General features: G+C 44.3%; 55 protein-coding genes and 1 pseudogene (2 of these 56 only partly in view). 20 read left to right on the forward strand and 36 right to left on the reverse strand.

Going from position 1 to position 57,671, the window contains the following annotated elements; all coding sequences use genetic code 11:
• From mnmH to ACQCV8_RS11760, 4 genes are all read left to right on the forward strand, one after another.
• On the forward strand, positions 1–872 hold the 3' portion of the coding sequence (mnmH, locus tag ACQCV8_RS11745; protein WP_426844820.1) for a tRNA 2-selenouridine(34) synthase MnmH. The gene continues 169 nt to the left of window position 1, outside the view; the window shows 872 of its 1,041 coding nt (coding positions 170–1,041); its start codon lies off the left edge, out of view; its stop codon occupies positions 870–872.
• Between the two features lie 182 nt (positions 873–1,054).
• Positions 1,055–1,195 (forward strand): hypothetical protein, encoded by a 141-nt coding sequence (locus ACQCV8_RS11750; protein WP_426844821.1) that lies wholly within the window; start codon positions 1,055–1,057, stop codon positions 1,193–1,195.
• Complete coding sequence (locus ACQCV8_RS11755) at positions 1,185–1,442, forward strand: type II toxin-antitoxin system RelE/ParE family toxin (RefSeq protein ID WP_426844822.1); 258 nt, start codon at positions 1,185–1,187, stop codon at positions 1,440–1,442. The genes ACQCV8_RS11750 and ACQCV8_RS11755 overlap by 11 nt, the downstream gene beginning before the upstream one ends.
• A 104-nt stretch (positions 1,443–1,546) precedes the next feature.
• Positions 1,547–1,828 (forward strand): helix-turn-helix domain-containing protein, encoded by a 282-nt coding sequence (locus ACQCV8_RS11760; protein WP_426844823.1) that lies wholly within the window; start codon positions 1,547–1,549, stop codon positions 1,826–1,828.
• A gap of 133 nt (positions 1,829–1,961) precedes the next feature.
• Here the strand turns inward: ACQCV8_RS11760 and ACQCV8_RS11765 are convergent, their stop codons facing one another.
• From ACQCV8_RS11765 to ACQCV8_RS11775, 3 genes are all read right to left on the reverse strand, one after another.
• Entirely contained in the window at positions 1,962–2,555 is a 594-nt protein-coding gene (locus ACQCV8_RS11765) for a transposase (protein WP_426844824.1), read from the reverse strand.
• 105 nt (positions 2,556–2,660) lie between these two features.
• A complete protein-coding gene (locus ACQCV8_RS11770) occupies positions 2,661–3,011 on the reverse strand; it encodes a CopG family antitoxin (RefSeq protein WP_426844825.1) in 351 nt (116 codons plus the stop codon).
• Positions 3,012–3,455: 444 nt separating this feature from the next.
• Complete coding sequence (locus tag ACQCV8_RS11775) at positions 3,456–4,427, reverse strand: aldo/keto reductase (RefSeq protein ID WP_426844908.1); 972 nt, start codon at positions 4,425–4,427, stop codon at positions 3,456–3,458.
• A 96-nt stretch (positions 4,428–4,523) separates the two neighbouring features.
• On the opposite strand from ACQCV8_RS11775, the gene ACQCV8_RS11780 reads away from it, so the two are divergent.
• Positions 4,524–4,961 carry a MarR family winged helix-turn-helix transcriptional regulator gene (locus ACQCV8_RS11780; RefSeq protein WP_426844826.1) on the forward strand — a complete coding sequence of 146 codons (438 nt, stop codon included), beginning with the start codon at positions 4,524–4,526 and terminating at the stop codon, positions 4,959–4,961.
• Between the two features lie 642 nt (positions 4,962–5,603).
• Here ACQCV8_RS11780 and ACQCV8_RS11785 read toward each other — a convergent pair.
• From ACQCV8_RS11785 to ACQCV8_RS11795, 3 genes are all read right to left on the reverse strand, one after another.
• Positions 5,604–6,020, reverse strand: a complete 417-nt coding sequence (locus ACQCV8_RS11785) for a very short patch repair endonuclease (protein ID WP_426844827.1) — start codon at positions 6,018–6,020, stop codon at positions 5,604–5,606.
• Positions 6,021–6,118: 98 nt separating this feature from the next.
• The gene (locus ACQCV8_RS11790; RefSeq protein ID WP_426844828.1) at positions 6,119–7,372 is read right to left on the reverse strand and encodes an NgoFVII family restriction endonuclease; all 1,254 of its coding nucleotides are present in this window, start codon (positions 7,370–7,372) and stop codon (positions 6,119–6,121) included.
• Positions 7,344–7,607 (reverse strand): helix-turn-helix domain-containing protein, encoded by a 264-nt coding sequence (locus tag ACQCV8_RS11795; RefSeq protein ID WP_426844829.1) that lies wholly within the window; start codon positions 7,605–7,607, stop codon positions 7,344–7,346. Before ACQCV8_RS11795 ends, ACQCV8_RS11790 begins: the two co-directional genes overlap by 29 nt.
• A gap of 219 nt (positions 7,608–7,826) precedes the next feature.
• Here ACQCV8_RS11795 and ACQCV8_RS11800 point away from each other — a divergent pair, with 219 nt between their 5' ends.
• Positions 7,827–8,855, forward strand: coding sequence for a DNA cytosine methyltransferase (locus ACQCV8_RS11800; protein WP_426844830.1), 1,029 nt, complete (start codon positions 7,827–7,829; stop codon positions 8,853–8,855).
• Between the two features lie 785 nt (positions 8,856–9,640).
• Here ACQCV8_RS11800 and ACQCV8_RS11805 read toward each other — a convergent pair.
• A complete protein-coding gene (locus tag ACQCV8_RS11805) occupies positions 9,641–10,045 on the reverse strand; it encodes a (deoxy)nucleoside triphosphate pyrophosphohydrolase (RefSeq protein ID WP_426844831.1) in 405 nt (134 codons plus the stop codon).
• 240 nt (positions 10,046–10,285) lie between these two features.
• Here ACQCV8_RS11805 and ACQCV8_RS11810 point away from each other — a divergent pair, with 240 nt between their 5' ends.
• Positions 10,286–10,975: a hypothetical protein gene (locus ACQCV8_RS11810; protein ID WP_426844832.1), complete on the forward strand. Its 690-nt coding sequence runs from the start codon at positions 10,286–10,288 to the stop codon at positions 10,973–10,975.
• Positions 10,976–11,614: 639 nt separating this feature from the next.
• Positions 11,615–12,037, forward strand: a complete 423-nt coding sequence (locus ACQCV8_RS11815; RefSeq protein ID WP_426844833.1) for an Ltp family lipoprotein — start codon at positions 11,615–11,617, stop codon at positions 12,035–12,037.
• A gap of 636 nt (positions 12,038–12,673) precedes the next feature.
• On the opposite strand, the gene ACQCV8_RS11820 is transcribed toward ACQCV8_RS11815, so the two are convergent.
• From ACQCV8_RS11820 to ACQCV8_RS11860, 9 genes are all read right to left on the reverse strand, one after another.
• Positions 12,674–13,057, reverse strand: coding sequence for a hypothetical protein (locus tag ACQCV8_RS11820; protein WP_426844834.1), 384 nt, complete (start codon positions 13,055–13,057; stop codon positions 12,674–12,676).
• A gap of 14 nt (positions 13,058–13,071) precedes the next feature.
• Complete coding sequence (locus ACQCV8_RS11825) at positions 13,072–13,290, reverse strand: hypothetical protein (RefSeq protein WP_426844835.1); 219 nt, start codon at positions 13,288–13,290, stop codon at positions 13,072–13,074.
• Between the two features lie 143 nt (positions 13,291–13,433).
• Positions 13,434–13,679 carry a pre-toxin TG domain-containing protein gene (locus tag ACQCV8_RS11830; RefSeq protein ID WP_426844836.1) on the reverse strand — a complete coding sequence of 82 codons (246 nt, stop codon included), beginning with the start codon at positions 13,677–13,679 and terminating at the stop codon, positions 13,434–13,436.
• A gap of 302 nt (positions 13,680–13,981) precedes the next feature.
• Positions 13,982–14,356 (reverse strand): hypothetical protein, encoded by a 375-nt coding sequence (locus tag ACQCV8_RS11835; RefSeq protein ID WP_426844837.1) that lies wholly within the window; start codon positions 14,354–14,356, stop codon positions 13,982–13,984.
• Positions 14,357–14,896: 540 nt separating this feature from the next.
• A complete protein-coding gene (locus tag ACQCV8_RS11840) occupies positions 14,897–15,205 on the reverse strand; it encodes a hypothetical protein (RefSeq protein WP_426844838.1) in 309 nt (102 codons plus the stop codon).
• A 130-nt stretch (positions 15,206–15,335) separates the two neighbouring features.
• Positions 15,336–15,536 carry a hypothetical protein gene (locus tag ACQCV8_RS11845; RefSeq protein WP_426844839.1) on the reverse strand — a complete coding sequence of 67 codons (201 nt, stop codon included), beginning with the start codon at positions 15,534–15,536 and terminating at the stop codon, positions 15,336–15,338.
• A gap of 35 nt (positions 15,537–15,571) precedes the next feature.
• Entirely contained in the window at positions 15,572–15,736 is a 165-nt protein-coding gene (locus ACQCV8_RS11850) for a hypothetical protein (protein WP_426844840.1), read from the reverse strand.
• Positions 15,737–16,347: 611 nt separating this feature from the next.
• Entirely contained in the window at positions 16,348–16,755 is a 408-nt protein-coding gene (locus tag ACQCV8_RS11855; RefSeq protein ID WP_426844841.1) for a hypothetical protein, read from the reverse strand.
• A 477-nt stretch (positions 16,756–17,232) separates the two neighbouring features.
• The gene (locus tag ACQCV8_RS11860; protein WP_426844842.1) at positions 17,233–17,580 is read right to left on the reverse strand and encodes a hypothetical protein; all 348 of its coding nucleotides are present in this window, start codon (positions 17,578–17,580) and stop codon (positions 17,233–17,235) included.
• A 416-nt stretch (positions 17,581–17,996) separates the two neighbouring features.
• Between ACQCV8_RS11860 and ACQCV8_RS11865 the strand changes: the two are divergent.
• Positions 17,997–18,303, forward strand: a pseudogene (locus tag ACQCV8_RS11865) (IS3 family transposase); the annotation flags it as partial.
• Positions 18,304–18,567: 264 nt separating this feature from the next.
• Here the strand turns inward: ACQCV8_RS11865 and ACQCV8_RS11870 are convergent.
• The 5 genes from ACQCV8_RS11870 to rlmD all read right to left on the reverse strand — a co-directional run bounded on the left by ACQCV8_RS11870 (position 18,568) and on the right by rlmD (position 23,127).
• Positions 18,568–19,005, reverse strand: a complete 438-nt coding sequence (locus tag ACQCV8_RS11870) for a hypothetical protein (RefSeq protein ID WP_426844843.1) — start codon at positions 19,003–19,005, stop codon at positions 18,568–18,570.
• Positions 19,006–19,014: 9 nt separating this feature from the next.
• Complete coding sequence (locus ACQCV8_RS11875) at positions 19,015–20,319, reverse strand: polymorphic toxin type 30 domain-containing protein (protein ID WP_426844844.1); 1,305 nt, start codon at positions 20,317–20,319, stop codon at positions 19,015–19,017.
• Positions 20,316–20,627: a WXG100 family type VII secretion target gene (locus ACQCV8_RS11880; RefSeq protein WP_426844845.1), complete on the reverse strand. Its 312-nt coding sequence runs from the start codon at positions 20,625–20,627 to the stop codon at positions 20,316–20,318. Before ACQCV8_RS11880 ends, ACQCV8_RS11875 begins: the two co-directional genes overlap by 4 nt.
• 304 nt (positions 20,628–20,931) lie before the next feature.
• Positions 20,932–21,600, reverse strand: a complete 669-nt coding sequence (locus ACQCV8_RS11885; protein WP_426844846.1) for a Type 1 glutamine amidotransferase-like domain-containing protein — start codon at positions 21,598–21,600, stop codon at positions 20,932–20,934.
• A 132-nt stretch (positions 21,601–21,732) separates the two neighbouring features.
• Positions 21,733–23,127, reverse strand: a complete 1,395-nt coding sequence (rlmD, locus tag ACQCV8_RS11890) for a 23S rRNA (uracil(1939)-C(5))-methyltransferase RlmD (protein WP_426844847.1) — start codon at positions 23,125–23,127, stop codon at positions 21,733–21,735.
• Between the two features lie 397 nt (positions 23,128–23,524).
• On the opposite strand from rlmD, the gene ACQCV8_RS11895 reads away from it, so the two are divergent.
• Positions 23,525–23,980, forward strand: a complete 456-nt coding sequence (locus ACQCV8_RS11895) for a hypothetical protein (protein WP_426844848.1) — start codon at positions 23,525–23,527, stop codon at positions 23,978–23,980.
• A 677-nt stretch (positions 23,981–24,657) separates the two neighbouring features.
• Here ACQCV8_RS11895 and ACQCV8_RS11900 read toward each other — a convergent pair.
• The 3 genes from ACQCV8_RS11900 to ACQCV8_RS11910 all read right to left on the reverse strand — a co-directional run bounded on the left by ACQCV8_RS11900 (position 24,658) and on the right by ACQCV8_RS11910 (position 27,635).
• Positions 24,658–25,644: a diacylglycerol kinase gene (locus ACQCV8_RS11900; RefSeq protein WP_426844849.1), complete on the reverse strand. Its 987-nt coding sequence runs from the start codon at positions 25,642–25,644 to the stop codon at positions 24,658–24,660.
• Between the two features lie 292 nt (positions 25,645–25,936).
• Complete coding sequence (locus ACQCV8_RS11905; protein ID WP_426844850.1) at positions 25,937–26,386, reverse strand: DinB family protein; 450 nt, start codon at positions 26,384–26,386, stop codon at positions 25,937–25,939.
• 58 nt (positions 26,387–26,444) lie between these two features.
• Positions 26,445–27,635, reverse strand: a complete 1,191-nt coding sequence (locus ACQCV8_RS11910) for a YhgE/Pip domain-containing protein (protein ID WP_426844851.1) — start codon at positions 27,633–27,635, stop codon at positions 26,445–26,447.
• A 159-nt stretch (positions 27,636–27,794) separates the two neighbouring features.
• Here ACQCV8_RS11910 and ACQCV8_RS11915 point away from each other — a divergent pair, with 159 nt between their 5' ends.
• Entirely contained in the window at positions 27,795–28,409 is a 615-nt protein-coding gene (locus ACQCV8_RS11915; protein ID WP_426844852.1) for a TetR/AcrR family transcriptional regulator, read from the forward strand.
• 250 nt (positions 28,410–28,659) lie between these two features.
• Here the strand turns inward: ACQCV8_RS11915 and ACQCV8_RS11920 are convergent, their stop codons facing one another.
• Together ACQCV8_RS11920 and ACQCV8_RS11925 are read right to left on the reverse strand one after the other, a co-directional pair.
• A complete protein-coding gene (locus ACQCV8_RS11920) occupies positions 28,660–29,394 on the reverse strand; it encodes a gamma-glutamyl-gamma-aminobutyrate hydrolase family protein (protein ID WP_426844853.1) in 735 nt (244 codons plus the stop codon).
• A gap of 79 nt (positions 29,395–29,473) precedes the next feature.
• Entirely contained in the window at positions 29,474–30,373 is a 900-nt protein-coding gene (locus ACQCV8_RS11925; RefSeq protein ID WP_426844854.1) for an SDR family oxidoreductase, read from the reverse strand.
• Positions 30,374–30,640: 267 nt separating this feature from the next.
• Here ACQCV8_RS11925 and ACQCV8_RS11930 point away from each other — a divergent pair, with 267 nt between their 5' ends.
• The 8 genes from ACQCV8_RS11930 to ACQCV8_RS11965 all read left to right on the forward strand — a co-directional run bounded on the left by ACQCV8_RS11930 (position 30,641) and on the right by ACQCV8_RS11965 (position 39,226).
• On the forward strand, positions 30,641–30,874 hold the full coding sequence (locus tag ACQCV8_RS11930; RefSeq protein WP_426844855.1) for a hypothetical protein: 234 nt from the start codon (positions 30,641–30,643) through the stop codon (positions 30,872–30,874).
• Between the two features lie 97 nt (positions 30,875–30,971).
• The gene (locus ACQCV8_RS11935; protein ID WP_426844856.1) at positions 30,972–31,595 is read left to right on the forward strand and encodes a LysE family transporter; all 624 of its coding nucleotides are present in this window, start codon (positions 30,972–30,974) and stop codon (positions 31,593–31,595) included.
• A gap of 40 nt (positions 31,596–31,635) precedes the next feature.
• On the forward strand, positions 31,636–32,973 hold the full coding sequence (locus ACQCV8_RS11940) for an amino acid permease (RefSeq protein ID WP_426844857.1): 1,338 nt from the start codon (positions 31,636–31,638) through the stop codon (positions 32,971–32,973).
• An 86-nt stretch (positions 32,974–33,059) separates the two neighbouring features.
• The gene (locus tag ACQCV8_RS11945; RefSeq protein WP_426844909.1) at positions 33,060–34,016 is read left to right on the forward strand and encodes a serine hydrolase domain-containing protein; all 957 of its coding nucleotides are present in this window, start codon (positions 33,060–33,062) and stop codon (positions 34,014–34,016) included.
• 81 nt (positions 34,017–34,097) lie between these two features.
• Positions 34,098–34,520: a DUF1801 domain-containing protein gene (locus ACQCV8_RS11950; RefSeq protein ID WP_426844858.1), complete on the forward strand. Its 423-nt coding sequence runs from the start codon at positions 34,098–34,100 to the stop codon at positions 34,518–34,520.
• A gap of 256 nt (positions 34,521–34,776) precedes the next feature.
• Positions 34,777–36,504: an ABC transporter ATP-binding protein gene (locus tag ACQCV8_RS11955; RefSeq protein WP_426844859.1), complete on the forward strand. Its 1,728-nt coding sequence runs from the start codon at positions 34,777–34,779 to the stop codon at positions 36,502–36,504.
• 17 nt (positions 36,505–36,521) lie between these two features.
• The gene (locus tag ACQCV8_RS11960; RefSeq protein ID WP_426844860.1) at positions 36,522–36,848 is read left to right on the forward strand and encodes a hypothetical protein; all 327 of its coding nucleotides are present in this window, start codon (positions 36,522–36,524) and stop codon (positions 36,846–36,848) included.
• A 476-nt stretch (positions 36,849–37,324) separates the two neighbouring features.
• Positions 37,325–39,226 (forward strand): endonuclease MutS2, encoded by a 1,902-nt coding sequence (locus ACQCV8_RS11965; RefSeq protein WP_426844861.1) that lies wholly within the window; start codon positions 37,325–37,327, stop codon positions 39,224–39,226.
• A gap of 57 nt (positions 39,227–39,283) precedes the next feature.
• Here the strand turns inward: ACQCV8_RS11965 and ACQCV8_RS11970 are convergent, their stop codons facing one another.
• From ACQCV8_RS11970 to ACQCV8_RS11995, 6 genes are all read right to left on the reverse strand, one after another.
• On the reverse strand, positions 39,284–40,078 hold the full coding sequence (locus ACQCV8_RS11970; protein WP_426844862.1) for an SDR family NAD(P)-dependent oxidoreductase: 795 nt from the start codon (positions 40,076–40,078) through the stop codon (positions 39,284–39,286).
• Positions 40,079–40,764: 686 nt separating this feature from the next.
• Positions 40,765–40,947 carry a hypothetical protein gene (locus ACQCV8_RS11975; protein WP_426844863.1) on the reverse strand — a complete coding sequence of 61 codons (183 nt, stop codon included), beginning with the start codon at positions 40,945–40,947 and terminating at the stop codon, positions 40,765–40,767.
• Positions 40,948–41,044: 97 nt separating this feature from the next.
• Entirely contained in the window at positions 41,045–42,475 is a 1,431-nt protein-coding gene (gene gatB / locus ACQCV8_RS11980) for an Asp-tRNA(Asn)/Glu-tRNA(Gln) amidotransferase subunit GatB (RefSeq protein WP_426844864.1), read from the reverse strand.
• Between the two features lie 14 nt (positions 42,476–42,489).
• Positions 42,490–43,947 (reverse strand): Asp-tRNA(Asn)/Glu-tRNA(Gln) amidotransferase subunit GatA, encoded by a 1,458-nt coding sequence (gatA, locus tag ACQCV8_RS11985; protein WP_426844865.1) that lies wholly within the window; start codon positions 43,945–43,947, stop codon positions 42,490–42,492.
• 15 nt (positions 43,948–43,962) lie between these two features.
• Positions 43,963–44,253 (reverse strand): Asp-tRNA(Asn)/Glu-tRNA(Gln) amidotransferase subunit GatC, encoded by a 291-nt coding sequence (gene gatC, locus ACQCV8_RS11990; protein WP_035407683.1) that lies wholly within the window; start codon positions 44,251–44,253, stop codon positions 43,963–43,965.
• Between the two features lie 421 nt (positions 44,254–44,674).
• Positions 44,675–49,168, reverse strand: a complete 4,494-nt coding sequence (locus tag ACQCV8_RS11995) for a phosphodiester glycosidase family protein (protein ID WP_426844866.1) — start codon at positions 49,166–49,168, stop codon at positions 44,675–44,677.
• A gap of 747 nt (positions 49,169–49,915) precedes the next feature.
• On the opposite strand from ACQCV8_RS11995, the gene putP reads away from it, so the two are divergent.
• Positions 49,916–51,397, forward strand: a complete 1,482-nt coding sequence (gene putP / locus ACQCV8_RS12000) for a sodium/proline symporter PutP (RefSeq protein WP_426844867.1) — start codon at positions 49,916–49,918, stop codon at positions 51,395–51,397.
• 97 nt (positions 51,398–51,494) lie between these two features.
• Here the strand turns inward: putP and pruA are convergent, their stop codons facing one another.
• The 4 genes from pruA to ligA all read right to left on the reverse strand — a co-directional run.
• Positions 51,495–53,042: an L-glutamate gamma-semialdehyde dehydrogenase gene (gene pruA / locus ACQCV8_RS12005; protein WP_426844868.1), complete on the reverse strand. Its 1,548-nt coding sequence runs from the start codon at positions 53,040–53,042 to the stop codon at positions 51,495–51,497.
• A gap of 960 nt (positions 53,043–54,002) precedes the next feature.
• Positions 54,003–54,557: a GNAT family N-acetyltransferase gene (locus ACQCV8_RS12010; protein ID WP_426844869.1), complete on the reverse strand. Its 555-nt coding sequence runs from the start codon at positions 54,555–54,557 to the stop codon at positions 54,003–54,005.
• Positions 54,558–54,642: 85 nt separating this feature from the next.
• Entirely contained in the window at positions 54,643–55,773 is a 1,131-nt protein-coding gene (locus ACQCV8_RS12015) for a CamS family sex pheromone protein (RefSeq protein WP_426844910.1), read from the reverse strand.
• A 57-nt stretch (positions 55,774–55,830) separates the two neighbouring features.
• Positions 55,831–57,671, reverse strand: the 3' portion of a protein-coding gene (gene ligA, locus ACQCV8_RS12020) for an NAD-dependent DNA ligase LigA (protein ID WP_426844870.1). It continues 169 nt past the right edge of the window; the window shows 1,841 of its 2,010 coding nt (coding positions 170–2,010); its start codon lies off the right edge, out of view — the gene reads right to left on this strand; its stop codon occupies positions 55,831–55,833.

The raw sequence follows: 57,671 nt of genomic DNA on the forward strand, positions 1-57,671 counted from the left end.
AACATGTCGGCGTACAGGCAGCTAAAGACCGCGGTCTCGAAATAGTGTCGGCAAAGCTTCCGGAATTCATCAAGACGTTCAGCGCAATCCCCGGACATAAGGTCGTCTTCTGCTGGAGAGGCGGGATGCGGAGCCGGACGTCTGCGACAGTGCTCGACCTAATGGGCCTTAAAACGTTCCGGCTCGACGGAGGCGTCAGAGCCTACCGCCGCTGGGTTGTCGACAAAATCGAAACCATCGACTTCCAGCCGGACGCCTATGTACTGAACGGCTATACCGGCTCAGGCAAAACATGGCTGCTGCACAGACTGAAGGAGCAGGGCTATCCGGTCCTGGACCTCGAAGGAATGGCGAACCACCGGGGTTCCATCTTCGGCCAGATCGGGCTTGAGCCCCATAACCAGAAGACCTTCGACTCTCTTTTGATGAAGGACACCCTTCCGCTCCAAACCTCCCCTTTCGTTGTCCTGGAAGCGGAAAGCAAGCGGATCGGGAAGGCTGTACTGGCTGAGTTCATCGCCAAAAAGAAAGAACAGGGCACCCAGCTGTTCCTCGACATCCCAAGGGCCGAGCGCGCCCGGTTCCTTGTCGAAGACTACAAACCATGGGAGCACCACGACGAATGCATGAAAGCCTTCAACCGGATCAAAACCCGGATCCACACCCCGGCCGCCGCACAGATTGAAACCTCCCTTCAATCCGGAAACTACATAGAAGCGGTTGAGCTGCTGCTGGAATACTACTATGACCCGCGCTACGAGCATACCGCCAAGCGGTATCCGGAGGAGAGCAGAATCACGATTTCTGTGAAAAATGCGGAGGAAGCACTTGGGGAGCTTGTGAAGGTTTTGCCGGTGCCGGTTAGGAAATGATTGTTGATATTGAAGCACTTTACTGGGGACAGTGAGGTGCTTTTTTTACTTAACACAAAATTGAAGGTCACATTGCTTTCTCATATTTATCATATCTATTGACTAAAATATAACGTTTTAGTTATAATCGAGTCGTAAATAATAACATATTTGTTATCATTTTTTTGAAGCGAGGGAATAATATGAACTACGAGGTAATCTTTTATGAAGATGATCGTGGTCGTTCCCCTGTTAAAGATTTCTTAGACCAATTAGATGCCAAAGCCGGGAACAGCAAGCAAGCAAGCAAAACAGTTATTAAGCAAGATTGTTTTGTACATTGAAATTCTGCAGAAGTCAGGATCACGTTCTGGGTTGCCATATACTAAAAATATAGGCAACGGAATTTGGGAACTGCGTCCAAAAGATCATAGAGTTTTTTTCTTCGGATGGGAAGGAAATAAAATCGTTTTACTTCACACCTTTAGAAAACAAACACAAAAAACTCCCCAAAGAGAAATTGACCAAGCAGAAAAAGAGATGGCTGATTGGCTGATCAATGTAAAAAGAAGAATGCAGGGTACATCATAATCTATGAATGTTAAGGGGAGTAGAACGCTCCCCTCATTCATAAAAGGATTGCCGCAGTGATTAAAAACAAAAGCTAATTAAAATCGGGAAAAGAGGTGAAGCATATGGATTGGGCTGACTACAAAAAGCAAATTACATCGTTAGATCAATCTGAGATCGAGCAGATTGAACTTGTCGCCCAGCTAATCATTCGTCGGAAGACGTTAGGCTTAACTCAAAGAGAACTGGCAGAAAGAACCGGACTAAAGCAAGCGGCTATTGCACGTCTAGAAAGAGAAGGGGCTATTCCCCGCCTGGATACCCTCGAAAAAGTTGCAAAAGCATTAGGTCTTAAACTCACGCTTATAGATGAAAACGCAACTTCAAAGGAGGTCGTTTCATCCTGACTTCTTAAACAAAGGGATCTAATCACCTTCCTCTCCGGGAAGGTGATTTTTTTGGCTAGAGCGAGCTCTAATGCCCTTAATAAGCATATTACGCAAGTCCAACATCTCAAGACTATCAATCTTTCATCTGTTATCATGACTTCTGCTTCCCGGTTTCTTTTCTTTTTTCCTCTAATTCCTCTTCGATCTTTTTCGCTTCTTCTTCAAGAGTATTCAAGTATTGTGAAGGAGTTTTAGTTACTTCAACTTTTTGAACTTTCTCTTTTGCCGCACTGGCTTTTATATGGGTCGAGTCAGTCACCACTATTTCTCCTGTTACCAGCCCCTCCCTAATACAGAGCTGAACCACATGGTCGAAGATTTCCTGAAACACCTTCCCATCCTTGAATCGTCTGCGGCGATTCTGACTAAATACAGAGTGGTCGGGAACAGGATCTGTCAGATCCAGCCCTAAGAACCAGCGATAGCCAACATTTAATTTCACATCTAATTCCAACTTGCGTTCGGAATCAATATTGAAAAGATAGCCAATCAACAGCATTTTATACAACAAAACAGGATCAATGGATTTGCGGCCAACTGGGGAGTAGTACTTTTCCATCTTTGTATAAATAAAGGAGAAATCAATCTTTTCTTGGATTTTTCTCAATAAATAATTAGCAGGAACAAGCGCTTCTATATCAATAAATTCTAATTTCCCTTGTGAATCTTCTTTACGTCCCATCATAAAAATACCCCCAAATAAAAAATCGGTGTTGAATAATCATTCGACACCGATCTTAGGAATTCCTATTAGATTGTCAACAGCCCCGGGAGGGTGGTTTTTTGTGCTTCAGTACAAAATTTTCTCTCTTTTCTCTTCCTCATAGACCCTTTCTGCCACAAACTGCTTCAATAACGTCTGATAGGGTACATTCTTCTTTTCAGCCACCTTCTGAAGCCGGGACAGCAGGTCGCTATCTATTCTAAGGTTGATGGGCTTAGTGGACTGCTTTCGGGGTAAAGGCAAATCTTCCTCATCCTCAATGTGTGTGGCATTCAGCAAGTCTTCGCTCATAGCATGCTTCTCCCAAAATTGCTTTGTTTCTTCTTCACTCATATCTTGAGGAATTTCATTCAAATCATCTATAAAAATTCTGCCTAGCTCATCCATTCTTTTCTTCTTTCTTCGAGCCTCACCCATCTTTATTGCCTCCTTTTCCTATTGTATGATTTTCGTTCTGTTTTCGTTGCATCCCATCCTGTATTAGGTCTAATCTTTTTCTCACGCTTTGTATAAATGATGGCCAGTAACCGCCCAACTTCTGTCATGCCAATAATTTTTCTATTTCCACTATGTGCATGATGTATGCTCCGGTCCAGATCGTAAAAAGCTTCTTCTGCTTCCTGTGGTGAAATGTCATGCTGAAATATATGCTAGATATTTCCTCTGTCCCAATCGAACACAGACCTCACTCCTCCTACTATTTCCGTATCCACATCTGTATATACATTATATTCTGTAGCGTTGCATAATACAATTCTGGACTGAACTGCCTCATGTTCCCGCTACAAAAACTACCATTCAGAACAAATAAAAAGAACGCTGCACCAGCGTTCCATTCTTCTTTTGAATTAAAAGCTTTAATCACACCAGCCCATGCGGCACATACAACTCTTCCAAACTCCTAATCTCTTCATCCGTCAATCTTACTGACAGGGCCTCCACTGCATCCTCAAGATGACCCAACTTTGTCGCTCCAATAATCGGAGCTGTGACTTCCTCCTTCTGCAGCAGCCAGGCCAGTGCAACTTGAGCACGCGGGATTTCTCGTGCAGCTGCCACTTCCGCTACTCTCTCTGCTACTTTCCGGTCTGCTTCCTCGGATTTAGCAAATAGTCCCTTTGCAATCTGATCTCTTTCTGACCTTGCCGTCTGCTCATCCCAGTCTCTTGTCAGGCGGCCGGCTGCTAATGGGAGATAGGGTGTGACTCCGATGCCTTCTTCTTTGCAAAGCGGCAGCATCTCCCTCTCTTCTTCTCTGTAAAGCAGGTTCAGCCTGTTTTCCATCGAAATGAACTTTGTCCAGCCGTTCCGGTCTGCAGCATGCTGGGCTTTCAGGAATTGCCAGGCAAGCATGGAGGATGCGCCTATGTACCTCACCTTGCCCGCTTTCACTAAATCATGCAGGGCCTCCATCGTTTCTTCGATCGGTGTATGCGGATCCCATCGGTGAATTTGGTACAGATCCACATAATCCATCCCGAGCCTCCGCAGGCTATTGTCAATCTCAGTCATGATCGCTTTGCGGGAGAGCCCCATTCCGTTCGGTCCCTTCCGCATCGGGACGAAAACCTTCGTAGCCACCACCACTTCATCGCGCCGGGCGAAATCCTTCATTGCCTTTCCAAGAATCTCCTCACTCGTTCCATCTGAATACATATTCGCCGTACTGAAAAAATTGATCCCCAGATCCAGTGCTTTCTGAATGATCGGCCGGCTCTCCTCTTCCTTCAGCGACCACGGTGCATTCCCCCGTTCAGGCTCCCCAAAGCCCATACATCCAAGACACAGCTGCGAAACATCCAATCCCGACCGGCCAAGCTTTACATAGTTCATCACGTCATCATCCCCCATCCTCATCAGGTTGATATGTCAACCTAAACACATTATAGCCTCTTGAGGTTGATACGTCAACCGTGATAAACTATACTCATGAAAAAGAATCTGATCAGTCAAGAAGAAATGAATATATGGCACACGTGGAAAGGGTCCTACAAGACCATCTTCGGCCGCGTCGTTAAAGACCTCACCGACAAAACCGGGCTCTCTGAAGGAGACTTCGGCATCCTCGACCGGCTCGATCAATTCGGCAGCGGGGAGCTTCGCCAGCAAGAGCTCGCCGACTCCATGGACTGGGACAAAAGCAGGCTATCCCACCACCTCACCCGCATGGAAAAACGCGGACTCGTCCGCAGAAAACCAGCAGCCACAGACCGCGGGGTACAAGTCATCCTTACTGCTGCCGGAAAAACGGCATTGGATGAAGCCAGACCCGTTGTATCAGCGGCGATTAAAGAACACTTTTTGAGTTTACTGACGGAGGAGGATGTGGCGTCGATTGGGAGGATTGGGGAGAAGGTTAAAAACTAGATTAGCGCCTAGTCTTAACAGCAAATTCTATATAACGCTATTCGAGCTTTGTGTTCCATTAAACTTACAGGTGAATTAGGGGAAATACTCTCCTCATTCACTCATTATTAAATTCTTCTGTGTAAATTCTCTAAAGGCATTTACATTGAATATGTCCGCTTAAGAGTGTTAACCCTTGAAACTGCAACATGATTCTTAACTAATAGTTTGTTTAAGTTTAATTTAAATCAATATCTTCTAATTGTAAGTTGCTTAAAATATTATCTATTAGTTCCTGTTTACAAATTGATCTTTGATACGCCCTCTTATTATTGTATCGTCCAAACGCTTCGTAAAATTTGCCGTCGATATTAAATACTATATTAACAATTATACTACCATTTGTTTGTGGAACTTTTATAAATTCTAACTTCTTAATTATAATCCTCTCCTACATTAAGTTTTATGATATAAAACTAATTAGAATAATTGGAAATTATCACATGGCATTTTAAGAATATCACTTACAACTATTATTTGGTACATTTTTCTATTAAATCTGGTTTTATATGCAAAAAAGGTTCTGATCTCAGACTGTGCGTCAAGTGATGAAGGTGTAGAATAAGGTTTCTTCCTTAACTCACCTTCAATGACAGATAAAACTTAAGCGTTTTTTATACTTATAATAAACTCCAATGTTTCATTAACTGTTTTTTCTATATCATCCTTTATTTCATGTTCCCAAATTCTCTTTAGATTCCAGCCTTTCTCTCGATAGTACATATTTATTTCAGAATCACGTTTAGCATTCCCCAAAAGTTTTTTATCCCAGTATTCTTGATTGCTTTTTGGTCTACTTCCATGAACGGGACAGGCATGCCAAAAACATGAATCAATAAAGATAACAATCTTATATTTTTGAATAACAATATCGGGTTTACCGAGGAGAGTTTTTACATTCTTTCGAAACCGTAACCCTCTATTCCATAATTTACGGGAAACTAAGTTTTCTAATTGTGATTGTGACTGTATAGCCTGCATATTTTTACGACGTATCTCTTTTGATACAGAGTCGACCATATTATCACTCCTGTCTTTTATTTTATTATCTCCCCTCAATTAGATAGAATAATTCATGCTAAAAAGAAAAAGGGATTAAAAATTCCCTTTTTCTTTTTCTACTTTGTTTTATTTTCATTTTCAAACAGATCATATGTTCCAAGTTCACGGAAATCAATGGAAAATTCTCTTTCACTGTGTTTAAAGACTATTACAGAATCAATCCCTAAGGTCATTAATCGATCGTAAGTGAGAAGTTCTTTTTCTTCTAAATCCATCACCTGCCTTAACAGCCACTCCCCAAGACGGCTGTTAGGGTTTGACATAAGCGCCTTGCTGTTTTCCTGGCACACCTTAGCCGACATTCTTGATTTGTCTGGTAGTCGAAGCTGAAAATCCAGGTCGCGAGGGGGGAAGAACCCTTTGAAATCCTTATGAATCCAACTTGGAATAGAGATATAAACTTCATTTGGATTTCTTGGTCTGCCAGCCGCATTCCATTGGTTAAGACCGCTCTTTTCAGGTACATGCCTCTGGGCACCTCGGTCAGAAAATAAAGGAAGAATGACATAATCTTCTGTAGTGAAATCTTCTTTTATTTTTTGAATGTCGTCCAAGAAAATTGGAGCAGATATTGTTGAAGGATTTTCAGGCGGGTCATTAATGATAAGATCTACGGATGCGTTTGAATACTCTGAACTCTCCTGTAATTGTTCAATTAGTTCTTCCAGTTTCATTAACAATTTGTATGGTTGGTCGTAAATTTTCACATCTATCACGGCTAGTACTGATGATTCCGGGGTGAAAAATCGTTTATAAAGTGTGCTTTTAGTTACATTGAAGCTGTATTGGTTAAGTCCGTCTTCAAATGTGATAGTATTACCATTATGACTGGCTTTAATATTCGATATAGAATTGATTTGAATGAGATCCATTGGCATTTCAAAAAGAAGGATCTTGCCAGGCTTTCTCGTAACACAATGGTAAATTATTGAGTTAAGCCCGTATGTTCTTTTGGTAAATTCTATCCTTTCGTTTCGAAGTTCTGCTATTTTTACAACAAGTTCCTTAGGGGAATAGGTGCGATATAATTCAGAGTCCTTATTAAATTCAGCTACTTTCTGCAGAGTCTTCCCATTTCCGTGCAGAAAAGTTTTAATTCCTACACCAACATTATCAAGGGCTGCGTCTGCTGAACAATCTGAACGGCCTAAGTTTTCAGCACCTAAGGCTTCGCAGAAAACATTTTCTGTGTTTCTTGAAACTAAAAAAGGGGCGGCGCTTTCTGAAAATAAATTAGACAGCGATCCTGTCGATTTCAACATTTGTTTATACAGAATTTGATTAGTGTTTGGTTGTTTTAGGAACAGCACTTTTTTTTCCCCCTTTTAAATTTGCATCATGATCTGTCAGACCTAGTAACCAATCTGCTGAAACATTTAACGTTTTGACAATTTGTCGAAATTTAGTTAAATTGGGCTCTTTATTGTCACTTTCATACTGAGACCAAGTAGGGGCGGAGATTTTAAGGATCTGACACATATATTTTTGCGAAAAACCCCGCTCCCTCCGAGCGAGCTGTAATCTAAAGCCAAGTGAGTACTTCATTTAACACCTCCATCGATTTGTGCCCTTATCCTATCACCGAATATCCGAGAATAGTCATAACTTACCCATAAGGTAAAAATCTATATTTTCAGATTTTTAGCCTAGAGTAATTTAGCTACATAGTTGATTAAGATAAAATTGTTCATTTTTTGCTGTGTTTGTGCTAAAATACATATATTAGACAAGTACAAACAAATGTTTGTAGGGGAGTTGAAACACATGGCTAGAGTAGGAAGTATGTTTGCGGGGATCGGAGGAACTTGCTTAGGTTTTATGCAGGCAGGTGCCGAGATTGTCTGGGCTAATGAAATAGATAGTAACGCCTGTATTACTTATAAAAATTATTTTGGGGACTCTTATTTGCAAGAAGGAGACATATCCCAAATTGATAAGAGAACTATCCCTGCATTGGATATCTTAATCGGCGGGTTCCCTTGCCAGGCTTTTTCAGTTGCAGGTTATAGAAAGGGATTTGAAGATGATAGAGGAAACGTGTTCTTTCAAATCATTGAAGTCTTGGAAGCCCAATTGGAGGTTTACGGAAGGTTGCCACAAGCAATTATGCTGGAAAACGTTAAGAACCTTTATACACATGATCAAGGAAACACGTACAGGGTTATTGGAGAAGCACTTAACGATTTAGGTTACACAATAAAATCAGACATTCTTAATTCGATGGAATACGGGAATGTACCACAGAATCGGGAACGAATTTATATTGTAGGATTTCTAGATCCCGCACAAACGGAAAGATTCAGATTCCCAGAGCGCATTCCTTTAACAAATCTTTTAAACGACGTAGTTGATCGAGTAAACCCTGTTGATGATAAACTTTATTACAATCAAACATCACAGTATTACGATATGCTTAAAGAAGGAATTCTTGAAAGTGAAAGCAGATATGAAACAACATATCAGCTAAGACGCGTATATGTAAGAGAAAATAGAAGTAACGTATGTCCTACACTAACCGCAAATATGGGGACTGGGGGACATAATGTCCCTTTAATAACAGATTATAACGATCGAATAAGAAAATTAACCCCAGAAGAATGCATAAGGTTACAAGGGTTTCCACAAGACTTTAGTTTTCCTGAAAGCATGGCTAACAGCCATAGATACAAGCAATCAGGAAATTCTGTTACTGTTCCTGTAATCAGAAGAATCGCTCAAAATATACTTCAAGTATTTGAAGACCAAGAAATCCCGCAGGATCATACCGAAGTTTTTTTCCAACACAACGCTTAATGCGTATGGCAATACTAACCAGATATAATAAATAAAGGGGTCCGACCAGATGATTTTTCTGACCGGAACCCCTTTTTGTATTTTCAGCTTTTTTTCATTTATTGAAATTCTAATCTAGAACTACTTTCAATTATCGCTCTCTTTTTTTGTCTTCATACATATTGTAATATGTCTCTTTAACTTTCCATTTAATTCCCTTTTATAAAATGGACAATAGCCGCTTCACATAAGGCATAAGTACCTGCAGATGCTATTGCTCCCGGAATCAAATTTTCTGCCACAGGTATAATCTTAACTAACTACCTTGCTACTATGTCTTAATCTATTCTTGTACTAACTTCCTTAGCTTTACTTAGAAATAAAATTGCATCTGGACAAGACATTTTTCTTTTTTAACGCCCTTACTTCTTCAATGGGAGAAACCTTCGAAATTTTCTTTTCTGGTTTATCTGCCTCTCCTAATCCTCTCGTATCCAGTATTCCGAGATTAACTGATTCAGATTTATAATTATGCCATCTGCCAATACCTGTCCTAGCCTTTACATTTCCAATTCCTGCTCTTATTTCACTAAAAATAGCATTAAACTGGATTTACCTGCACCTGCACCTCTTCTTCCTACTATAGCAATTCGTTCAGGTCTAGCATCCAAGGTGAATGCTTTTAATGTTTCAAGTTCTTCTTTAATCTTCTTTTTTATTTAATAAATAATTAATAATTTAAAACCCATTATCCTTTCACACGGTAATATAAAATAAAAAGCTACTCACATTTAGTAAGTAGCTTTTTAATAATTTAAAATAAATTCTTTTGAGATTTTTTCAATAGCTGGAATATCCGCCGGAGCCCAATCTAGTGTGTACAGCTCACTAGGCACTAGCCACTTCATTGCCGCATGCTCGGTTAAAACCGGTTTGCCTTCCTTCACCTGGCAGTAATATGTAGTGAGGTGGACAATCCCGAAATCATATTCATAAACCGTTGTTTCAATTTTTTCTCCGATTTCCACCTTGCAAAGCATCTCTTCTTCAATCTCCCGGCGTAGCGCTTCTTGAGGCGTTTCCCCCTCTTCAATTTTCCCACCTGGGAATTCCCATTTTAGAGGAAGCGCCTTCCCGTCTCCCCGCTGGGCACAGAGGATCTTGCCGTCTTCAATGATTACTGCGCCTACTACATGAATATTCTTTTTCATAGCAGCCTCCTAAAACCGTCATTTTTTCTGTCCCCATTATAACTTACTAAAGAGAGAGTTGAAACGCACCCGCAAGGTAACCTGTCCGTATTGCTGGTAATTTGTTTTTCTGAATTTAAAAATAATGACAAGTATTTTATATTTCTTTTTTTACAATCCTAATATAATAGCGTAGAATTAATTATGAAGATTTATCCAAATTTGAATATAAAATACTTCTTCTAGAAAGGAACCATTCAATTGAAGAAACGCACAAAAAAGTATTCTTATTCCGCTCTATTTTTACTCCTTCTCCTGCTCACAGCTTGTCAAAGTGATCAGAAGGAAGCAGCAAAACCAAAATCTCCAGAGAATGAAACGGCTCCTCAATCTGAAAATGAAAATAGTGCTTCTGAAACAGACACCGTAAAAGAAGAAGAAGGATCAATGCCCGCCGAGGAAACTTCAGGAGAAACAAAAACGGAAGAAGTAAGCAGTACAGTCGATAAAGAGGATGAAACGGAGCCTGAGGAGGCAGCCAATGCAGCTGAAAGTGAAGAAGATCTTTTGGCTGATTATTCTTCTGAAGAAGTTGAATATGCAAGAGTCTGGCTGCAGCTTGGGCCGAATCAGGAGATTGACGAATTAAATGTTCGCCTGATTCCAGCTGGAACACCGCTTAATCCTGATGATGAAACCAGTGCTGGCTATCCAGAGGATGTGATTCAGTTAGCAGGCTCCCGATTAGTAGACGGATCCGTCACTTACAGCGGGAATGGAGACGGAACGGTCAATGTCTATAATGTTCCATTGCGCTGGGATGGGCAGTACCCTGCCGGTGAACAATTTTATCAGGATCTAATCAGCAACACAAAAACCGTGTCGATTGGTACGGGAAATGATGAGGCAATTGTTAAGCTTATTAAAAAGATAAAGATCTCGCAGGGATGAATAAGCACACAGGTACATAACATCTGACCAATACAAGAGGGACGGAACATCAAGCGGCCGCTCCTAGCTCCAAAAAGCAAGTTTCCTTATAGGAAGCTTGCTTTTTTCTTTTAATGATCTTCTGCGCCCTCCACATCTTGCTGGTAAAAGGGCATTCGCCAGCGATTTCCTTCGTTATTTTAAAAAGGATGTTGTGAATGGTGTTTATTCGCTTTTCAAAACCAAGAATAGTCTTCGTACAATCTACGAGATTTCGATCCTAGAAAGCCTACTCCCAAAAAGTGTTAAAGATCCTAAAGACCTGAGAGGACAGTAACCATCCTCATATCCTTTCTTGGATTGATAGTAAACGATAAGCTGTAGGAGAATTTATTGTTTTTATCTTACAAAAATATTTCAGTATATTTACATATGTGTTACAATCATCTTCGTTGCAGTAAATATATACTATATGCGGGGGAAGTATAAATACCTAAAGAAAAAGTAAAAAAACCATTCTACAAAAAATGGTGGGTATGGTTAATTGCTGTTATTTTCATTATCGTTATTGCTAATCAACCTACTGAAGAACCTGTTGCAGAACCTGATACTGAACCACTGGAAAAACTAGAGGAAGCTAATGAAAAAGCTGAGGAAGTTGTGGAACTATCTGATCAAGCTGAAGCACTTACTGGTGAGGATATGAACGGTGACGGTGAGGTAGTTGAGAAAGCAGTAGAAGAGCCTGTTGAAGAAGTTAAAAAGGGAGAACCAGTTTCGGAAGAACCTGAAATATCTGTTTCCCAACAAAATGCAATACAAAAGGCAAATGATTACCTTGACTTTTCTGCATTTTCTAAAAGTGGACTTGTTGAACAATTAACGTTTGAAGGATTCCCTGCTGACGAGGCAGCTTTTGCTGTCGATAGCATTGAAGTAGATTGGAAGGAACAGGCTGGTAAAGAAGCAAAAGATTATCTCGACTATTCTTCATTCTCAAGGAGTAGTTTGATTGAACAACTAGAATTTGAAGGATTTACCTCAGAAGAAGCTACGTACGGGGCTGACCAAGTAGGTCTTTAAGGTTAAGAAACCAAGCTACTATAGAGGACGCTGAAAAGCGTTCTCTTTTTGTTTGCTTAGGAAATGAGCTGCACAACTCTATGGACTCTCGAGATTGGGGACGCTAAATATTCAGAGGGCGATCCAGGTGGGGAAAGATGTGAACAGAGTTTACCTCTCAACATTAGAAACGGGATGCAAAGTGTTAGACATCGACATTCAGGAATTAATCCAGGTGGAGTAGTCCTTTTGGAATAGTAATCGTTATATGTACGTAAAAGCTGCGAAAAAATTTAAAAGGCTGTGAGAAAGCGAAGGAATGGCTTTGGAGAATAGAAATGATGGTAACTGATGATATGATGGTTATTTGCTTAACCAAATTAAAAGTAAATAGGGCATACGTTTTAAAGGTGTTGTACGTAATAAGGGATTTGTTATAACACCATATAGGGCTTACAGGGGTTACTCATATTCTCTGTATAAAAAATGCACTATTTGTTACTGGGTTGCCAAAAAAAAACTTGAAAGGCATTGAGTCAATCGTTTGAGGACAATTTCAAGCCGTTGATATTGGTCTAATAACCAAATATCAAATGATTTAATATAATTTAATGTAAAAAACCTTGAAAGGCACTAAGCCAATCAAGGTTCAACATATCACTCAATAAAATCAACGCTTAATCTATCCACCAGAATTTGTACATTTTGATTATGAAGATATCCATAGTCGAAAAGCAATTCGCTATCTACCTCAAATAATATGCCTGCGTCTATAGTACCATTATCAATATTCAAGGTACCTCTAATAGAATACGAAAAACTATCTCCTATCTGTTCAATACCTTTTTCATCTGAACCATTCTTAGAAATTACGAAATCATCAAGTATAGCCAATTCCATTTCAACTTGGTACTGTCCTCCTTGAATTATCTCAAAAGGACAGTGATTGATAAAAGCAACTAATCTTTGTCCATTAATTTCAAGTACAGCTTCTTCTTCAATTAAAGGACTTAATTCAATTAATTTTGCAGTATATTCCATGAAAGATTACCTCCTTATTCCATAGGGTTAATTGTTTTATCCCGTTTATTGTTATTTAGCATTTTCCATAAATCCTCAACGCGTTTTACATGATACGTTGTAACATTACCATTGGCATTTGTTCCTACAAACTCAAATTTTGCTTCCCCCTTACGAGTGTTACCCATAAACTTCACGTAACCTGTTCGAGTTTCACCTTTATATTGATATCCTACTTTTGTGCCACTGCTCATAACATCCCGAGCACCTTGCATATATTGATCTGAATCATTATAAGCTCCATGGAATTCATTGTTTTTAACTGCAAGTTTTTCAAAATGAGACTCTAGTAAATCTCTAGAAGCAAAATTCTTCTACCCTCAACCTTCTTCGTCTCCTAATTTAAGACACCCCACAAGTCATCTCCTTTTCGGATCAGCTTTGAGCCGCCTTTGACAACGAAGCCGCCGAATAGGCCGAGAGCGCCGACTCCCCTGGTGATGCTGTCTACTTCTTTTTGTGTGATGGGATTTAAGCCGGTGGCTGCTTCAATGCCTCCTTTAATGTTGGAGCTTAAGGGGAGGAAGTCAACGATGATTTGTTTAACTACGATATTAAAAATACCCTCGAACCGGATGTTCAAGGGAAATAATTAAGACTATTTGAAAATTCCTCTTTAGTTTTTAGCAGTAGAAATGTAATTGAACCTTAAATGAATCATTTGATATTTGTCAGAAATTTTCCCTCTAAGCTCTCCTCGAAATGCAAATTAGGTGATACGTTTTAAAGGTGTTGTACGTACTAAGGAATTTGTTATAACACCATTTAGGACTTACAGGGGTTACTCATATTCTCTGTATAAAAAATGAACTATTCGTTAAGGTTGCCCCCACAAAAAAAACCTTGAAAGGCATTGAGTCAATCAAGGTATTCACTATAAATTAACTAACTATTCATATTATCCAAATATTTATTCGCTAAATCTCGAGCAACTCCTAATTTAATTTGTTTCTGCTTACTTAGACCTTGTAAATATTGAGTAATAGATTTAGATTCTATAATTGGATCAATTTCTGCATTATATCGATCTAATTCAATCTCCAAGATAATGTTCTCATTAATTAACAACTTATAAATATCCTCACCTTGCTCAGGTATCCAATCAATAATATAAGCTACTTTCATTTCAGGATATAAACTTCTTATCACTTCAAGCAATCTTTTATTCTCTTCACTCTTGAAAAGTAATTCATTAGATTTTACAAGTTGCTTTCTTATATCTTGTTCCGTTTTGCTACCAATTAGTTTCACGTTTTTCATTTACTTTTTAACTATTTAATTACCCAGGTGTCACTGTCACTAAATTCCACTGCTATCAACTAAAATAGTCATTGTAGACGCAGGCTTAAAATCATTAAATTTATCCAATCCGATTGGAGTATCCAAAGTGATTTCTCTGACATATCTAGGTCCATCTGCACAATCTATACTTCTTGAAACTGGTGATTTTACTATTTCTTTATTGGATAACAATGTTCAAAGTTCATCCTGAGAGATTGTGAACCGTGAAGCATTCTTGTTTGAAAAATGTCTATCTTTTACATGTTTCCATCCATCATTACTTATATTTATTCGGGACTGAACGATAGGTGGCATGCCTGGAATTTCACCCGTACCCTTACCCCTACCCTCAACCTTCTTCGTCTCCTTATTCAAGACACCCCACAAGTCATCTCCTTTTCGGACCAGTAGAAATGTAATTGAACCTTAAATAAATCATTTGATATTTGTCAGCAATTTTCCCTCTAAGCTCTCCTCGGAATGCAAATTTTGAAGCCAATCAAGGTAATCAATAATCTTTCAAAGATTAACTTTGTTTTCAACTCTGTAAACATTGCTTAATTTACTCTTAATAGAATCTACGGTTTCGCTAACTAAACGTAGAAATTGCTCTCTTTCTTGTTCTTGAGCAAATCCCTTATATTCAAAATTCACTTCGTTATCCTCAAATAAGTTATCATACGCCTCTTGAATTTCATCTAACGCTTTAACTATCAAAGTCTCGTTTGCAAGTTCATTAGCGATACTGTTATCAATTAACTCGCCTTTTTCATTATATATCCACATTGGGTAACACTGATACTCTAAGTCTATTTTTATCGTTTTCATTTTTCCTCCTATGGCTTAGAAACTGGATTTGCACCTACAATAAAACCATTGAGCATGGTGTGATGTGTAATTATCTTATATTTCTTCACGTATCATCTTGGGAGAAATCCCACACCTTCCAGGGTGTACACTATTTCTCCAGGTTAGAATATGGATTGGAGATATTATCATCAATCTCCTCTATTGCATCCTCTATTTCCAATTTGATCTCATTTGACATGTCTTCATTCTCTAATGAAACTTTAATCTTATTAAAACATTCTTCCAAACCAAGATTTATAACGATTGATAATGTAACATCCACTTCTTCATAGGAATTAGTATTCCACAATTTATAAAGCTCCTGATCAATTTTAGATTTTAAATCTACATTGAGCTCACTTGCTGATCAGTTAATTCGTTCAATATTTTAAGAAAATTTACCTTTCCCATTTTACCCAGGTTAAACTCTTCAAGGACTTCTTCATACATACATTCAAGTTTATCCACTGATATCAAATCTGGAAGTACTTCATAATCTCTTAACTCCATTGTTTATATCTCCCTTTAACTGGAATATAAACGATATCTAAACTTTGATTTCTATACCACTTACCATCAATACCTAATGATTTGTTTTTATTTGAGCCGTCCATCTTGATCCTGAATCAGGGAGTAATTCAGCCGCCTTTTAATCTGGAGAATGCCATCTGATAATTGCTTTTTGACCATCTTTAACTAATAATGATGTTAATCTCCATAAAGGTTTAGTCTATTTGAATTTATATATATTTATTAGTAATGTAGACTATATTCTTCTAATTTGAGATTTGTTAGTACCCTTTTATCTCAAAGGTGTACACGATCTCTAGGTTATTATAAGGAATTTAGTTTTTCATACCTTAAAGTTAAAATCATATTTTCTTTCTCCCACTTAAATTATAACGAAAAAAACCTTGAAAGGCATTTGGCCAATCAAGGATTAGAAGGTTAACCTATGTTCGGATCATCATATTTCCCAGCATTAGGTCATATTATTTCTTCTATAAAAAATTTCATCCAATTAATCATCCATCACATATTGTTTAGTATTTTTTGTTAAGCGAGTAAGAGTTAAGAGGGTTTTCATTTCCAAACGAACGTGGAATAAACCGTCTCTTCATCTATTCAAACATTACACCAAAACTAACATTCTCAAAATTCAAATATGCGTTGTAAATATCAGAAGTATAATAGGGTTCAAGTTCTTGAATTTTTCTTGAAGTAATAAATAATCCAAACCCTGATATATCGTTACAATTTTTTTCAAAAACTTGGATTTCCGTATCTGTATCATCATTCGCTACAATTATTTCTATATTTTGGTCAACTAATTGCATAACTATTTCATGAATCTTAATTAACTTATCAATTTCTATATAAATATTTTCCTTTAGAAATTCTATGTCAATTATATCAAAATCAGTTTCATAATATTTACGATCATCATATTTATAACTACTTACTTCTATATTTTCTTCATATTGTTTCTTAAATATATTGCAAATCACCTGAATATCTTCTCTCTTCATTTCATGGTCTGAGAGATAGGTATTAACTAATCTCTTTATTTTACAACTCCTTTCTCAATTAAATATTATGTATTGTAAGTTACTTAAGTTGTAAGCTGCAATAAATCGAACCCTCCGAACTATGAATAGATCTTTGATCGGCTAGTGTTTAATTTAATAATTTGTTATTTACGTCAAATCATATGAAGATAATTGACCCCTGCTATTTTGCCAAGGTCCACCTGCTTTTATACCTATAGTTTGCCCTGCTACAATACCTTTCCAACCATTTTTATTGTATTTGTTGAAAGCGCTACAAGAATAAATAGGGCATACGTTTTAATGGCGTTGTACGTACTATATAATTCTTACGAACATAATTCAGGGCTTACCAGGGTTACTCATATCATAAAAAAACGAACTATTCGTCACTGTATAGTCCCACTAACAAAAAAACCTTGAAAGGCATTTAGCCAATCAAGGTTTCATAAGGTGTTCCTACCAATTTCCTCTCTCAAAATCTGGATTGTCTATTTCTTTAATATATACTGATATCCACAAAACTGTTTGTTCAACGGGGTCTGTTTCAAGGTAAACTCCTTTAGAACTACAATACACTTCTTCAAAATCATCATATACAAAACTTGGTTCTAGCTTTATAACATCATCAATGTGCATTCCTACCCTAATTTTATTAAATAATGTACCCTTATAGTTACTTGTTGCAGTTATTTTAAATAACTTACCATTTAATAGATTAAACCATAAATCTAATGAGTTATCTATTTCATACCTTATTAAATATTTTCCTAATAGTTTCGGTTGCTTACCATATTGTTCTATCATTGAATAAAACTCATTGATGTGGCTATATAGCTTCATTCCGCCCATTCCGTCCCAAGGGACAATAGGTGCCTGTAAATTAATCAGATATATCACTTCCCATTAAAAATAATAGTAGCATTTTCTTTTCCATCAGTTTTATAAGTATTCTTTTTTCCATCTACAATTTTTATAATACCTTGGTCACTTGTACTAATTTTTATATAAGGATTATCCCCATGTCTGCCTCCACCAGTTGATACTTGTAGCTGTGTTATATTTCTACCGCTTCCTGGATTATTGACTTTAATTATTTGTGCACCTGAGCGTGATTTAGTAGAGGCTCTTACAGTAACATAATACCTTGACTCTTTAAAATTCCAGCAATTTCATCTGCAGTCTTTCCACTAAATACACTAGGGTTGGATAGGCTACACGGAGCTCTATCACCGATCAAAAGGGACCTCCGCAAGATCAAGTTTTTCCATACAGATCGTGGCAGTGAATTCGAAAACAAGCTAATTGACGACGCTCTGGAGACGTTCGGAATCAAACGCTCCTTAAGTATGAAGGGCTGCCCTTATGATAATGCGGTGGCTGAAGCAACATTTAAAATCATTAAAACAGAGTTCGTTAAGCGTCGTCATTTTACCAGTTTTTAAGAGTTAACAAGAGAATCAGGATTATGTTCATTGGTTTAATCACATTCGAATTCACAGAACGTTAGGCTACATAAGCCCCATCGAGTGTAAACTTGGACACCTTATAAAACTGTCTAGTTTCGTGTTGACAATCCATTCTTCGTCTCCTTATTCAAGACACCCTACAAGAATAAATAGGGCAAACGTTTTAAAGGTGTAGTACGTACTATATAATTCTTACAAACAACAGCGCTTACAAGGGTAACTCATATTATATAAATAAAAAACGAACTGTTCGTCACTGGGTAGCCCCACCGCCAAAAAAAACCTTGAAAGGTTTAATTCCTTTCAAGGTTTTATTATTTTTATTTTATATAGTACTACACAAATTACTGATAGCGTTATACGCTGCTTCTCTGACAAGAATATTACTATGATTTTTATATTGCTCTAGCAAGTTTAGATAACTTGCGTTATTTGATTGCCCCAACACTTCAAGCAAATTTGATAATGCAAATTCACTTAAATTATCTAAGACTAGAATAATACTATCAAAGTTAAACTCATTAACTTGTTGGTACATAAACACTAAATTTATAGCTTCTGATATTTGGTCTTTCAGCTTACTATCATTCTCAGTGTGTATTTTTGATACAAGGAAGTTTAAAATTTCATTTAAATTATCAATATTGTAATCCTTGTATTCGTAACTCTCTAATATGTCACACAGTTCATATAATACTCTCAGCTTATCATGGTTATTGTTCCTAAACAAAGTCGTCAGTTTATTATAAATATTATATGTCATACAACCCTCCTAAGGTCTTTTTATAGAAATATGGGTTTGGTTGGCGATTGTTTCGTTAAAGAATGGACTGTTTTTATTTAACAAATTATTTTTATGCCAATTTCCTTGACTATCCATAAACCATTTACCTCTTTGAACTCTCATAGTCCATCCCATATTTGCATTTGAACCAATTGGAGCAGACAAATCTTCACTGTGCATTCTGACCCTCCATGTTGCTCCATCATTCCATTTGTATTCAACACCTTCTTTAATATTATCAGTTGGTGTTAAATTTCTTTTCGTAGCGTTAGAAGGGATATTGGATATTATATCATCAGCTGCAGAGATACCTGTACCTTTACCCCTACCCTCAACCTTCTTCGTCTCCTTATTCAAGACACCCCACAAGTCATCTCCTTTTCGAACCAGCTTAGAGCCGCCTTTGATAAGGAAGCCTCCGAATAAGCCGAGGGCGCCGACTCCCCTGGTGATGCTGTCTACTTCTTTTTGCGTGATGGGGTTGAAGCCGGTGGCTGCTTCGACGCCTCCTTTTATGTTGGAGCTTACGGGGAGGAGGTCCGCAGCTTCTGAGGCGATTTCCCGTTTTTGTTCGATGTTTTCGATTTTTTCTCCGGTGAGCATGTGGCGCCCTGTCATGAGTTCAGATGTTACTTTATACGCCGAAATTCCCGGGAGGAAGTTTAAGATGACGGAACCTTCCTCAACTTTTTTATTGAATTCCTTTACGCTTTTTTTCTTCACGACCCATTTCTTACCAGACCAATCTTTTAAGGGTGAACTGGGTAAAACCTTTGGGATTTTTTCAGCGAGCTGGACCTGCAGCTTCCCCTTATCATCTGTATACTCCCGGACAATCTGGCCGTTGTTATAGACGTAATAGGTGCCGTGAAGCTTAGGGTCCGCACTTTCAATCTGCTTGGTTTTGGCCACCCGGTGTCCCATCGGGTTCACCAGCTCCCCGTCCTCCACATGCACATGGTTTCTTTTCCATTCGATGATCGCCTGCGGGTTCTTTTCAATCGATTGGGGGATGGCGCCAGGGTTTTCGCTGAAAAGGCCGGAGGCATCCTGATCGGTTCCGAGCATGGACTCCCGGGCGATGAAGATGTTTTGATGGCCGCTATCCAGCTTTTCCACATAGCTTTTCAGATGCTTTTCTACGTCCATTTTAGCATTTTCAATGGCGCCGTTGCTGACATAAGCGGAAGCGCCTTCAAGAATGCGTTTGGCTTCTTCTCCGTACCCTTTGGCCGTGCCGAGTTTCTGAGCCATGTTCAGCAGGTCATCTGCGTTGATCAGGATCTCCGTCATACCTGACTGTACTCTTGAAGCAGCCGGCTGATTTCCCTGTCGATTTCATCCACGGTCTCTTTGCCTGCCTGGTCCATATTCGTCTCCAGCTGCTTAAGCTCGGCGGCCACTTCTTTATAGGCTTCTGCAGCCTTGCCTTTCCAATCGGATGCATACTGGTCATTGACATAATGAAGACCTTTCTTTGCTTTTTCGAGCTCATCCAGCCCTTCCTCAACATCCGCTCTGTAGTCCCTTAAAGATTCAATCCGCCTGCGGATCTCTTCCCGTTCAGCCCGCCGCGCCTCCATTTCCAGTATATCCGGCAAAACGTTTCACTCCTTTAAAATCAGGCGTGTCCTCTGTCTGCGGGGAATCTAACGGTGTGAAGAATGAGAAACAAAACGCCATAATCGGTCAAACTACTTCTTTGTTCCACAAATAAACGAAAGTTAAACAGTTTTTACCAAAAATGTGATTTAACGCAAACAAGCAGTCCGAATGTTACCGGACTGCTTTTCATCTATGACTTATTTGAGCATCCCTTAATTTATCCTATTGGTTAAATTATGCCCACGTTCGGTCTTTACCTGAGAAAACAAAAACCATTTAATAAACCAGCACAGAACAGCATCATGACAAGAATGGCTTCCAATGCCCTTCTGAGATAACTTCTGGCACGCCGCCAATCACCTTTATGGCGGTCTCATCATCAATCGCATAAGCCGGCCCCTCTATCCCGGCTGCCCATTTCTCAGCAGCAGCCATCGTGTTGTGCGGGAGCATCTCGTGATCCAGGTGGGGGAAGATGGCAAAATCGACGAGATGGAGTGTTTTATCACTACCGTTTGGGGGAGTCCAGCCGACGAAGAAGTCTCCGATATGAGGTGCCATTACCATGCTTCCGGCGCTCATTCCCACATAGACTGAACGCAGTGAGGGCAAGAGGTCTGCCAGTCCGGACTGCCGCATCCAGTAACTCAGGTAGAGGGCGTCGCCTCCACTCACGAGCAGGACGTCTGTCTCCCTGACGAGCGGCATCCACCGTTCTTCGTCAATGCTTGGGAGCGCTGTGAGCTCTAGTATGCCGACGGATTTCCAGCCCAGGTTGACCATAGGATTCTCTTCTTTTCCGGTGATGAACTTCCAGGCTTGGACGCCAGGGCCAACCCAGGGGTGTCCATACATTCCAGTGGGGATACACAGAGCACTGCAGTCGGCGATTGGCTTGTCCAGCATGTCTTCCAGTGCGGCATGGATGCTTTTGTTTTTGACACCGCCAGATGTAAGCAGAAGTTTCATACTATAACTCCTTCCTGTTTCAATATTCTGGTTTAGCTATTCTGCATGATCCCCTTTTATCCTTCTGCTTCCATACAATGCCTATAAAAAAAGCGGCACACCGGTCATTCGTTACCGGTGTGCCGCCAAAAATCAAGCGTCTGTTTCCTCTTTCAAAACAATCTTCGCAACCGCTTCACAATGCATCGTCTGCGGGAACATATCGACCGGCTGGACTTCAACCGTCTCATAGCCTCCCTGTTCGAGCACCTGCAGGTCTCTCGCAAGTGTTCCTGGATTGCAGCTTACGTAGACCACCCGCTTTGGCTTCATATCCAGAATGGTTTTCAGCAGGGCTTCGTCGCAGCCTTTACGCGGTGGATCCACAACAATGGTGTCTGCTTTAATGCCCTGCTTGTACCAGTTAGGGATGACCACTTCGGCTTCGCCGACACCAAATTCTGCGTTGCTCAGTCCGTTCAGTTCCGCGTTGCGTTTGGCGTCTTCGATGGCTTCGGGGACGATTTCGACGCCGTATACCTTTTTCGCTTTCTGGGCGAGGAACAAAGAGATCGTTCCGATGCCGCAGTAGGCGTCGATGACGGTTTCTTCGCCTGTAAGCTCAGCGTATTCCAGTGCTTTGTCGTAAAGCACCTTCGTTTGCTCCGGGTTGACCTGGTAGAACGACCTTGCAGAGATGGCGAAGCGGATGTCACCGATGCTGTCGTAAATGTATTCTTCGCCCCAGAGGACGTTTGTTTCATCGCCGAAAATGACGTTCGTGCGCTTGCTGTTGATGTTTTGGACGATCGATTTCACCTGTCCGAACCGGCTCGTGATTTCTTCGGTGATTTCGTTTTTATGCGGGAAGTCGTTTGTTTTTGTCACAAAGACGACCATCATTTCCCCGCTCACCTGGCCGTAGCGGACCATGATGTGGCGGAGCCAGCCTTTGTGGGTTTCTTCCCTATAAGCCCGGATGCCGCGGCGGCTGCAGATTTCTTTGACTGCCTGGACGACATCATCGTTTTCCGCCTGCTGGATGAGGCATTTCTGCATGTCGATGATTTCATGGGAACGCTGCTGGTAGAAGCCGGCAACGAGCCCGCCTTCCCGCTCGCCGACCGGAACCTGGGCTTTGTTGCGGTAGTTCCACGGATCATTCATGCCGAGTGTTGGATGGACCGTTACCCGGTCAAGATCCAGCTTGCCGATCCGGCTGAGTACGTTTTCGACCTGCTTGCGCTTGAAGTCGAGCTGGCCTTTATAGCTCAGATGCTGCAGCTGGCAGCCGCCGCACTCCTTGTAGATCGGGCACGGAGCCTCGACCCGTTCCGGGCTCTCCTCCGTCAATTCCATCAAACGTCCGAAGGCAAAGCCTTTTTTCACCTTAATGATTTTGATTTTGGCGCGCTCTCCAGGGAGAACGTTCTGCACAAATATAGGAAACCCCTGAACCTTCGCCACTCCGGCTCCTTCGTGGGTCAGATCTTCAAAGGTCACATCGTAAAATTCATTCTTCTGTACGGGTACTTCTGTTTTAGGCATTATTCTCGTCCTTTTCAAAGTATGCTTTCTCCATTTTATCATATTCAGAAGGGAAACATCAGCGTAATGCAGCATCGCCAGTTCTGCTGCCGAAGCACAGCATAGCCGAGCCGTTATGAGACACCCGTCACCATAATATGGATGACCGGTTAAATGAGGTTTTGCATCTTACTCTTAATAAACGCCTTACGGTATGTGCATTATGCACTCTGCTTTGGAGGTCGAGGCATGCACGCCATTCCAATCAACTTAATCGAAATGCCTTACCTGCAGGCGGTCTCTAGATAAATGCATAGGCAGGTTCATTCAAATTTTTTAGCATGTTACCGAATTGAAACTCTGCTGTAATATGAGGTTTGGTATAATATACCTAACCAGTAGCAGAGGAGTGGGTTCAGTGATTAGTATTGAGGCATTGGGTGCAGACAGTCTGACAGAGGGAGATCAGTTTATTCATTACCTGAACAGCGACACGCGGTTCGTGTTTACATACAATGGAAAATCGGTCCAGTTTTTAACCGAGGTTTCGAAAAACATTCTATATGATGTAGCAATGAAGCTGATCCGCAAATTTGAGTCATTTGAGGTAACGCCATTTGGGGTGGAGTCTGACCATTCCGTCGTCTTCCGCTTCAGTGAGGATCGGGCACGGGTAGACATTAAAAAGATGCCCTCCGCCTCTCTTGCGACCATCGAAGAAACATCCTTCCCCGCAGATGTATTCCTGGTAGAGTTCGCAAAAGCATACGAGCATTTTCTTTCTCCTCTTAACAAAGCAGAAAAAGAAGATGAGGAAACACCGAGGGACCTTGTACAGATGAGAGAGATTCTGGAGTTATTGAAGGAGCAGTGAGTGGCCGTTTTAGAATCCCAGAATAATATCGGCATTGTAACCAGATAATCGTATTTCACTAATTTTTAAGCTTAACCAGATCCTGCTCTGAATCGGAATTAGCAATGTATCCGTCTGGTATTCTCAGATAGATGATTGCGGGTTCCCTCGTAAATCCATGCAGACCAGCTTACCATTCATTTTTAAGGTCAGCTGGTGATTCTTCAGCTTTTAATTTGCCGGATTAAAGAGGGTGAAAGGGTCGCTGTTGGCAGTTTGGAAATAAAGAAGCCTGTCACTGCCCTGAATATCACCTGCTGTTCCGCTAAGGCGCTGTTTCGACAATGGATCCTTGTCTGGAAAATAACATGGAATGCAGCTTTCCTTTCGAACTAGAAGTCAAGAATGCGTTCGCCCTGGAGGCCCGTTTAGACCTCATTCACCAAGCCGGAGCTCTTATAAGGCTGTTTTTGATGTTTTTAAAGCTGTTTTGAGGGCCGATGGGCAGGATATTGTCCATACTTTTGTTTTATTGTCCTAGCCTCTCAACTTATTGTCCGTACTTTTATTTTATTGTCCTATCTCCTCATTTTATTGTCCGTACTTTTAATATATTTACTTTTCGACAAAATTCGCTAAACCCTATTTTAATTAAGCATTCAATAAAAAGCGTGTGCCTCAGCACACGCTTAAATTCTCTATTGGTCCTCTTCCTGCATCTCCCGCTTGTCGAGCGGTCCTTCGTTCACGTTCTCTTCCTCTTCTTTCGCGTCCTCCTGCGACATTTCGTCTGCTTTTTCCTTCGACATGACGATGTCGAGATGGCGGTACAGGTTTTCAAACTCAGCCGGCAGGAGACCGCCGTACTCTCCATCAAGGTTCAGCTGCATTTTATCCTTTGTTGTTACTTTCACACGGCTCGCTTTTGTATAAATGACGTGCTCATCGTTCATATGCTCTCCCCGCAGTGCAAGGGAGGCCACCCGTACAAATTCAGCCAGGTTGGCTTTTTTCAGGATGAGGAGATCAAAAAGACCGTCATTCAGCTTGGAGTCCGGTGCGAGCTTTTCGAATCCGCCTACAGAATTAGTGAGGGAGCAGAGGAACAGCATTACTTCCCCCTGGAATAATTTTCCGTCATACTCAATCTCCACTTCGGTTGGCCGGATGGATGGCAGCATTTCCATGCCCTTAAGGTAATAAGCAAGCTGTCCAAGCATTGTCTTCAGCTTGCTCGGCACCTCATACGTGAGCTCAGTCAGCTTGCCGCCGCCGGCGATATTAATAAAAAACCCATCGTTTACCCGGCCGATATCAATTGGAACTGCAACCCCGCTCACAAGCATATCTGCAGCTGCAAGCACATCATTCAGCGGGAGAGCAATGGCCCGTGCGAAGTCGTTTGTTGTGCCAACCGGGATAATGCCGAGCTGTGGACGTTTATCAAAACGGGCTATTCCGTTCACAACCTCGTTCACCGTTCCGTCGCCGCCCGCTGCGACAATCAGGTCAAAACCGCGTTCCGCTGCAAGCTTTGCAGCATCCGTCGCATCCCCTTCGCACGTCGTGGCATGGCAGGAAGTCTCATAGCCTGCATTTTCAAACTTCGCCAGAACCTCCGGCAGATGCCGTTTAAACGCTTCCCTTCCTGAGGTCGGATTGTAAATAATTCTCGCTCTCTTCATTCTCCATCATCCTATGCTTGTATTCTAATTTCCGTTAAATTCGCTTTATTCAGTCTACCACTTTTGATGCAGACGTTCAATTAGCCCGTCCCTATAAAATCCCCCAAAAACTGGTTTTCGAAACCAATTAGGGAAAAGAAAGACAGCAGGCCGGGTTGGGCTGCTGTCCTGGTTTTGAGGAGTAGGGTGAATGGGCGACCTTCGCAGAAATGACTGTCTCTAAGGGGCCGGTTTTCTTTTTAGCCTTTTCACTTGTTTTATCGGCACGGGTCAAAAGATGTTAACTTTTTTCTTAGAGTTTTTGAAAGTCGATGACACGCTTCATTTCTTCGATTTTCCCCATATGCAGGGCTTCATGAGTCAGCACAAAGGCGGCTAGTTCTCCCGCTGTTTCCATTTCAAAGAATGGTTTTTCCATTTTCTCCATGAGCTCCTCATCGGGAATAGTAAGAATCCGCGGAAGCTGTTCGCTGAGCCTGCTGATTAGTGCATCAGAGGATGGCACATCCTGAGGCCAGTTTTCCGGACTTGTTCCCCCGCCAAACCAGTCCTTGTACTCTGAAGGGATGGCCGGAGGATGGAACAAAAGAAGCTCAGCTGTTGTCAGTGTATGGCCGATGTGCCACCGAATCGTATTTCTGAATCCTTTCGGCTGAACATCCGCAGTGTCCTTCGTCTCGCTGGCAATTTTGAGAAACCAGCCTCTCGTCATGGTAAACTGTTTCGCCATCAGCTCATTCATTTTGATCTCCCCTTTCGTTGCCTTAAGGGTATCACAATATGCATCAGGAATAAGGTCTTTATTTCATTTCGGCCGGTTCCTGCCGTGCGCTTTCCTTTTTCACCAATCCTTTTGCTGTGGAAACCGCCATGACCGCAAAGGAACCGAGACCAATCATACCGAGGATCCAGCGCTGCTCTTCAAAGCCATTGCCTTCGAAGAAAAACAGGGTTTTGAACCCTTCCACACTATGTGTAAACGGAATCCAGGACAGGAGCCACGTCCGCGTTGCCTCCGGAAGAAATTCCGGCGGCATATTCAAAACCGGACTCGAAAAGAAGAACAGCAGAATTAAAACCGGCATCGCCCCAAAGCCAATCCAGTTGAGCAGAGCGCCCTGCATCAGGAAAAACATGAAGGCGGTGAAAATCATGAATCCGTATGTTTCTCCGAAATCCGGAACCTCCAATCCAAGCATACCTGTGGCAATCCATAGGATGATCAGGGAGTTCAAGCTTACAAAAATGAATCCTGCAGCAAGCTGGACTGCCAGGGAAGATGGCGTGACCCGGCCGCCCAAAGCCTTTTTCAGGCCAAGATAAATAACAATCGAGCTGATAATCGTTGTGAGCCAAAGGATTTGCGTCATCATACCCGGTGAATTTCCGCCGGCATTATTGTCACCTACCGGATTCACGTTCTCTGTATTCAAAGAAATCCGTTCAGCCGCCTGCGGAACTTGATCAGGGGTAAGCATCACCTTCTGAGCCTTCATCTGAGCAAGCATCTGCCCGCTTATTTCTTTGTTCACTCCTGTGAATACTTTATCCATGATCGCCGCCACACTGTTTGCAGCATTCAGATTCTTTCCCTGATTAACGAGCAGTTTTGCTTCTGCCTGGACGGGTTCCGGCGACTGAAGAGAAGCTGCATGTTCAGAGAATTCTGCCGGAATGATCAACGCTGCATAGTACGCCCGGTCATCGAGTTTCTCTTTTGCTTCTCTTTCGCTGTCCAATACAGTCCATTTAATCGGGAGATCTTTGTTTCCCGTTACTTTTTCCTGCATGAGCTTTCCGATCTCAAGTTTCTGGCCATTTGGGAGCTGTACACCCTGGTCCTTCATCACGAGCGCAACAGGGAGATCCTTCGGGGCCGGATTAACATTCGATCCCATTAAAGCAAAAGTAAAAATAAGTGCTGCTGCTGCAAGTCCGGCAAGCCCACCCCAGAACATTTTCTGAGTAAAATACGTTTTGACAGTCTTCATTGCTGAACCTCCAATCTAATAGACAAGCTGTTGTTTATTTAACAACCTGTGCAACAACTATGGTATTCTAGAAAAAAGGTTCATACAATGCGCAATACAGGATGCAATGACCTATAAACAACATTTCATCTGCAATTGTTGATTTATTTTGGGAGGGATATGATGGAATTTAAAACTGATCTGCGCATTATCCGGACGAGAAGGTCTATCCGGGATGCGTTCATCCAGCTTGTAAGAGAGAAAGGCTTTGAAGCTATGACCATTCATGACATCACTGCCAAAGCGATGATCAACCGCGGCACGTTTTACCTGCATTATCAGGACAAATATGACCTGCTCGAACGGCTGACGGATGAAGTGTTTCAGGATGTGATCGGCAACATTAACCCGTCCACCCATCTCGTAGGCGGAAAAATGCATCCCAAAAATGTAGAAACCTCCATTCAATCTGTCTTTGAAGCGATCTCTGCCCATGCAGATTTTTTCCAGGCCATGCTCGGCAGCAACGGGAGTCTGGAATTTTCCCGGAACATGCTCTCCATGATCCGGACAAAATTTGACTCGGAATTTACGAAAGCCGGCCTGCCGGAGGAACAGATGCATCTCCCGAAGGACCTTGTCATCACCTTCATTTCCTCCGCCTGCCACGGCATGATGACGTGGTGGCTCCAGAACGGAATGATCCATTCCCCTGCCTACATGGCTCAGAGCATTGTTAAAATTATGATGAATGGACCGGCGCGGAGCTTTGGGGTTGAAGTGATGGAGGAGTAAAAGCATCAGCTGGCGGCTGATGCTTTTTTACGGACATGCTTGCGGTTGACGGGGGCGATAAAAAGTTGGTTCCGTTTACATCGCGGGTCTGGCCCCGCTTTCACTGCCGTACTAAAGCTCCGGCACCACATCCTGTAACCCTTCCAGCACTAGAGACCACAGCTGTAAGCCTTTGACCCCGCATGCGTTAAAGCACTGCGGGACTGGCACCCTGAACCTGCACACAAAAAAACGGGCCAAAGCCCGCTTTTTACGATTGAACCGCTTCTTCTTCTGTACATTCTTCCACAAAAACATCAAAGAGCCGCTGCATATTTTCATATTTAACAGCCATTTCTTCCGGATGCCACTGAACCGCAAGAACAGACCAGTCAGCCTCGGTGCCTTCAACTGCTTCAATCACCCCGTCCGGTGCACGGGCGACCACCTTCAGATTGTCAGCGACATGCGCAATTGCCTGGTGGTGCATGCTGTTGATGCTGACTCTCGTATCGCCAAGAATGCGGTGAAGCCTGCTTCCTTCTTCGACCTCGCAGTCATGGGAGGCATTGATTCTTGAGCCGTCCTGATGGTGCTTAATTCCATCATCAAGCTGGCTGTGAATATCCTGGGTAAGGGTCCCTCCAAGAGCTGTATTCAAAGAGGCAATACCACGGCAGATTGCAAAAATCGGAAGCCTTTCTTTTTCAGCTGCCTTTACAAGGGCAATCTCTGTTTCATCCCGTTCGAGAATTGTTTTGCCGAGTTCCGGATGAGGATTGGCCCCGTATGACTGAGGATCCACGTCTTCTCCCCCGCTTAACAGCAGGCCATCAATCATGTTCACCCATGCTTCGGCTGCTTCGTCCGTTCCAATAGGCAGAATAATGGGGATCCCGCCTGCTCTCAGGACTGCTTCCGGATACTTGGAGTGAACAAACGAATGATCAATGCCGTTTACATCTTTCTGTGAACCGGTAATGCCTATAATTGGTTTTCGCGCCATAATTACTGTCTCCTTTTTGGTCTGTTATCTATCAGTACCCTAATAGGCTTATGCCAACACTTCCGATTTACAAACCAGATCAGGTTGTCATCATTTGCCCGCCGTTCACATGCATGGCTTCACCCGTCACATACCTTGAGTCGTCACTTGCGAGGTAGACATAGGCACCAGCCAGCTCAAACGGCTGGGCTGCCCGTTTGGAAGCAGTCTGCAATCCGAAACGGCTTACCTTTTCCGCACCGTAGCTTGAAACGATGAGCGGGGTCCAGACTGGGCCTGGAGAGATGCTGTTGACCCGGATGCCTTTAGGAATCAGATTAAGGGCGAGGGATCGGGTGAAGGAGACGATGGCCCCTTTTGCTGCCGAATAGTCAATCAGCTCTTTGTTCCCTTCATAAGCAGTTACCGAGGCGGTGTTGATGATGGAGGCACCCGGCTTAAGGTGGGGGACAGCCGCTTTTGTCATATAAAAATAGGAGTAGATATTCGTTTTGAACGTGCGGTCAAATTGCTTGGCTGTTATAGCTGAAAAGTCTTCCTGAAGGTATTGGACAGCCAGATTATTAACGACGATGTCAATTTTCCCAAATGTTTTGAGTGCCTGGGCTGCCACTTTTTCATTTGTGTTTTCTTCGGAGAGGTCTCCCGGAATTAGCAGGCATTTTCCGCCGATTTCTTCAATCCGCTCCTTTGTCTCCTCTGCGTCCCGATGTTCGTTTAAATAAGGGATGACAAGGCTTGCCCCTTCCTTTGCAAAGGCATAGGCCGCCGCTCTCCCAATTCCGCTGTCTCCTCCGCTGATAATGGCGATTTTATCCTTCAGCTTCCCGCTTCCCTTATCTTCCGGGTTTTCAGAGATCGGCCTCGGGTTCATGGCATATTCAAACCCTGGCTGCTGAGCCTGGGCCTGAGGCGGAAACGTAAGCGGTTTTACTTCACATTCCAGCTTGCTGCTGTAGTAGGGATAATAAGGATACATGCCCATTCCCCTTTCGCTTAAGTCAGATGACGCCAACGACAGTTTATTCAGCTGAAGCCCGCTTCATACCGTTAAAGCTTCTTACGGATGTGGTCACTGATCAAACGATTTCTCCATTTATGGGGGAGAAGCTGATTAATGCCATGGCGAGGCTACGACCAGTTCCTTTACCTGTTTCCATTCGTGACGTTAGCAGGAATAGATTCCGGAATAGGCAGCCATGCTTCAGGTAAAAGCTAAGGCTATGGTACAGAAGGAGGAATGGCAGTGTTTGAAGACACGATGCATGCATTAAGGCATGCCGAAGAGGCTGTACTGGAGGCGCAGGGCCATCCGGGATCGGCCGAGTTCCAGCAGGCCGTCCAGCGCCTGCACATTGCAAAGGACCACATCGCCTATACGAAGACGCTTGAACTGAACGATGAACAGCAACACCGCCTAAGCCTTGCTTCCGAGCGGCTTGTCCATCTTCAGCAAACAATGGAATCGCTTGAGGATTAACGCTTGCCATAACCGACCCGGGTTATGGCCTTTCTTTTTCAGGGATATTTGGACAGCCTTTGAATACATATAGAGAAAACACAGAAGGAGAGGAAGCATGAATACGTTCATCAGCCATATCCTGCTCGGCATTTCTCTCGCAGCGCCAATCGGGCCGATCAATGCCGCTCAGATTGAGAGAGGCTTCAATAAAGGGTTCTGGCATTCCTGGCTGATCGGGCTCGGATCCATTACCGCGGATGTGCTTTATATGCTGGCTGTTTTTATGGGGCTCGTGCAGTTTATCGAAATCCCGGTCGTCAAAGCCTTCCTATGGCTGTTCGGTTTTTTTATTCTCGTCTACACCGGCATAGAAAGTCTCCTTCAGGCAAGGAAAAGCATGGAGCTGCGGAAGGCAAAGCCATGCTCTTTAAAAAAGTCCTATTTGACCGGTTTTTTCATGGCGCTGACCAATCCTCTAACGATCATGTTCTGGATTGGCATATATGGATCCGTTCTGGCAAAAACCGCTTCGGCCTATGAGAGTACAGAACTGCTCATATACAGTGGTTCCATTCTGCTGGGTTTGCTGTTATGGGACATTTCCATGGCTTTTTTTTCGAGCTTTGCACGTGGATTTTTGAATGACCGCACGCTACAGGCTATCACCTGCCTGTCCGGCTTATCTCTGATCGGATTCGGCCTTTATTTTGGCTATGAGGCCTTTATTCTTTTCACATAATATCGCCTCCCCCTGTCAAAAATACGAATAGACTGGGGGAATGAATATGACAGAACAAAAGAAAGAAGAACAGCTGAAGTGGTGGCAGCTCTCCCTCATTGGGATCGGCTGCACAATCGGGACCGGATATTTTCTCGGCTCCGCCATCGGCATAAAAGCAACTGGTGCTTCAATTATCTTTTCGTTTCTTCTTGCGGCGCTCGGCACCTATATCGTTTATCATCTGCTTGCACAAATGACCGCACAGGATCCGCAAAAGGGATCGTTTTGCTATTACGCCGGGAAAGCGTTCGGCCGCTGGGCAGGCTTCAGCTGCGGCTGGAATTACTGGACGTCAAATATATTAATCATGGGCAGCCAGCTCACTGCCCTGTCCATCCTCTCCCGCTTCTGGTTCCCGAATGTCCCGATCTGGCTGTTTGCTTCCGGATATGCCATTCTCTCCATTCTTGTTGTGCTCGGAGGAACAAAGGGCTTTGACCGGGTGGAAAACATCATGGCCATTGCAAAAGTGGCAGCCATTATCATGTTCATCATTCTGGCGGCCGCCGCCATCGCCGGCTGGATTCCTGGCAATGCTCCTAATCCGTCGCTGCCGCTTTCGCAGGACCGGCTTTTTCCTGAGGGGTGGCAAGGCTTTGGATCGTCTCTCATCTATGCATTCTACGCTTTTGGAGGCATTGAAGTAATCGGGCTGATGGCTATGCAATTGAAGAAAAAAGAAGATGCCCCGAAAGCAGGCTCCGTGATGCTGATTTTGCTGACCGCTATTTATATAGCCTCTTTAGCACTCGCCGTCAGCATGGCATCTATAGGTGCTTTTAACGAAAAAGAGAGCCCGTTTGTGACGGCTCTCAGCGGCTACGATCTTTCCTTTTTCCCGCACGTCTTCAATGCAGCCATCATTATTGCGGGCTTTTCTACACTTACAGCCGCCCTGTTCGGCGTTACCACTCTGCTTGTAACGCTCGGAGAGGACGGGGATGCACCGAAGTTTTTTTCAAAAACAACGAAAGGCAAACGGAAATTGCCTGTCCCGTCTCTCGGGCTTGCCGTTGCCGGGATGCTTGCTTCCATCATTGCCTCCCTCCTCCTTCCGGGAAAAATTTATGAGTACATTACAACAGCGGCCGGGATTATGCTCCTTTACAACTGGTCATTCATTATCCTGTCGTCCTTAAAAATATTGAAGCTTTCCTTATGGGAAAAGCTGATCGCTGCAGCAGGCATCGTTTTGATAGCTGCCGCCGTCGCCGGAACCCTGCTTGAAAAAATCGGCCGCTCCGGATTTTTCATCAGTCTGCTTTTTGCCGTCATTATCGGTCTCATGTGTCTGGTGATGAGAAAGCATTGGAAAAAAGACCCCGCCTCCGGGTAAAAATTATTCGGCAGCTAATTATAAGTGCCTTTCACCCTCTGCCCTGTCCTTTATAATGGAAAAAGGAGGGGGTTTTTTTGCATCCAATGGAGGTTCACAATCAACAATCAAAAACACAGCTGAACGCTACCGGACTCAGCTGTATGATTTTACAGGAGAATAAAGTCGTTTATGAATCTTACAGCGGCATTCATGATTACGGACATCATTCCAGACCGGTGCAGCCGGATTCCCGGTTCAATATCGCCTCTATCCGAAAAGCTTATATAGGCTTTGCGCTCGCCTGGGCGTTATCGAAAGGGAAAATAAAACACATAGATCAGGAACTTGGCGGGTTTTTCCCTGATCTCCAAGCGGTGAAAGGCACCTCCATCCGGAACTTGGTTACCCATACCCACGGTCTCGCTGAAAAGGACAGCCGCATCGTTCGCACGTTTCTTCCCGGAGAAAGCTGGTCTTATAATAATACGGGAGTGGATTTATTAGTTAAGCTGATCCGTCTGACAACGGGGAAAACCATCGCCCAGATCCTTCATGATGAAGTGTTTTCGGTAACGGGGACCAAGGAAAGCGGATGGATAGCTGAAGAAGGGGACCGGGACGTATCCAACCCCATGAAAAATACGCAGCACAGCGTGACCGACGGCAGCCAAAGCAACCTGTATTGCAGTACACGGAACCTGGCCTGGTGGGGAAATCTGTTTTTAAACGAGGGAAATGCTCAAGGGAAGCAAATCCTGACCCCTGCTCTTTTTAAGCAGATGACAGCTGTCCAAAGTCCGGAAATACTTCCTGCAGGATTTGCGAGGCAAGGGTTTTTCTGGTGGGTGAAGGAGAAGGATTTCCCGGACCATGAACTTGGTTCCAATACTCCCGCCGGGTCCTATCAGCTGCTCGGCATCAGCGGCTGTATTTGTCTTGTCATGCCCAAATACAATGCGGTCGCGGTGCGGATGCTGAATCAGTCAGGGCAAAGCCCGGAGTTTGATTACCTCGCGGATGTAAGGGTATTTGGGGATTTGGCGGCTGGGATGGTTGAATGATTGGAAACAAAGAGGGAAGCACCATCTGGAAACCGGTATACTGAAGAAAATGATCTCTATGCGTAGAGGGGAGTTTATCGTATGTACGAACTTAAAACGAAAGAAACCAATAATAGCGTAATCGAGTTTATCGAAAATGTAGACAGTCCTAAAAAGCGTGAGGACGCCTTCAAATTACTGGACATCTTCACCGAAACGACCGGGTATGAAGGCAAGATGTGGGGCCCAAGCATCATCGGCTTCGGAGCCTATCATTACAAATATGCATCCGGGCATGAAGGCGATGCTCCCCTAGTCGGTTTCTCACCGAGAAAGGCAAAAATCAGCCTTTACTTTGCTACCGGGGATCCGAAAAGAGAAGAGCTGCTGAAAAGCTTTGGAAAGCATACATCTGGCAAAGCATGCGTCTACATCAACAAAATCGATGATATCCAAGTAGAGGTTTTAAAAAAGCTTATCTCTCAATCGGTTGATTTTTTAAAACAAACCTATCCCAATCCATAGAAAGGATTGGATGTCCTTGATTATGAAAAAAAAGAAAGCAAAATACGTGCGGTTGTCAGGAGGAGATTCGTCTCCTCTTTTTTTATGGCTAAATTAACTGAAAATACTGTATGCTAATTTTAACAAAATCTGGAGGAGGAAACAGGATGAGAAAAGCAGTGACTGGAATGACCCAAGCACACAAGGGGGCCGGAATGCACTGACTCCCTTGCCTGTGCAGCCAGTGAAAATCTGCACACAAAAGGGGTAAAACCAATTGAATAACCGATTGAAGAAGTTTCTTTCTTATTACAAGCCTTATTGGCGTCTATTTACCACGGTAATGGTCTGTTCCGTTCTTGGATCCGCGATCTCCCTGGCCTATCCGCTTCTCACCCGATACATCACAAAGGATGTACTGGAAGGCATTGACGAAAATGCACTTCAGAACATCTGGCTTACAGGAGCAGTAATGCTTGTGCTGGCCGTCTTGCAAGCAGGCTTCAACTTTGTGATGGATTATCACGGGCACCGGATGGGAGCATTGATGGAGAGTGATTTGCGCTCTGAGCTGTTCAGTCATTATCAAAGCCTGTCCTTCCGGTTTTATGACCGGCAGAAAACCGGACAGCTGATGTCGAGTATAACGAACGACCTCTTCTGGTTATCGGAATACTACCATCACGGACCGGAGGATATTCTGAAATACTCGGTAAAATTCATCGGATCCTTCGTCATTTTGCTGACAATCAACGCTTCATTGACGTTGGCTATTTTCGCCTTTTTGCCATTCATGGCTGTTTATGCGCTCTATTTTAACAAAAAAGTGAATCGGGCCTTAAAGCGGAACAAGCTCCGAATCAGTGACATAAACGCACAAGTCGAGGATAACCTTGCAGGAATCCGTGTCGTCCAATCGTACACTAATGAGAAACTTGAGCAGGAAAAATTCGAGTATGAGAATCTGCGCTTTCTGGAAAGCCGGAAAACCGGATACAGGTATGAAGCCTATTTCTTTAACGGTTTTGAACTGTTTATCCAGCTGATCAGCATCACAGTCATTGTGGCGGGAGGAACCGCTATTTTTCACTCCTCATTGGATCTCGCTGATTTAATCACGTTCCTGCTGTATGTCGGATTTCTGATTGAGCCGATTCAGAGGGTGACCCATGTGGCGGTTCTCTACCAGGAGGGCATGACAGGGTTTGAACGGTTTATGGAGATGATGGATAACAAGCCGGAGATTGAAGATTCCCCAGGGGCCGTTAAGCTTGAGCATGTAAGGGGAAGCATTGAATTCCGGAATGTCAGCTTCCGTTATGATAAAAACCAGCCAAACGTTATTGATGGACTTACGCTGCAAATTGCTGCGGGAGAATACACAGCACTCGTCGGCCCATCAGGGGCAGGCAAAACAACAATTTGTGCTCTCCTTCCCCGCTTTTATGACATTCAGTCAGGGTTAATTACAATTGACGGAATCAGCATTCAAGACATCACCCTTTCCTCTCTGCGCAAAAACATCGGCGTTGTCCAGCAGGATGTCTATCTTTTTGCCGGAACCGTGCTCGAAAACATTCGCTACGGGAACCGTGATGCGACAGATAAAGAAATTATCGAAGCCGCCAAAAACGCACATGCCCATGACTTCATCATGAAGCTGCAGAACGGATATGACACCGACATCGGCCAGCGCGGCGTAAGGCTTTCCGGCGGCCAGAAGCAACGGCTCAGCATCGCCCGCGTCTTCCTGAAAAACCCGCCAATCGTCATCTTCGACGAAGCGACAAGCGCCCTGGACAACGAAAGCGAAAAAGTAGTCAAAGACTCACTCGAACGGCTCGCTAAAAACCGCACTACCCTCGTCATCGCCCATAGGCTGTCGACCATCCGGAACGCAGAACGGATCATCGTGCTCAAGGAAAACGGAATCGCCGAACAAGGCACGCATGAGGAACTGCTGAAGCGGAATGGGGATTATGCGCGGCTGCAGGGAGTGCAGTAAAAAGGAGAAGAAATAATATGACAACATTGCCCGCCTGGGTATTCATCATCTATTATCTGTTCCTGCTCATCACACTTGGAACTGCCCTTTTCCGTCTGATACAGCGGAACGGCAAAGCATACTCCGCCTCAGCCTTCCTTGCAGCCATGACAATTCCGGCCATCGCTCTCCTCAACTCGATTGGACGGCTGGAAGGAATGAATGAAGGGCAGCATTTTATCAGCGCGCTTCAGACTGGTGCTCATTGGGCCGTTTATGTATTGGCCGGGTTTGTTTATTTGCTGGTTTGGTGGGTGCTGGTTTTTTCGAAGAGAAAAAACAGGCAGGTGGCCGTGCCTCAATAGGAGAAAGAGCGGACAGCTGGTGTCCGCTCTTTTTCCTGTTAATCTTATTCATTAAACAAACCAAGGAATCATTTAATGATTGAGATTAAATCAATAAAAGGTTTACTATTTACGAATCCTATAATAAACTATAGTCGTATTCAGATTGGATAGAATGAAGCAAACAAATAGAAGAGGTGCTTTTTGTGAGTGTGTATAGGTTCTAAATAGGAGAATTTAATGAATTGAATCTAGTGAAAAAACAGGGGATTCCTCCCTTTATTTTGCTGTGGATTCATTTCAACCCTATGAAGATACCTGTACCTTTCATAAAAAACGGACAGCACGGCAGGATCATGCCGTTTATTTGTCTGTACCTTGTGAAGGAAAAGCTGCGGGATCTCTGCAGCTTTTTTTGCGTTTAAAATTTGGCTTGTTCTTTCCATCTGACAAGGTATCTTCATTTGATTATAAAAATAATCATGAGGAGCTATAAAATGAATACAGAGACGTTTGATAAATTGCAATACAGCGAGTTAAAAGAAGTTATTAAATCCTATTGCACAAGTGGACTTGGCAAAAATTTGCTGGATAAGCTGGAGCCTGCCACAAGCATGAAAGTGGCTAAGACCCGGTTAAATGAAACATCCGAAGCCCGCTCGATTTTGGACGCGGACGGGCACGTTCCGTTCTCCGGTGTTACAAATATTGAAAGCCCTATCCAACAAGCAGAAAAGGGGATCATTTTAAACCCGGGTGAATTAATCAGCCTGTCTGACTTTTTAAGAGGATGCCGGAAATTAAAGAGGTTTATGCTGGAACGTGAATTTTTCGCGCCCGTGTTGTCTTCTTATGCACAATCCATGACTGAGTATAGGGAATCGGAAGAAGAAATCAACGGTGCGATCAAAAACGGAAGAGTTGATTCTTCTGCAAGCAGGAATTTAAGGAAAATCCGTGAGCAAATTGAGGAAAAAGAAGAGAAAATCAAAGCCCAGCTGACGAAATTTATGAACAGCAGTGAAAACAGGAAATACCTTCAGGATACCTTTATCAGCCGGAAAAACGACAGGTTCACCATTCCGGTAAAGGCTTCCTATAAAAATCAGGTGGCCGGTTCCATTGTAGAAGTTTCTTCTACAGGCTCCACCGTTTTTATGGAGCCGCACAGTGTGGCGAAGCTGAACGGCGAACTGGAACGGTTGAGGGCTGAAGAAGCAGTAGAGGAATATCAGATTCTGGCGACGCTCACCGGAATCATTATCGATCATCTTCCTGGCATCCGCATTAATATGGAGCTGATCAGCCAGTACGATATGGTGTTTGCAAAAGGGAAATACAGCCAGCAAATACGCGGGATTGAGCCGGAACTCAATGATACAGGCTTCATCAGGCTTGTACATTGCAAGCATCCGCTCCTGACCGGCCATGCCGTTCCGCTTGATTTTGAAATTGGGAACGGCTACCGCAGCCTGGTCATCACAGGACCTAATGCCGGCGGCAAAACCATCGTCCTGAAAACCATTGGACTGATCACCCTTGCCGTCGCTTCAGGATTTCATATTCCCGCACAAAGGGGTACAGCAATTTCAGTATTTGACAGGGTTTTTGCGGATATCGGCGATAATCAAAGCTTGGAAAATGCGCTGAGCACATTTTCCTCCCATATGAAAAATTTATCGGAAATCATGACCCAGTCCAATAATCATACCCTTCTCCTTTTCGATGAGATCGGCAGCGGAACCGAGCCGAATGAGGGGGCCGCCTTAGCCATCTCCATCTTGGAAGAGTTCTATCATATGGGCTGCATCACAGTGGCCACGACCCATTATGGTGAAATCAAACGCTTTTCCGAACTGCATCCGGACTTCATGAATGCTGCCATGCAGTTTAAACAGGAAACGCTCGAGCCCGCCTACCGGCTGATCATCGGGGAATCAGGAGACAGCAATGCCCTTTGGATCTCCAGGAAAATGAACATAAAAGATGCCGTTCTCAAACGAGCGAAAGCTTATATGGAAAATAAGGCATATCGACTTGATAAAGTGGATGACAACAAAATCAGGAAGCCAGCAAAAGCGGCCAGTCAGCTTCCTGAAGAGGTCATCGACTTTCAAAAGGGAGACAAAGTCACACTCCTTGAATACAACGACACCGGGATTGTTTACAAAGAGCGGAACAAATCCCGCAACGTGACTGTATTTTATAAGGGAGAAATGCATGAAATCCTTGATAAGCGCCTGAAGCTCAACTTCAAAGCGGCTGAACTGTATCCGGAAGGCTACGATTTGGATCAGCTGTTCACCGATTATCAGACGAGAAAGCTTGCCCATGATATTGAACGGGGATCAAAGAAAGCACTGAAGAAAATTCAAAAAGAGATGAAGAGGGATAAATAACAGGTTACAGAAGGGAATGGAAAAGAGCGGACATATTCAGTCCGCTCTTTTTGCTTTTTAAAACACACTCCTCACCAATCCTCCATCCGCTCTGAGTGCAGCTCCGTTAATCGCAGATGATAATGGACTCGCAAGAAATACCGTAAAATGGCCAATTTCCTCCGGCCGGATCAGCCTCTGAATAATTGAAGTCGGCCTGTTCTCCTTCATAAACTTTTCCTCTGCCTCCTGAACGGAGAGCCCTTCATCCGGATAGAGGGATTCCAGCATGTTCTCGACCCCTGTTGTGAGGGTAGAGCCCGGCATGATGGTGTTAACCGTAGCATTCGTTCCCGCTGTTAATTCTGCGAGGCTCCTCGAAATGGAGAGCTGCATCGTTTTCGTCGCGCTGTAATGAGCCATTTCCTGTGACGGCATTACGGCTGCTTCACTGGCAATAAAAATGACACGCCCTTCTTTTTTAGCGATCATTTTCTCAAGGTATGTTCTGGTCAGCCGGACACCGCTCATAATGTTCACTTCAAAAAACTTCATCCATTCATCATCCGTAATATCAAAATACTCCTTCGGCTCAAATATCCCCAGATTATTAACGAGAATATCCACCTCCGGAAATTCCTCCATCAGCTTGCGGCACCCTTCCTCAGTCCCCAAATCCGCCACTCCCTTAAGAAAATCCCCTTCCGGAAGCTGCTTCTTCATCTGTTCAATCGTTTCCTCCACCCGGCTGCTGCTCCGCCCGCTGATGATGACGGAGGCACCCTCCTTTGCAAGAGCAAACGCGATTGCCCTTCCGATCCCGGATGTAGAGCCGGTAACTAACGCACGTTTTCCTGACAGCTGTGTGTCCAAATTGTATCCCTCCAGTTGTTTTCTGTTCTTATTTTCCCAGAAAAACAGAAAAATACTGCTTTTTTTCGCACACCCTCGCAGCCGGGACACAGCATCAGTTGGGAGAGTTTAAAAGCATTTTACAGACAATAACAAAAACGACCCGATTACGCGATCGGATCGTTTTTGCTGTAGCGAAGCAGAAGCCGCTCGCATAAATAGAAGGCTGCAGCTGTAACACCGCCAAGTACACTGAAATAGCGAACCACCAAGACTTTGATAGTCTGTAACAGATGGAGCAGCTGAAGAATCAGTGCACCTGCTATGAAGTAAAAAAGGAATTTCAAATTTTTGCGATTTGTGATGACGTCTGCAAGGTACGAAACGGGGATACGGATGATACCGAAGATGATAATGGCTTAAACGGAGAGAGTGATAAGCATCGCAATTGCGGTACCTAGATGATCATACGGTCTTCCTTCCTGCAGGCTGTACACGAGCATAAATAACAAGGTCCCGGATACTGAGCAGACCGCGGCCGTTTTAATTTTTGCTGAAATCGGATCATTTGGAGGCACCTCACTTTTCTCCATGTATCTAAAAACAGACCATGGATACTGAACCAAACGAAGTTTCAGTATCGGGCATATATGTGAATATACTTCGATTTGTTAAATCCATTGTTTTCTCCCATGCATCATTTGTATTTAATCATCATTGATTTCTTCGTCAATTAGATCTTTAGTCAGCTCAGCAGCTTTCTTAGTATTTTCAAACTTATCATTTCTTTTTGAGATGAAATCCATTAAATTTGGGAGTTCATTAAATTGTTCGGATTCAATATGCCAAGTACCGTTAGTTCCGGAAACTTGATATCCCTTATTATTCAATCAGAAAGTTTTTAATCCTAGTTATAATTTTATTCTCCCTACTCCACTAAATCAGCACAAAAAAACCTCCAGAGCAGATGCCCCGGAAGCTAATTTTTTATCGTTTATTGATTTCTTCCATGAGAAGCTTGTTGACCATCGGCGGGTTCGCCTGGCCTTTGGAGGCTTTCATGATTTGGCCGACGAGGAAGCCGATAGCACGGTCCTTCCCGTTTTTGAAGTCTTCGATTGATTGCGGATTGGCATCGAGAGCGTCATTTACGAATTTACGGAGTGCGCCTTCGTCAGAGATTTGGACAAGTCCTTTGTCTTTAACGATTTTCTCAGCGTCGCCGCCGTTTTCGATAAGCTCTTTGAATACTTTTTTCGCGATTTTGGAAGAAATCGTACCTGCTTCGATCAGCTTGATCATGCCTGCCAGTCCTTCAGGAGTAAGAGCTGTATCTTCAAGCTCTTTGTTCTCTGCGTTCAGGTAAGCTGATACTTCTCCCATCAGCCAGTTGGATGCCTGTTTTGCATCGGCGCCTGTTTTGACGGTTGCTTCAAAGAAGTCGGACATTTCTTTCGTAAGTGTGAGGACCATTGCATCGTATGCAGGAAGTCCAAGGTCCGATACGTAACGCGCTTTGCGCTCATCTGGAAGCTCAGGAATTTCAGCACGGATACGTTCTTTCCACTCTTCATCAATGTAAAGAGACACAAGATCCGGTTCCGGGAAGTAGCGGTAGTCATCGGATCCTTCTTTTACACGCATCAGGAGGGTTTTGCCAGTGGATTCATCAAAGCGGCGAGTTTCCTGCTCAATGATTCCGCCGGATAATAGCACCTCTGCCTGGCGTTTTTCCTCGTGCTCCAATCCTTTGCGGACGAAGTTGAAGGAGTTCAGGTTTTTCAGCTCGGCTTTCGTACCGAACTTCTCCTGACCGACTGGACGAAGGGAAATGTTCGCGTCACAGCGAAGAGAACCCTCTTCCATTTTACAGTCAGAAACACCTGTATATTGGATAATGGATTTTAATTTTTCAAGATACGCATACGCTTCTTCCGGCGTACGGATATCCGGCTCGGAAACGATCTCCACAAGCGGTGTACCCTGACGGTTGAAGTCAACCAGGGAGAAGCCGTCGCCCGTATGGTTCAGCTTACCCGCGTCCTCTTCAAGGTGAAGACGGGTAATTCCGATTTTCTTCTTTTGGCCGCCTACTTCAATTTCAATCCAGCCGTTTTCGCCGATTGGCTTATCAAATTGAGAGATTTGGTACGCTTTTGGATTATCCGGATAAAAATAGTTTTTACGGTCAAACTTCGTATCCGTTGCGATTTCACAGTTCAGCGCCATCGCAGCCTTCATCGCGAAGTTTACAGCTTCCTTATTCAGTACCGGAAGGACACCGGGGTATCCAAGGTCGATAACGGAAGTGTTCGTATTCGGATCCGCTCCGAAATGGTTCGGAGAAGCGGAAAAGATTTTTGAATTCGTTTTAAGCTCAACGTGGACTTCAAGTCCAATCACCGTTTCAAAGTTCATTCGTTTCTCACCCCTTACAGTTCAGGTTTTGCTTTATGATGGTCCGTCGCCTGCTCAAATACATGGGCAACACGGTAGATGGTGCTTTCGTCAAAGTGCTTGCCGATGATTTGAAGTCCGAGCGGAAGACCGTTTGAGAATCCGCAAGGGACGGAAATTCCAGGGACACCTGCAAGGTTAACCGGAATCGTTAAAATATCATTCGCATACATCGTAAGCGGATCGTCTGTTTTTTCACCGATTTTGAAAGCAGGAGTCGGAGTCGTCGGTCCAACAATGACATCGTACTTTTCAAAAACATCTTCGAAATCTTTTTTAATGAGCGTACGCACTTTTTGCGCCTTTTTATAGTACGCGTCATAGTAACCGGAGCTAAGAGCGAACGTTCCAAGCATGATCCGGCGCTTAACCTCGTTCCCGAAGCCTTCCGCACGGGTCTGCTTGTAAAGATCGATCAGGTTTTCCGCATTGTCTGTACGGTACCCGTAGCGGATTCCGTCAAAGCGGGAAAGGTTGGATGAAGCCTCTGAAGACGCTAAAAGGTAATAAGTCGCTAGCGCATATTTGGAATGCGGCAGCGATACTTCTTCCCACGTCGCTCCTTGCGCTTCCAAAACTTTAAGCGCTTCTAACACGGAGTTTTTCGCTTCTTCACTGACACCTTCGCCAAGGTATTCCTTTGGAACCGCGATTTTCAGGCCTTTAACATCGCCTGTTAAGGAAGAAACATAGTCTGGAACATCCACATTTGCAGAGGTCGTATCCATTTGGTCTCCGCCAGCGATTGCTTGAAGAAGATACGCATTGTCTTCAACGGTACGGGTAATCGGGCCGATTTGGTCCAAAGATGAAGCAAATGCCACAAGCCCATAACGGGAAACACGGCCATACGTAGGCTTTAATCCAACAACGCCGCAATATGCTGCCGGCTGACGGATCGAACCGCCTGTGTCAGATCCAAGGGAAAACGGAACCTCGCCTGCTGCAACAGATGCAGCGGAACCACCGCTTGATCCGCCTGGTACGGTTTCAAGATTCCACGGATTTCTTGTCGGCTTGAATCCAGAGTTCTCTGTGGAAGAACCCATCGCGAACTCATCCATGTTTAATTTTCCGATTGTAACGGATTCTGCCTGCTGAAGCTTTTGCACAACCGTTGCATTATAAATCGGCATGAAATTCTCTAAGATTTTACTGGAACACGTTGTACGAAGGTCCTTCGTCACGATGTTGTCCTTTACGCCGATCGGCATTCCAAAAAGGAGACCGAACTCATCGCGTGTACCGACTGCCTCATCCAATTGCTTTGCATAAGAACGCGCGCGCTCTTCATCAAGCGTCATGAACGCCTGTACTTTATCTTCTACTTCGTTAATCCGTTTATAGGACTCATCAACAAGGTCCGTAACGGTGATGTCTTTTTTATGTAAACGCTGCTTTAACTCGGAAATCTTATGGTCAAATAATGACACCTAGGTTTCCCTCCCTTATTCAAGAATGGTCGGAACGCGGATGTATCCGTCTTTCTGGTCCGGAGCGTTTTTCACAACGTCCTCAACCGGAAGACCTTTAGCCGGCTTGTCCTCTCTCATTACGTTTTTCATATCCAATACATGAGTCGTCGGCTCAACGTTATCCGTATCGAGCTCATTCAGCTGCTCTGCAAATGAAATAATGGCATCAAGCTGCTTCGAAAACATCTGAGCTTCCTCTTCTGTAATCGCAAGACGGGCAAGGTGCGCAACGTGCTTAACCTGATCAGTCGAAATGCGTGACATCAACTGTTCACCTCCAATAAAATCGTGCATACACAATACTCTGATGATAACAAAATTTAGTGCTATAAAGCAAGGCATTGCAGGGTCGGAACGAGGATATTGCGGGTGCCTGACGGCAGGACACGTGCCTGACCCGCTGTTCGCTAAAGGATAAAAGCTCCGGCACCGCCTCCGCAAACCCTTGATGCCTTTAGTTTCAGCATCCATCGTCTCTGTCCCCCGCTGCTTTAAAGGATGTGGGCCTGGCACGGTGCCGGACCCCACATCCTTTAAAGCAGAACGGGTCAGAGGCCAGTGCTTTTTTACCATTGCGGTACAAGGGATTGGAGAGATGGTGCCGGAGCTTTAGCGCTTTATCAGAGCGAGGGCCAGACCCCAAAAATAAAAAAACCAGGGGCAGAAGCTGCACCCCCGGTTTCCGTTATTTTTTGATTAAATGCTCGTCAATCACCCTGCCGTCACGGGCTTTCGCTACGATTTTGATGCCTTCTTCGCTTACCGTAACGCTTGAATAGATTTGTGTTTTTTCTTCAAAGTATACATCCATGTAATCCTGAGGGACGGCATCATAGAATTTGCCGCCTGTGGAACCGGCAATCAGGTAGGTGGTACCTTCTTGAGCCTGTTTGCCTTCCTTCAGTTTATGCGTCCGGACGTAGGCATGGTCATGGCCTGAGATGGCGAGATCGATGCCGGCCTCGTCAAACGCTTTCGGAAATACACTTTTGACTGCCTCTGCTCCGCCTTGCGGGTTGGAGTAGTATGGAGAGCGGTGGTAGGTGACAATTTTCCATTTCTTTTTCGATTTCGCCATGTCTTTGATGAGCCATTCAGCTTGTTTTTGCAGGCCGGCGGTGTCTGTTTCCGTGTTTAGAACAGCGAAGTGTGCGTCGCCGTAATCATAGGAATAGACGGTTCCTTCAAAGCCATCCGGCCCGTTGCCCGGCATGTTAAAGAGACTTTTGAAGGTTTGGACTCCGCTTCCGATGTTTTCGTGATTTCCAACAGTTGGCATGATCGCAGTGGATGGCGCAAGCATTGGATCCTTCATTGATTCGAAGAACGCGTTCCAGTGGGAGTAGAGATTGCCATCGTCAATCATGTCCCCGACATGCATCATGAAGGCGGCATCAGGATGTTCGGTTTTTGCTTTTTTGAACAGCTCAGTGTAGATGCCGAAGCCGGATTCGGTCTGGTTCGGCGGTGCTTGTGTATCCCCCATAAGCAGGAAGGTGAACGGACTTTTCACCATGTCTTTCGCAAAAATTTCTGCCGGTTCGCTCCAGCCTTCAGGCGTTCCGTCTCCGACTCTGTACATGTAAGTCTGTCCGGGTACGAGGCCCATAATTTCGGCTGTATGCACCTGCAGCTCACCTGCATCCATTGAAAGAGGCGCGCTTTTTGCATTTTTTCCAAGAAATCTTCTGCCGCTGAATCCGTCTTTCTCGTAATCTTCTTTTTTCGCGATTTGAACAACGGAGTCTTTAATCAGCGGTGAAGTTGTCCAAGTAACATTACGGCTGCCTGTTTTTCCATTAAAGGTGACATTCAGTCTTTCTGGTTTGCTGGTCCCTAGGTGGTTCAGAACGCTAATATCTTTTGTAAAACTGTAGCGGTCTTCCTTCGATGCCTGAATCACTGCTTTGCCGGGAATTAAGGTTAGCAGGCTCGTTTTCAGCGTTCCGTCCTCATTTGTTTCACCGAGTGTCCAGTCGCTGATCTCTGTATCTGACGCTTCGATCCAGCCTTCGATATCACCGGTTTTCACTTGAATCCAGCCATTTTCTTCTTTCAAAACCAGAAGCTGGACCTTCTTGGAAACAGGAGCTGTCAGTTCAGATTTCACTCTCGGTTCCTTCCTGATCTGCGCCATTTTCGTTTTAACTTTCGCAAGCTTGTATTCAGGAGACAGGACGCTTATTTCAGCGCCTTCGACTGCATTTCCGTCTTCATCTTTTACTGTCAGCTTAGAAGGAAAACCAACCGATGCACGGTCTGCTTCCACTGTAAAGTGCGCTTTTACGTCTTTTTCAATATTCGGGAGAAACAGCATGGTTTCTTCGCTGGTACCCGCTTTTTTCAAAGTGCCGGATAAAAATTCAACGGATGCTTTCCCTTTCGCAGTAACAGGAATGGATAACGGCAGGCTGCCAATCACCAGATCCCCATCCAGTTTGTTAATACCTTTTAACTCAAGTTCAATCGTTCCGTCCTCAGAGATCTTATTTTTCAAGACCATATCGGATGTAATCGATTCAGACAGCTTCACTTTATTTTCGTCAGCCTGTAAGGATGTTTTCATTTTTACCTTCAGCGTATCCAGCTGCTCGGCTTTTTTTACTTCCAGTTTGACAGGAAACGCTGAACCGATATAAGCAGATTCTGGAGGATCTGCTTTGAATCCTGCCTGACCGGCTTCTGTTTCAAATGTCCAGGATTTGTCCGTCTCGTTTCCAAAATTGTCCTGAACATTCAGCTCTGCTTTATGAAATCCATCAAGCATCGGAGCTTCAGGTTGATAAGAGATGGTTCCGGTCTTGGAATCGTATGCCGGCTGAACAGCCTTTCCATCTACCTTCATCGCGATGCGCTCAGGGTTGATCCCTGTGTCTTCATCCTTTGCGATGGCGGAAATCACAGGCTGGGCATCCTCCGTTTTCGTTCCGTCTGCAGGCTGAGCTGTGTCAATGACGGGGTTTACGAGATCATCATTTGTATCGCCATATACAGCCCGGATGTTGTCCACATAAATGGTTCCCGCATCTTTGTTGGCGTCACTCGTTTCCATCAGTCTCACCGGCAGGTCCATTTTCAAAGGAAGCGCCTTGCCGGCCGGGATTTTCGCTTCAACGTACTTCCAACCGGTCCAGTTCATTTTTGAAGCAAAATCTAGCGCAAACGGGCTGTTGTTCGCATCCCTCATTTGAGCTCTGAGCCAGTGGTTGTTTCCGTCTCCATACACCCACATCCCTATAGACTCGGGATAGTCCTCAATTTGAATTGGCTGCTTTGGATGTGCGTATGCACCAGACGTTCCCGTTGTCCCGGTAAAGTCATAGTTCAGCTGCAGGGCATGGCTGCCGAACCGGGCGGGCTCAGGATAGGTTGTCTGTTTTATGGAAATGGAGTTGTATCGGGCACCGCTAAAGGTCCAATTAGAGAAATTCTTTTCAAAATCCTCCAGAATAATCGGCAATCTCCCTACCTGGATTGTCATCGAATCTGAAATCCCTCCGTGTGATACGGTGATTTTTCCCGATGCTGTTTTGCTGGAAGCTTTGAACTGTCCATTTTGATCAATGCTCCCAACTTCGCCTTCAATTTTCCATTCAAAAAGAGAAGGGTCGGCATCGACGTTTTTCCCGTCCAATAAGGCTTTCGGAGCAAGATTGATTTCATCCCCTTTTTTCAGCGTAAGGGCATCCTGGGGAAGCTTGATTTCGGTCAGCTTGTCTGTAACGGTGATGGCAGCTGTTCCGCTCGCTCCATCCTTCCCTGCCCGTACCGTTCCTTTCCCGGGTGTATTTCCTGCTGTAAACAACCCTTCTTCATCTACTGTCCCAAGTGAGGAATCCGAGACAGACCAATCCGGTTCTCCATTAAGCGGCTTAGGAAAGTATCCGGCGTCCATTCCTTTAGCATCCAGGTCCTCACGGCTTCCTTTCAGCATCAGCAGGCGGTCAGGCTGCATGGCAAGCTGGCTGAGTGCTCCCGGCTCAGCGGAAGTCGTAATCAAAAAAGAGTTAGCAACAGAGCGTTCAAAACCATCGGACGGCCGGTTTACAATACTCAGGCCTTCCTCCCCCGGCTGCCGTGCCCCAAAAGTAGAGGAACCTCCCCCATCCAGGTTTAGTGCTTCCACCGCGCCAAGCTCAGCCATCATGTCACGTAATTCGAAGACGGTGATCCCTTCTGAATATCCAGGTGCCCGTCCATCAATGACCACAAAGAAAATCTCACCTTCTGCGTTCATGCCGACTGCGGTTCTTGGAGCCACTGCAGTCGTAAAATTATCTGAAGGCAAATTGACCTTCTGACCTTTTTGAATGAGCTTATAATTTCCGCTTAGTCCTTCCTCCGCGTCCAGCCATTGCGGGGAAATCTGGGTTTCAATCTCCACTTCCTGTCCAGGCTTCAATGACTTGACAATCTCACGGCCAGTTCCATGACCGGATAAAATAAGATTTCCGTTCTCGATCGCCTGATTTCCTTTGCCATCAATCAGCTCTTCAACTACCGCTTTCATTTTCCCCGGCTTATGTACATCTCCGGATATTACACTGAGCACTGCCTCTGTTCCGGATGTGTTTGTCCCTGTTGATTTAAGCGGAGCAGCGTATAAGGCAAGATGATTCGTTCCCCTGGCCCCATTCAGCTGGGCAATGTGATGGGTGGCACCATCGGCATGAAGCTTAAACTGGACACCTGGAATACCAAAGATCGGAGTCCCGTCTTTTTTCACGCCAAACGATTCCTTGTACCCTGACTTTAGAATTCTGCCATCATGAATAACCGTTCCATTTGGAATCCCTGTTGAGGTATTATAAAAATCACCGTTAAATGCTCCAATAACGACTTGGCCGGGCTTTGAAACGGCTGCTGCCTGCTGGCGGACCGGCTGCATGCCAAGGTCTTTGCCGTTTGGCAGACCTACGTCAATGCCAAGCTCATCCTCATCCAGATCAACGTTCATGACGAAGGCTTCCTGTCGTCCGCGATTGCTTGCAAGTGTTACTGTCTCCTGCTCAACTCCCAGAGCAATATCTTTCTCCCATTGATCAATGACCGTCCCAAGTGAATAAGGCGCCTCCTCCGCTGAGACAGTGCCTGCCGGCAAAACCAGGCCTGCAGCTGCCGTCTGCATAACTAAAACAAAGGCAAATACAGCAGATAGAAACGTTTTTGGTTTTCTCATTGCTTCCCCTCTTTTCAAATAAATTCAGCTGAATAGCTGCCGTTCTGCTCCAAACGTATCACCTGAATTTAAGGCTTCCAGCAGACTTTTTTAAATTTTTTGTAAACTAATGAAAAATAAGGATATTAGACCAGAAAATTGTCATTGTGTTTGTCGAAAAACCAGGCCGTTTCCATCTTGAAACCAACGGAATACTTCGTTTTAATTTTTCAGAATTATTTTACTTTTATTTTTAAAAGAAATCGCTTACACTAACGTAAGGCTTATGGTCCTGCGGATTTTTCCAAATTCCGACACGTTTCAACTGCTTGAATAATGGGGATAATTTTGATAGGTTAAGAAACCGTAGGCTGCGAACGGTGCTCGACGCCATTTCACACTATTTAAGATTCAGCGATTTCTCCTTTCTTGATCAATTCCTTCCCGGAAAAAAGACCCGGATTTATCTAACAGCATGTTCGTTATGACCCATCTGGACTTCCAGATGATAAATCTGCGCTAATTTTCCTGAAGGTATGCCGGGTCAGCCGGCGGAAAGGACTGAATTCTTAATAGGGGTGAGCAGGTTCACTTTCCTTGCTCAATTGAAATGACGCCAAAAGATGGATGCCCGCTTTCCTATAAGCGGAAACAGCGTATGTCTGGATTCAGCGTGCGGAGGGATGGTTCATCCCGTGTGGAAGGTTCTGAGCGGTTTGCTCGTTGGCAAAGGTAGTCGCAAAAAAATGACAAGATAGGAGAGATATTGTGGAATTTGAAGTTTATATATCCTTAGCTCTCTACTTCATCATGATGCTTGGGATCGGTTATTATGCGTTCAAGCAATCAACCGGCGATGTAGAAGGCTATATGCTTGGAGGCCGCGGGCTTGGCCCGGCTGTAACAGCATTATCCGCCGGAGCTTCAGATATGAGCGGATGGATGCTGATGGGTCTGCCGGGGGAAATGTATTCGACAGGACTCGCCGCCATGTGGATCGCAATCGGCCTGACATTGGGAGCATATGCAAACTATTTAATCCTTGCACCAAGACTTAGAACTTATACAATTGTAGCGAATAATTCGATTACAATTCCGGATTATTTTGAAAATCGTTTTCACGATAAATCCAAAATGCTCCGCCTTTTTTCTGGAATTGTCATCGTGATATTCTTTACCCTTTACTGTTCAGCGGGTATGGTATCAGGAGGAACGCTTTTTGAATCCTCCTTCGGTCTGAATTATACGACCGGCCTTTTTATTACAGCGGGTGTAGTCATTGCCTATACGCTGTTTGGAGGATTCCTTGCAGTCAGCCTCACAGATTTCGTACAGGGTGTCATTATGTTCCTTGCTCTCATCTTAGTTCCCGTCGTGGCACTGATTGATTTAGGCGGTTTTGGAACCACAGTGGATCAGGTAAGAGCAATCGATCCGAAATTGTTTGATGTATTCCGCGGTACAACGGTTCTTGGAATCATCGGATTTCTTGCATGGGGTCTTGGTTACTTCGGCCAGCCGCATATCATTGTACGTTTTATGGCCATTAATTCCATTAAGGAATTAAAACCGGCACGCCGGATCGGGATGGGCTGGATGATCGTTTCCATCGTTGGAGCGCTGATGACTGGTCTTGTTGGGATTGCCTATGTAAATGCTAATGAGATTAACCTGAACAATCCGGAAACCATTTTCATTAAATTTGCCGATGTACTTTTCCATCCGCTAATTACCGGTTTCCTTCTATCCGCTATCCTTGCAGCAATTATGAGTACAATTTCTTCTCAGCTGCTCGTTACGTCCAGTGCGCTGACAGAAGACTTTTATAAAACATTCTTTAAAAGAAATGCGTCGGATAAAGAATTGGTCCTAATCGGCCGTCTGGCTGTCCTCGTGGTAGCCATCATCTCCATTCTGCTTTCGCTTAAACCAAGCGGAACCATTCTTGACCTGGTCGGGAACGCATGGGCCGGTTTCGGTTCTGCATTTGGGCCAGCGATCTTGCTCAGCTTGTATTGGAGACGCATGACGAAATGGGGAGCTCTTGCCGGAATGATCACCGGTGCAGGAGTGGTTCTTATCTGGCTGACTATCCCAGGTCTGACAGACGTCCTATATGAGATGATTCCAGGCTTCTTCATGAGTTTGATTGCCGTTATCGTGGTCAGCCTCATGACTGCCAAACCGTCTGAAAAAGTAATAGACAGCTTTACCGAAATGGAAACAGTACTGGCCAGAGAAACTAAATAAACGTATGTTTAAAAGCCATTCACCTGCACGGTGAATGGCTTTTTTGCAAAGAAAGAGCCCGGCTCATTGAACCGGGCTCTTAAGTCTGGAAAATAAATTAAAGCATTTCAGAGGTAGTCTTGGCTTGCATATGAAGGACAAGATAGTCAGGTCCGCCTGCTTTTGAGTCGGTTCCGGACATGTTAAATCCTCCAAATGGCTGATAGCCTACAATCGCCCCTGTACATCCGCGGTTGAAGTAAAGGTTTCCTACATGGAAATCTTCTCTCGCCTGCTCGATATGGTCACGGTTATTTGTAATGACCGCGCCAGTCAAACCGTACTCGGTGTTGTTCGCAATTTCAAGCGCTTCGTTGAAATCCTTCGCTTTCGCAATGGCTACGAATGGACCGAAGATTTCTTCCTGCATAATGCGCGATTTCGGATCGGCATCCGCCACAACCGTCGGCTGAATGAAGTATCCGGTGGAGCTGTCTCCTTCTCCGCCTGAAAGAAGACGCCCTTCGCCTCGTCCGATTTCTACGTACTCCATGATTTTGTCAAATGCAGACTGATCAATGACAGGGCCCATGAATGCTGTACCGTCAGTAGTATCCCCGACCTTTAGTTCCTTTGTCAATTCAACGACGCGGTCTACGACTTGATCATAAACATCCTCGACGATGACTGCACGGGAGCATGCAGAGCATTTTTGTCCGGAGAACCCAAAAGCAGACTTCACGATTGATTGGGCTGCCAATTCAAGATCCGCCTCTTTATCCACAACTATCGTGTCCTTTCCGCCCATCTCAGCAATCACCCGCTTCAGCCAGGTTTGACCTTCGCTCAGCTTGGATGCACGTTCATAAATACGCAAGCCGACATCACGGGACCCTGTGAAGGAAATAAAACGCGTGCGCGGGTGATCGACCAAATAGTCTCCAACCTCGGCTCCGCTTCCAGGGATGTAGTTGACTGCACCTTTCGGAAGACCTGCTTCTTCCAGAACTTCTATGAATTTAGCTGCCACAACCGGGGTCGTGGAAGCTGGTTTTAATAGCACCGTGTTGCCCGTTACAAGAGCCGCTACCGTCGTACCCGCCATAATGGCAAAGGCAAAGTTCCATGGAGAGATGACAACACCTACACCAAGAGGGATATAGCTGTAGCGGTTGTATTCGCCCGGACGGCTTTCCACCGGCTGGCCGTCTTTCAGCTTCAGCATTTGACGTGCATAATACTCCATAAAATCAATGGCTTCAGCCGTATCAGCATCCGCTTCATTCCATGGCTTTCCTGCTTCTTTTAATAAAAGCGCTGAAAACTCATGTTTGCGGCGGCGTACAATGGCAGCAGCACGGAAAAGAATGTCTGCACGCACTTCCGGCTTCGTCTTGCGCCATGTTTTAAACGCTTCATCAGCAGCCTGCATCGCTTTCTCGGCGATGTCGCGGTTTGCTTTTGAAACCCGTCCGATTACCTCATCTTTTTTTGCTGGATTTATCGAAACGATTTTCTCATCTGTGGAGATGCGCTCCCCATTCACAATCAAATCGTAATCTTTCCCAAGATAGGATTCTACTGTTGCCAATCCTTCCTCGAATCCGCGTTTATTCGAATCTACCGAAAAATCTGTAAACGGTTCATGCTTGTAAGGTAATACCATTAAAATACGCCTCCTTATTAAAATAAAACGGTTACAAATCTATTTTAACTGATAATTCCTAACCATACAAACATAGAAAGGATTCTATCAATTTTATTTTACTGGAAAACTGCAGCTGATAGGCAGGATATCTTTAAAGGCATCTGAATTGGCTGATCGTTTCGTTAAATGATGCTCCTTCGTTCAGAAGCATGCACGGTGGTTTTGACTCGCCTGGCGGTTTATAGTCAAGGGCAGCCGCCGCGGACAAAGAGAGATTGATTCTTGCAGCCGGACACAATCATCAGACAGAACCTTCGCGGAGAGACAAAAGAACATGTGAAGCGGATCCCCGCCCGGACGCCCTGAATCTTTGTGCCAACCATGTCGAATCTTCCCGAAAAATCGATATCCGTTTCGTTTCCGTCGATATAGTGGTGAAATCCACCGATATATCTCAAATAGCACCGATATATCTCAAATAGCACCGATATAATCAAAAAATGGATCGATATAACCAATCCAAGAAGACCGCCTAAGCATTTACTAAGTGGACTCGCCTGTTTTACCCCTTTGCCATACCAGAATGGCTGCTCATTTCACTAATTCGAAGCCTAAAACGGAAAATTCAACGCATAAACTGCCTGCAAAGAGCGCTTTTATAAATCTTAACTAGCTAGAGATGAGTTTGGTTATCAAACACATACTGAATTGGTCATTTTCCATGTAAAAATTCCAGAGCGAATCTGACAGATGTGGGCGAGCAAGGGAACGAGTCTAAGGAATTCAAAAAAGCTTTTACGCATGAGCTTTAACTATATTAAGTTTAATAAATAAAGAGGATAGCAGCCCCCAAAAAATAGCCTAGGAAAAATCGGTCAGGCTTACTGTTCCATCAGCGCCACCTGCATCACGACTCGAGGATTGTTCGGAAATCCCCCCCCTATAACCATCGCAAAGGAGTAAGACTTAACAGCCTCTTTACATGGAGCTGTTCAAGCAGGCCGGATACTCCTCCTTCAGGATGCTCATTCGAAGCCTATCGATGAATACCCCATTTCTTAGGCGGTCCTGCCTTAATCTCCCTTCCTCTTTATAGCCCATTCTCTTATAGGATTTGATAGCCCTAAAGTTGTCTGCTTCTACTCTAAGCCATACTTTGTTCAGCTTTAGCTCATAAAATCCGTATTCAAGCATCTCTTTCATAGCCGCTAATCCGTAGCCCTTCCCCCAGCAGCCTTTGTCTCCGATGACGATCCCCAGCTCTGCATGGCGATTGAGAGCATCGATATGTTTAAAGTCTATCCAGCCAATGTGTTTGCCTGATACTGTGATAATGGCCTTTTGGTCATAGCCATTTGTTTTGGTGATGCAGAGCCTGATCCATTCCTCTGTCTCCTTTTTGCTGAACGGCGGATACCGGTCCGGCATATTCAAATAGGCTGTTACTTCCTGATCGAGGCACCATTGATAGCGGTCCTCCGCATCTTCAGGTTCCAGTTCTCTAAGCTTGACACCAGGCAGTTGAGCATCCATTGTTCCATCCCCTTTCTTAATGGTAAAAAAAGGACCAAATCCCGGTGGATCTGGTCCTTTCCTCTTTAATAGAAAACTTTAGTGATTACTTAAAAATATGCGTAACTGGCTTCTCATCCCCGGCCTTTCGGACAATCAGGGCTTCCTGGCCGCTGGTGGAGGTGATGTTAACTTCCAGATCAATGTAGTCCTGCGGAAAGTATTGGCTGATTTTTTGATTGACGAATTGAGTGAGGGCGATCACTTCAGCTTTCCCATAAAATTGCATAGGAATTTCAATTTTGAGTGATTTCATTTCATCATCTTTGTAATGAGCTTTGCCGATTACACCTGTGTAATTTGGAAAGTAATCTCCTATATCTTCTTTAAAGCGCTCGAACGTATCTGCATCCTCCGGCTTTTGCTGGTTGGCTTCAGGTGATGGGAAGAATTGATAGCTTTCATTAATGTCTTTCCACCCCTCCAGGCTGCTGCTTCCGGCTTTCGCTTCGGTTTGCGCGATAAATTCTCCCGGAACAATTGAGGATTTTGGTGCCTGCTTATACAGGGCCACCCGGATCGGAACGTCTGCGATTTCCTTATTTTCTCTGGCCTGCTTGACAATCTCTGCAGCAATTCTCTCGCCTTCCTGACGGATTTTCGCATCATCAAGGGCTGTTTCCCTGGCGTAATCATTTTCCTTGTAATAGTGGACGGAATTAAGCGCCACGCCTATAACAACGCCGCTGATTTTAACCGTTTTCTCATCCACTTTTTTCAGGTAATTCTGCTCGAGTACGCTCGCAAGGTATTTAGGTGTATCTGTTGCGTTAAGATCCGTGATCGCAGGGTTCAAGCCAGTATTTTTATACTCTTGCTTATTTTTCTTTGCTTCATCCTGCTTCGTTTTAAGCGCGGCTCCATCATATTTATACCGAAGCCAGCCGCGCACCTGATCCTCCGTCAAATACTGGCCTTCCTGGTAATAAAAATCCTGGTCAGAGGGAAACGATTCCTGGGCAAAATCCATCAGCCCGGTTTCAAATTTATCCAGATCAAGCCTTGTATTCAAATTGTCAGCTGTCAGACCTCTTGCCTTCCCTGGTTCAAAGGGCAATATCACACTGTAGTCCGAGTCCGATGTACTTTTAGGAATAATCGCCTTTTTTTCCTGGCTGTCCGTTTCCTGAACGACTTCGTTATCATCGCCAAAGCTGGGGGCGCATGCACTTAGCATGCTGCACGCCACCAGTACGGCTATCCATTTTTTCAAATAATGCCACTCCCTGCTCTCCTATTTCTTTAGTGCTTCTATCATTTTTGATTCATCCCAGACCTCTATGCCGAGCTCTTCCGCTTTTGACAGCTTGCTTCCGGCCGCTTCCCCTGCAATGACAAGATCTGTGCTTTTGCTTACGCTTCCGGTTACTTTTCCGCCCAATGCTTCAATCTCAGCTTTCGCGTCATTTCGGCTTAGCTGTTCAAGCTTTCCTGTAAGAACAACGGTTTTGCCCGCAAAGTAAGAGTCCATTTCTTCCGGTGCTGCAAGCTTCGGCCCTTTATAGGCCATGTTCACCTCATGGCTTTTCAGCTCGTCCATAAGCTGAATGACCTCAGGTTTTTCAAAATAGGTGACAACGGCATCCGCCATTTTATCGCCAATTTCATTAATGGCGAGCAGATCTTCCCGGCTTGCTTCCATAAGACGGTCCATGCTTTCAAAGTGTTGAGCCAGGGTTTTCGCCGCCTTGGAACCTACGTGGCGGATCCCGAGCCCGAATAAAAGCTTTTCAAGCGAATTTTCTTTTGATTTGGCAATGGCTTTCAGCAGATTTTCGGTGGATTTTTCCCCCATCCGTTCAAGTGCAAGAAGCTGATCCCTTGTCAGCTCATACAAATCGGCTACATCGGTAATCAAGCCTTCCTTGAAAAGCTGGGCAATGACCCGCTCCCCGAGTCCGTCAATGTTCATGGCATTCCTTGAAACAAAATGGATGAGCCCTTCTCTCAGCTGAGCCGGGCACATCGGGTTGATGCACCTTAGCGCCACTTCCCCTTCCATTCGGACAAGCCCGCTTCCGCATTCCGGACATTCCTTTGGCATCAGGAACTCTTCTTCATCACCCGTGCGCTGATCGGCCAGAACATTGACCACTTCAGGAATAATGTCGCCTGCCTTTTTCACAATCACATAATCTCCAAGCCGGATATCCTTTTCCCTGATTAAATCCTCATTATGAAGGGATGCACGCTGAACAGTGGTCCCGGCTACACGGACCGGTTCCAGAATGGCTGTCGGTGTTATGACTCCCGTCCGGCCTACATTCAGCTCAATATCAAGAAGCTTTGTCATCACTTCTTCGGCAGGAAATTTATAGGCAATCGCCCAGCGGGGACTTTTGGATGTAAAGCCAAGCTGCTGCTGCTGGCTGATTGCATCGACTTTAATGACCACCCCATCGATTTCATAGGGCAGAGAGCTGCGCTGCTCCTGTATGGCATGAAGAAGATCAATGGCTTCATCGATGCTTCCGCAGTTTTTTCTTTCATGGTTTGTTTTGAACCCAAGTTCATCGAGCAGATCGAGACCTTCGCTTTGTCTTTCCACACCGATTTCTTCAAGCTCTCCAATACCATAGACGAAAATATCAAGATTTCGTTTCGCTGCAATTTTCGGGTCAAGCTGTCTCAGAGAGCCTGCTGCTGCATTGCGCGGGTTTGCAAACGGTTCTTCCTGCAGCTCGATTTTTTTCTCATTGAGGCGTTCGAATGATCTTTTGGGCATAAATGCTTCACCTCTGACCTCAATGGAGAGGGCTTTGCTGAGTCTGAGAGGAATGGAGCGGATCGTCCGGAGATTATCTGTTATATCTTCTCCGATTGAGCCGTCCCCTCTGGTTGCGCCCTGAACAAAAACGCCGTTTTCGTAGCGGAGTGAGACGGCCAGACCATCAATCTTTAATTCCACTACATATTGAACGTCATCACCTGCGCTTTGGCGGACACGCCGGTCATAATCCCGTAGATCCTGGTCATTAAACGCATTGCCGAGGCTCAGCATCGGTGTTTTATGTTCAACCTTGCTGAAGCCCTCTAAAATATCTCCCCCAACCCGCTGGGTAGGTGAATCAGGCG

It is taken from the genome of Metabacillus sp. 84, from assembly GCF_050107715.1.
Lineage (GTDB): Bacteria > Bacillota > Bacilli > Bacillales > Bacillaceae > Metabacillus_B.

Bases quoted from the DNA above. Each gene is read 5' to 3' on its own strand.
- ACQCV8_RS11775 (WP_426844908.1), bottom strand. From the start codon at position 4,427: ATGAACTATGTAAAGCTTGGCCGGTCGGGATTGGATGTTTCGCAGCTG.
- ACQCV8_RS11750 (WP_426844821.1), top strand. From the start codon at position 1,055: ATGAACTACGAGGTAATCTTTTATGAAGATGATCGTGGTCGTTCCCCT.
- ACQCV8_RS11840 (WP_426844838.1), bottom strand. From the start codon at position 15,205: ATGAAAACGATAAAAATAGACTTAGAGTATCAGTGTTACCCAATGTGG.
- ACQCV8_RS11885 (WP_426844846.1), bottom strand. From the start codon at position 21,600: ATGAAACTTCTGCTTACATCTGGCGGTGTCAAAAACAAAAGCATCCAT.
- ACQCV8_RS11945 (WP_426844909.1), top strand. From the start codon at position 33,060: ATGGAGGTTCACAATCAACAATCAAAAACACAGCTGAACGCTACCGGA.
- ACQCV8_RS12010 (WP_426844869.1), bottom strand. From the start codon at position 54,557: ATGGATGCTCAACTGCCTGGTGTCAAGCTTAGAGAACTGGAACCTGAA.
- gatC (WP_035407683.1), bottom strand. From the start codon at position 44,253: ATGTCACGCATTTCGACTGATCAGGTTAAGCACGTTGCGCACCTTGCC.
- ACQCV8_RS11870 (WP_426844843.1), bottom strand. From the start codon at position 19,005: ATGACATATAATATTTATAATAAACTGACGACTTTGTTTAGGAACAAT.
- ACQCV8_RS11935 (WP_426844856.1), top strand. From the start codon at position 30,972: ATGAATACGTTCATCAGCCATATCCTGCTCGGCATTTCTCTCGCAGCG.
- ACQCV8_RS11835 (WP_426844837.1), bottom strand. From the start codon at position 14,356: ATGAAAAACGTGAAACTAATTGGTAGCAAAACGGAACAAGATATAAGA.
- ACQCV8_RS11770 (WP_426844825.1), bottom strand. From the start codon at position 3,011: ATGGGTGAGGCTCGAAGAAAGAAGAAAAGAATGGATGAGCTAGGCAGA.
- ACQCV8_RS11795 (WP_426844829.1), bottom strand. From the start codon at position 7,607: ATGAAGTACTCACTTGGCTTTAGATTACAGCTCGCTCGGAGGGAGCGG.
- ACQCV8_RS11850 (WP_426844840.1), bottom strand. From the start codon at position 15,736: ATGGAGTTAAGAGATTATGAAGTACTTCCAGATTTGATATCAGTGGAT.
- ACQCV8_RS12015 (WP_426844910.1), bottom strand. From the start codon at position 55,773: ATGCTAAGTGCATGCGCCCCCAGCTTTGGCGATGATAACGAAGTCGTT.
- ACQCV8_RS11965 (WP_426844861.1), top strand. From the start codon at position 37,325: ATGAATACAGAGACGTTTGATAAATTGCAATACAGCGAGTTAAAAGAA.
- ACQCV8_RS11875 (WP_426844844.1), bottom strand. From the start codon at position 20,319: ATGACGGAGATCCTGATCAACGCAGATGACCTGCTGAACATGGCTCAG.
- ACQCV8_RS11760 (WP_426844823.1), top strand. From the start codon at position 1,547: ATGGATTGGGCTGACTACAAAAAGCAAATTACATCGTTAGATCAATCT.
- ACQCV8_RS11825 (WP_426844835.1), bottom strand. From the start codon at position 13,290: ATGAGCAGTGGCACAAAAGTAGGATATCAATATAAAGGTGAAACTCGA.
- ACQCV8_RS11855 (WP_426844841.1), bottom strand. From the start codon at position 16,755: ATGAAGAGAGAAGATATTCAGGTGATTTGCAATATATTTAAGAAACAA.
- ACQCV8_RS11785 (WP_426844827.1), bottom strand. From the start codon at position 6,020: ATGGTCGACTCTGTATCAAAAGAGATACGTCGTAAAAATATGCAGGCT.
- ACQCV8_RS11950 (WP_426844858.1), top strand. From the start codon at position 34,098: ATGTACGAACTTAAAACGAAAGAAACCAATAATAGCGTAATCGAGTTT.
- ACQCV8_RS11805 (WP_426844831.1), bottom strand. From the start codon at position 10,045: ATGAAAAAGAATATTCATGTAGTAGGCGCAGTAATCATTGAAGACGGC.
- ACQCV8_RS11940 (WP_426844857.1), top strand. From the start codon at position 31,636: ATGAATATGACAGAACAAAAGAAAGAAGAACAGCTGAAGTGGTGGCAG.
- ACQCV8_RS11900 (WP_426844849.1), bottom strand. From the start codon at position 25,644: ATGAAGAGAGCGAGAATTATTTACAATCCGACCTCAGGAAGGGAAGCG.
- ACQCV8_RS11920 (WP_426844853.1), bottom strand. From the start codon at position 29,394: ATGGCGCGAAAACCAATTATAGGCATTACCGGTTCACAGAAAGATGTA.
- ACQCV8_RS11820 (WP_426844834.1), bottom strand. From the start codon at position 13,057: ATGGAATATACTGCAAAATTAATTGAATTAAGTCCTTTAATTGAAGAA.
- ACQCV8_RS11860 (WP_426844842.1), bottom strand. From the start codon at position 17,580: ATGATAGAACAATATGGTAAGCAACCGAAACTATTAGGAAAATATTTA.
- ACQCV8_RS11800 (WP_426844830.1), top strand. From the start codon at position 7,827: ATGGCTAGAGTAGGAAGTATGTTTGCGGGGATCGGAGGAACTTGCTTA.
- ACQCV8_RS11910 (WP_426844851.1), bottom strand. From the start codon at position 27,635: ATGAAGACTGTCAAAACGTATTTTACTCAGAAAATGTTCTGGGGTGGG.
- ACQCV8_RS11780 (WP_426844826.1), top strand. From the start codon at position 4,524: ATGAAAAAGAATCTGATCAGTCAAGAAGAAATGAATATATGGCACACG.
- ACQCV8_RS11915 (WP_426844852.1), top strand. From the start codon at position 27,795: ATGATGGAATTTAAAACTGATCTGCGCATTATCCGGACGAGAAGGTCT.
- rlmD (WP_426844847.1), bottom strand. From the start codon at position 23,127: ATGCCTAAAACAGAAGTACCCGTACAGAAGAATGAATTTTACGATGTG.
- pruA (WP_426844868.1), bottom strand. From the start codon at position 53,042: ATGGTATTACCTTACAAGCATGAACCGTTTACAGATTTTTCGGTAGAT.
- ACQCV8_RS11925 (WP_426844854.1), bottom strand. From the start codon at position 30,373: ATGTATCCTTATTATCCCTACTACAGCAGCAAGCTGGAATGTGAAGTA.
- ACQCV8_RS11905 (WP_426844850.1), bottom strand. From the start codon at position 26,386: ATGAATGAGCTGATGGCGAAACAGTTTACCATGACGAGAGGCTGGTTT.
- gatB (WP_426844864.1), bottom strand. From the start codon at position 42,475: ATGAACTTTGAAACGGTGATTGGACTTGAAGTCCACGTTGAGCTTAAA.
- ACQCV8_RS11765 (WP_426844824.1), bottom strand. From the start codon at position 2,555: ATGATGGGACGTAAAGAAGATTCACAAGGGAAATTAGAATTTATTGAT.
- ACQCV8_RS11960 (WP_426844860.1), top strand. From the start codon at position 36,522: ATGACAACATTGCCCGCCTGGGTATTCATCATCTATTATCTGTTCCTG.
- ACQCV8_RS11995 (WP_426844866.1), bottom strand. From the start codon at position 49,168: ATGAGAAAACCAAAAACGTTTCTATCTGCTGTATTTGCCTTTGTTTTA.